Source organism: Pseudomonas sp. GM41(2012), from assembly GCF_000282315.2.
In the GTDB taxonomy this organism is placed as follows: Bacteria; Pseudomonadota; Gammaproteobacteria; order Pseudomonadales; family Pseudomonadaceae; genus Aquipseudomonas.
Map to the genome: position 1 here is coordinate 1,264,907 of NZ_AKJN02000007.1, position 57,224 is coordinate 1,322,130.

Annotated in this window: 52 protein-coding genes (2 of these 52 running past the window's edge); 25 read left to right on the forward strand and 27 right to left on the reverse strand. The window is 59.5% G+C overall.

All coding sequences use genetic code 11. The annotated features are described in order from the left end of the window. From mraY to lpxC, 10 genes are all read left to right on the forward strand, one after another. Positions 1–801: the 3' portion of a phospho-N-acetylmuramoyl-pentapeptide-transferase gene (mraY, locus tag PMI27_RS08825; protein ID WP_008147501.1), read on the forward strand. The gene continues 282 nt to the left of window position 1, outside the view; 801 of the gene's 1,083 nt are visible here — the last part of the coding sequence; its start codon lies beyond the left edge, outside the window; it ends in the stop codon at positions 799–801. 5 nt (positions 802–806) lie between these two features. Next, the gene (gene murD, locus PMI27_RS08820; protein ID WP_008147505.1) at positions 807–2,153 is read left to right on the forward strand and encodes a UDP-N-acetylmuramoyl-L-alanine--D-glutamate ligase; all 1,347 of its coding nucleotides are present in this window, start codon (positions 807–809) and stop codon (positions 2,151–2,153) included. Beyond that, positions 2,150–3,367 carry a putative lipid II flippase FtsW gene (ftsW, locus tag PMI27_RS08815; protein ID WP_008147508.1) on the forward strand — a complete coding sequence of 406 codons (1,218 nt, stop codon included), beginning with the start codon at positions 2,150–2,152 and terminating at the stop codon, positions 3,365–3,367. Before murD ends, ftsW begins: the two co-directional genes overlap by 4 nt. Continuing rightward, complete coding sequence (gene murG / locus PMI27_RS08810) at positions 3,357–4,427, forward strand: undecaprenyldiphospho-muramoylpentapeptide beta-N-acetylglucosaminyltransferase (protein ID WP_008147510.1); 1,071 nt, start codon at positions 3,357–3,359, stop codon at positions 4,425–4,427. The genes ftsW and murG overlap by 11 nt, the downstream gene beginning before the upstream one ends. Beyond that, positions 4,420–5,880 carry a UDP-N-acetylmuramate--L-alanine ligase gene (gene murC, locus PMI27_RS08805; protein WP_008147512.1) on the forward strand — a complete coding sequence of 487 codons (1,461 nt, stop codon included), beginning with the start codon at positions 4,420–4,422 and terminating at the stop codon, positions 5,878–5,880. The genes murG and murC overlap by 8 nt, the downstream gene beginning before the upstream one ends. Beyond that, positions 5,877–6,833, forward strand: a complete 957-nt coding sequence (locus tag PMI27_RS08800) for a D-alanine--D-alanine ligase (protein WP_008147514.1) — start codon at positions 5,877–5,879, stop codon at positions 6,831–6,833. Before murC ends, PMI27_RS08800 begins: the two co-directional genes overlap by 4 nt. Positions 6,834–6,837: 4 nt before the next feature. Next, entirely contained in the window at positions 6,838–7,707 is an 870-nt protein-coding gene (locus PMI27_RS08795) for a cell division protein FtsQ/DivIB (protein WP_008147517.1), read from the forward strand. Between the two features lie 15 nt (positions 7,708–7,722). Beyond that, positions 7,723–8,982: a cell division protein FtsA gene (gene ftsA / locus PMI27_RS08790; protein ID WP_008147519.1), complete on the forward strand. Its 1,260-nt coding sequence runs from the start codon at positions 7,723–7,725 to the stop codon at positions 8,980–8,982. 71 nt (positions 8,983–9,053) lie between these two features. Next, positions 9,054–10,247, forward strand: a complete 1,194-nt coding sequence (ftsZ, locus tag PMI27_RS08785; RefSeq protein ID WP_008147521.1) for a cell division protein FtsZ — start codon at positions 9,054–9,056, stop codon at positions 10,245–10,247. A gap of 112 nt (positions 10,248–10,359) precedes the next feature. Continuing rightward, the gene (gene lpxC, locus PMI27_RS08780; protein WP_008147525.1) at positions 10,360–11,271 is read left to right on the forward strand and encodes a UDP-3-O-acyl-N-acetylglucosamine deacetylase; all 912 of its coding nucleotides are present in this window, start codon (positions 10,360–10,362) and stop codon (positions 11,269–11,271) included. A 67-nt stretch (positions 11,272–11,338) separates the two neighbouring features. Here the strand turns inward: lpxC and PMI27_RS08775 are convergent, their stop codons facing one another. The 7 genes from PMI27_RS08775 to PMI27_RS08745 form a co-directional block, all read right to left on the reverse strand. After that, on the reverse strand, positions 11,339–12,832 hold the full coding sequence (locus PMI27_RS08775) for a sensor domain-containing diguanylate cyclase (protein WP_008147527.1): 1,494 nt from the start codon (positions 12,830–12,832) through the stop codon (positions 11,339–11,341). A 147-nt stretch (positions 12,833–12,979) separates the two neighbouring features. After that, positions 12,980–14,299: an OprD family porin gene (locus PMI27_RS08770; protein ID WP_033053423.1), complete on the reverse strand. Its 1,320-nt coding sequence runs from the start codon at positions 14,297–14,299 to the stop codon at positions 12,980–12,982. 195 nt (positions 14,300–14,494) lie between these two features. Then, on the reverse strand, positions 14,495–14,719 hold the full coding sequence (locus PMI27_RS08765) for a hypothetical protein (RefSeq protein ID WP_008147531.1): 225 nt from the start codon (positions 14,717–14,719) through the stop codon (positions 14,495–14,497). Between the two features lie 546 nt (positions 14,720–15,265). Beyond that, complete coding sequence (locus tag PMI27_RS08760) at positions 15,266–16,630, reverse strand: heavy metal sensor histidine kinase (RefSeq protein ID WP_008147533.1); 1,365 nt, start codon at positions 16,628–16,630, stop codon at positions 15,266–15,268. Further along, positions 16,620–17,297 carry a heavy metal response regulator transcription factor gene (locus PMI27_RS08755; protein ID WP_008147535.1) on the reverse strand — a complete coding sequence of 226 codons (678 nt, stop codon included), beginning with the start codon at positions 17,295–17,297 and terminating at the stop codon, positions 16,620–16,622. Before PMI27_RS08755 ends, PMI27_RS08760 begins: the two co-directional genes overlap by 11 nt. A gap of 9 nt (positions 17,298–17,306) precedes the next feature. Beyond that, a complete protein-coding gene (locus PMI27_RS08750; protein WP_008147537.1) occupies positions 17,307–20,408 on the reverse strand; it encodes a multidrug efflux RND transporter permease subunit in 3,102 nt (1,033 codons plus the stop codon). Then, on the reverse strand, positions 20,405–21,565 hold the full coding sequence (locus PMI27_RS08745; protein ID WP_008147540.1) for an efflux RND transporter periplasmic adaptor subunit: 1,161 nt from the start codon (positions 21,563–21,565) through the stop codon (positions 20,405–20,407). Before PMI27_RS08745 ends, PMI27_RS08750 begins: the two co-directional genes overlap by 4 nt. Before the next feature lie 613 nt (positions 21,566–22,178). Here PMI27_RS08745 and PMI27_RS08740 point away from each other — a divergent pair. Together PMI27_RS08740 and PMI27_RS08735 are read left to right on the forward strand one after the other, a co-directional pair. Next, positions 22,179–22,436 carry a hypothetical protein gene (locus PMI27_RS08740; RefSeq protein ID WP_008147542.1) on the forward strand — a complete coding sequence of 86 codons (258 nt, stop codon included), beginning with the start codon at positions 22,179–22,181 and terminating at the stop codon, positions 22,434–22,436. 142 nt (positions 22,437–22,578) lie between these two features. Then, on the forward strand, positions 22,579–23,718 hold the full coding sequence (locus tag PMI27_RS08735; RefSeq protein WP_008147544.1) for a transporter substrate-binding domain-containing protein: 1,140 nt from the start codon (positions 22,579–22,581) through the stop codon (positions 23,716–23,718). 60 nt (positions 23,719–23,778) lie between these two features. Here PMI27_RS08735 and PMI27_RS08730 read toward each other — a convergent pair whose 3' ends face one another. The 5 genes from PMI27_RS08730 to norR all read right to left on the reverse strand — a co-directional run bounded on the left by PMI27_RS08730 (position 23,779) and on the right by norR (position 28,341). After that, positions 23,779–24,528, reverse strand: a complete 750-nt coding sequence (locus PMI27_RS08730; protein ID WP_008147546.1) for a YkgJ family cysteine cluster protein — start codon at positions 24,526–24,528, stop codon at positions 23,779–23,781. A 72-nt stretch (positions 24,529–24,600) separates the two neighbouring features. After that, the gene (locus PMI27_RS08725) at positions 24,601–24,930 is read right to left on the reverse strand and encodes a hypothetical protein (RefSeq protein WP_008147547.1); all 330 of its coding nucleotides are present in this window, start codon (positions 24,928–24,930) and stop codon (positions 24,601–24,603) included. Positions 24,931–25,109: 179 nt separating this feature from the next. Next, positions 25,110–25,568, reverse strand: coding sequence for a GNAT family N-acetyltransferase (locus tag PMI27_RS08720; protein ID WP_033053425.1), 459 nt, complete (start codon positions 25,566–25,568; stop codon positions 25,110–25,112). Positions 25,569–25,595: 27 nt separating this feature from the next. Further along, positions 25,596–26,498: a chemotaxis protein CheV gene (locus PMI27_RS08715; protein WP_008147551.1), complete on the reverse strand. Its 903-nt coding sequence runs from the start codon at positions 26,496–26,498 to the stop codon at positions 25,596–25,598. A 292-nt stretch (positions 26,499–26,790) separates the two neighbouring features. Beyond that, positions 26,791–28,341, reverse strand: a complete 1,551-nt coding sequence (gene norR / locus PMI27_RS08710; RefSeq protein ID WP_008147553.1) for a nitric oxide reductase transcriptional regulator NorR — start codon at positions 28,339–28,341, stop codon at positions 26,791–26,793. A 156-nt stretch (positions 28,342–28,497) separates the two neighbouring features. Here norR and hmpA point away from each other — a divergent pair, with 156 nt between their 5' ends. Beyond that, complete coding sequence (gene hmpA, locus PMI27_RS08705) at positions 28,498–29,679, forward strand: NO-inducible flavohemoprotein (protein WP_008147555.1); 1,182 nt, start codon at positions 28,498–28,500, stop codon at positions 29,677–29,679. A 144-nt stretch (positions 29,680–29,823) separates the two neighbouring features. Here hmpA and PMI27_RS08700 read toward each other — a convergent pair whose 3' ends face one another. From PMI27_RS08700 to PMI27_RS08680, 5 genes are all read right to left on the reverse strand, one after another. Further along, the gene (locus PMI27_RS08700) at positions 29,824–30,480 is read right to left on the reverse strand and encodes a helix-turn-helix transcriptional regulator (RefSeq protein WP_008147556.1); all 657 of its coding nucleotides are present in this window, start codon (positions 30,478–30,480) and stop codon (positions 29,824–29,826) included. 91 nt (positions 30,481–30,571) lie between these two features. Continuing rightward, positions 30,572–31,699 (reverse strand): NAD(P)/FAD-dependent oxidoreductase, encoded by a 1,128-nt coding sequence (locus PMI27_RS08695; RefSeq protein WP_008147558.1) that lies wholly within the window; start codon positions 31,697–31,699, stop codon positions 30,572–30,574. A gap of 152 nt (positions 31,700–31,851) precedes the next feature. Next, positions 31,852–32,799, reverse strand: a complete 948-nt coding sequence (locus PMI27_RS08690; protein WP_008147560.1) for an ornithine cyclodeaminase family protein — start codon at positions 32,797–32,799, stop codon at positions 31,852–31,854. Between the two features lie 140 nt (positions 32,800–32,939). After that, positions 32,940–34,427, reverse strand: a complete 1,488-nt coding sequence (gene rhlB / locus PMI27_RS08685; RefSeq protein ID WP_008147563.1) for an ATP-dependent RNA helicase RhlB — start codon at positions 34,425–34,427, stop codon at positions 32,940–32,942. 98 nt (positions 34,428–34,525) lie between these two features. Then, complete coding sequence (locus PMI27_RS08680) at positions 34,526–35,182, reverse strand: alpha/beta hydrolase (RefSeq protein WP_008147566.1); 657 nt, start codon at positions 35,180–35,182, stop codon at positions 34,526–34,528. Between the two features lie 466 nt (positions 35,183–35,648). On the opposite strand from PMI27_RS08680, the gene PMI27_RS08675 reads away from it, so the two are divergent. From PMI27_RS08675 to PMI27_RS08660, 4 genes are all read left to right on the forward strand, one after another. Beyond that, positions 35,649–36,677, forward strand: a complete 1,029-nt coding sequence (locus tag PMI27_RS08675) for an amino acid ABC transporter substrate-binding protein (protein ID WP_008147569.1) — start codon at positions 35,649–35,651, stop codon at positions 36,675–36,677. Positions 36,678–36,742: 65 nt separating this feature from the next. After that, entirely contained in the window at positions 36,743–37,924 is a 1,182-nt protein-coding gene (locus PMI27_RS08670; protein ID WP_008147571.1) for an amino acid ABC transporter permease, read from the forward strand. 10 nt (positions 37,925–37,934) lie between these two features. Further along, positions 37,935–39,032, forward strand: a complete 1,098-nt coding sequence (locus PMI27_RS08665) for an amino acid ABC transporter permease (protein WP_008147573.1) — start codon at positions 37,935–37,937, stop codon at positions 39,030–39,032. A 10-nt stretch (positions 39,033–39,042) separates the two neighbouring features. After that, a complete protein-coding gene (locus PMI27_RS08660; protein ID WP_008147575.1) occupies positions 39,043–39,807 on the forward strand; it encodes an amino acid ABC transporter ATP-binding protein in 765 nt (254 codons plus the stop codon). Positions 39,808–39,873: 66 nt separating this feature from the next. Here the strand turns inward: PMI27_RS08660 and PMI27_RS08655 are convergent, their stop codons facing one another. Together PMI27_RS08655 and PMI27_RS08650 are read right to left on the reverse strand one after the other, a co-directional pair. Then, positions 39,874–40,356: a type II toxin-antitoxin system MqsA family antitoxin gene (locus PMI27_RS08655; RefSeq protein WP_008147577.1), complete on the reverse strand. Its 483-nt coding sequence runs from the start codon at positions 40,354–40,356 to the stop codon at positions 39,874–39,876. After that, positions 40,353–40,664, reverse strand: a complete 312-nt coding sequence (locus PMI27_RS08650; RefSeq protein ID WP_008147580.1) for a type II toxin-antitoxin system MqsR family toxin — start codon at positions 40,662–40,664, stop codon at positions 40,353–40,355. The genes PMI27_RS08655 and PMI27_RS08650 overlap by 4 nt, the downstream gene beginning before the upstream one ends. A gap of 167 nt (positions 40,665–40,831) precedes the next feature. On the opposite strand from PMI27_RS08650, the gene PMI27_RS08645 reads away from it, so the two are divergent. From PMI27_RS08645 to PMI27_RS08625, 5 genes are all read left to right on the forward strand, one after another. Further along, a complete protein-coding gene (locus PMI27_RS08645; protein WP_008147581.1) occupies positions 40,832–41,491 on the forward strand; it encodes a FadR/GntR family transcriptional regulator in 660 nt (219 codons plus the stop codon). Beyond that, positions 41,481–42,797, forward strand: coding sequence for a CynX/NimT family MFS transporter (locus PMI27_RS08640; protein ID WP_008147583.1), 1,317 nt, complete (start codon positions 41,481–41,483; stop codon positions 42,795–42,797). Before PMI27_RS08645 ends, PMI27_RS08640 begins: the two co-directional genes overlap by 11 nt. Positions 42,798–42,909: 112 nt before the next feature. Continuing rightward, the gene (locus PMI27_RS08635) at positions 42,910–43,380 is read left to right on the forward strand and encodes a nuclear transport factor 2 family protein (protein ID WP_008147584.1); all 471 of its coding nucleotides are present in this window, start codon (positions 42,910–42,912) and stop codon (positions 43,378–43,380) included. 40 nt (positions 43,381–43,420) lie between these two features. Then, the gene (locus PMI27_RS08630) at positions 43,421–43,741 is read left to right on the forward strand and encodes a GIY-YIG nuclease family protein (protein WP_008147586.1); all 321 of its coding nucleotides are present in this window, start codon (positions 43,421–43,423) and stop codon (positions 43,739–43,741) included. Between the two features lie 88 nt (positions 43,742–43,829). Further along, on the forward strand, positions 43,830–44,765 hold the full coding sequence (locus tag PMI27_RS08625; RefSeq protein ID WP_008147588.1) for a glutathione S-transferase family protein: 936 nt from the start codon (positions 43,830–43,832) through the stop codon (positions 44,763–44,765). A 111-nt stretch (positions 44,766–44,876) separates the two neighbouring features. On the opposite strand, the gene PMI27_RS08620 is transcribed toward PMI27_RS08625, so the two are convergent. Together PMI27_RS08620 and yejK are read right to left on the reverse strand one after the other, a co-directional pair. Next, positions 44,877–45,227 (reverse strand): glutaredoxin family protein, encoded by a 351-nt coding sequence (locus PMI27_RS08620; RefSeq protein WP_008147591.1) that lies wholly within the window; start codon positions 45,225–45,227, stop codon positions 44,877–44,879. Next, a complete protein-coding gene (gene yejK / locus PMI27_RS08615) occupies positions 45,227–46,231 on the reverse strand; it encodes a nucleoid-associated protein YejK (RefSeq protein ID WP_008147593.1) in 1,005 nt (334 codons plus the stop codon). Before yejK ends, PMI27_RS08620 begins: the two co-directional genes overlap by 1 nt. A 395-nt stretch (positions 46,232–46,626) precedes the next feature. Between yejK and PMI27_RS08610 the strand changes: the two genes are divergently transcribed. Further along, positions 46,627–46,908 carry an HU family DNA-binding protein gene (locus PMI27_RS08610; protein WP_007905514.1) on the forward strand — a complete coding sequence of 94 codons (282 nt, stop codon included), beginning with the start codon at positions 46,627–46,629 and terminating at the stop codon, positions 46,906–46,908. Between the two features lie 214 nt (positions 46,909–47,122). Here PMI27_RS08610 and rlmF read toward each other — a convergent pair whose 3' ends face one another. The 6 genes from rlmF to PMI27_RS08580 form a co-directional block, all read right to left on the reverse strand. Continuing rightward, positions 47,123–48,145, reverse strand: a complete 1,023-nt coding sequence (rlmF, locus tag PMI27_RS08605; RefSeq protein ID WP_008147596.1) for a 23S rRNA (adenine(1618)-N(6))-methyltransferase RlmF — start codon at positions 48,143–48,145, stop codon at positions 47,123–47,125. Positions 48,146–48,269: 124 nt separating this feature from the next. Further along, positions 48,270–49,217, reverse strand: coding sequence for an IS110 family transposase (locus PMI27_RS08600; protein ID WP_008156820.1), 948 nt, complete (start codon positions 49,215–49,217; stop codon positions 48,270–48,272). Between the two features lie 371 nt (positions 49,218–49,588). Next, positions 49,589–52,435, reverse strand: a complete 2,847-nt coding sequence (locus PMI27_RS08595; protein ID WP_008151562.1) for a valine--tRNA ligase — start codon at positions 52,433–52,435, stop codon at positions 49,589–49,591. A gap of 290 nt (positions 52,436–52,725) precedes the next feature. Beyond that, a complete protein-coding gene (locus PMI27_RS08590) occupies positions 52,726–53,121 on the reverse strand; it encodes a hypothetical protein (RefSeq protein ID WP_008151564.1) in 396 nt (131 codons plus the stop codon). An 8-nt stretch (positions 53,122–53,129) separates the two neighbouring features. Then, a complete protein-coding gene (locus PMI27_RS08585) occupies positions 53,130–53,558 on the reverse strand; it encodes a DNA polymerase III subunit chi (protein ID WP_008151565.1) in 429 nt (142 codons plus the stop codon). A 60-nt stretch (positions 53,559–53,618) separates the two neighbouring features. Next, on the reverse strand, positions 53,619–55,109 hold the full coding sequence (locus tag PMI27_RS08580) for a leucyl aminopeptidase (protein ID WP_008151567.1): 1,491 nt from the start codon (positions 55,107–55,109) through the stop codon (positions 53,619–53,621). A 306-nt stretch (positions 55,110–55,415) separates the two neighbouring features. Between PMI27_RS08580 and lptF the strand changes: the two genes are divergently transcribed. Both lptF and lptG read left to right on the forward strand, forming a co-directional pair. Further along, positions 55,416–56,534, forward strand: coding sequence for an LPS export ABC transporter permease LptF (gene lptF / locus PMI27_RS08575; protein WP_008151568.1), 1,119 nt, complete (start codon positions 55,416–55,418; stop codon positions 56,532–56,534). Further along, positions 56,527–57,224, forward strand: partial view of an LPS export ABC transporter permease LptG gene (gene lptG / locus PMI27_RS08570; protein ID WP_008151570.1) — the 5' portion only. 364 nt of this gene lie beyond the right edge of the window; only the first 698 of its 1,062 coding nucleotides appear in the window; it begins with the start codon at positions 56,527–56,529; its stop codon lies beyond the right edge, outside the window. The genes lptF and lptG overlap by 8 nt, the downstream gene beginning before the upstream one ends.

Sequence of the window (57,224 nt, forward strand, 5' to 3'; positions counted from 1 at the left end):
AACCGTTACGTATGGACCGTGCTGCTGGTGACTTTGCTGTTCGGCGCGATCGGCTGGGTCGACGATTACCGCAAAGTGATCGAGAAGAACTCCCGTGGCTTGCCGAGCCGCTGGAAGTACTTCTGGCAATCGGTGTTCGGCCTGGGCGCAGCGATCTTCCTTTATATGACCGCAGCGACACCGGTGGAAACCACCCTGATCCTGCCGATGCTCAAGGACCACAGCATTCCGCTGGGCATAGGTTTCATTGTCCTGACTTACTTCGTGATTGTCGGCTCGAGCAACGCGGTCAACCTGACTGACGGCCTCGACGGTCTGGCGATCATGCCCACCGTAATGGTCGGCGGCGGGTTGGGCATTTTCTGCTACCTGTCGGGTAACGTGAAATTCGCTGAATACCTGCTGATCCCGTATGTACCGGGCGCAGGCGAGTTGATTGTGTTCTGCGGCGCCTTGATCGGTGCGGGCCTCGGGTTCCTCTGGTTCAACACGTATCCGGCTCAGGTGTTCATGGGCGACGTCGGCGCACTGGCGCTGGGCGCGGCACTGGGCACCATCGCGGTGATCGTCCGTCAGGAAATCGTCCTGTTCATCATGGGCGGCGTGTTCGTGATGGAGACCCTGTCAGTCGTCATTCAGGTTGCGTCCTTTAAGCTCACCGGTCGCCGTGTGTTCCGCATGGCACCGATTCACCACCACTTTGAACTCAAGGGCTGGCCCGAGCCACGCGTGATCGTCCGTTTCTGGATCATCACCGTGATTCTCGTGCTGGTTGGCCTTGCCACCCTGAAGCTGAGGTAGAACGAGTGTCTCTGATCGCTTCTGACCACTTCCGCATCGTTGTCGGCCTCGGCAAGAGCGGCATGTCCCTGGTTCGCTTCCTGGCGAACCGGGGCACGTCGTTTGCTGTCGCCGACACGCGGGAAAATCCACCGGAACTGGCCACGCTCAAGCGTGACTATCCGCACGTGGAAGTGCGTTGTGGCGAGCTGGACGTCGAATTCCTGTGCCGCGCCGACGAGCTCTACGTGAGCCCCGGCCTGGCGCTGGCGACCCCGGCCCTGCAGGCTGCCGCCGCCCGTGGCGTGAAAATGTCCGGTGACATCGAGCTGTTCGCGCGTAACGCGAAGGCGCCGATCGTCGCCATCAGCGGCTCCAACGCAAAAAGCACCGTCACCACACTGGTCGGCGAGATGGCTGCGGCGGCCGGCAAGCGTGTTGCTGTTGGCGGCAACCTCGGTACGCCAGCGCTGGACCTGCTCAGCGACGACGTCGAGCTGTACGTGATGGAACTGTCGAGCTTCCAGCTCGAAACCACCGATCAGCTCAACGCCGAAGTGGCGACCGTGCTCAACGTCAGCGAAGACCACATGGACCGCTATAGCGGTCTGCCGGCCTATCACCTGGCCAAGCACCGGATCTTCCGGGGGGCCAGGCAGTTTGTGGTCAACCGTCAGGATGCCCTGAGCCGTCCGCTGATTGGCGAAGGTCAGCCATGCTGGACCTTCGGTTTGAGCAAACCTGATTTCAAGGCATTCGGTATCCGCGAAGAAGACGGCGAGAAGTACCTGGCCTTCGAATTCCAGAACCTGATGCCGGTGCGCGAGTTGAAAATTCGCGGCGCCCACAACCAGTCCAACGCCTTGGCGGCATTGGCCCTGGGCCACGCCGTCGGCCTGCCGTTCGACGCCATGCTGTCGAGCCTGCGCACCTTCGCCGGGCTTGAGCATCGCTGCCAGTGGGTCCGTGACCTGAATGGCGTGAGCTACTACAACGATTCCAAAGCCACCAACGTCGGTGCCGCACTGGCTGCCATCGAAGGCCTGGGCGCGGACATTGACGGCAAGCTCGTGCTGATCGCCGGTGGCGACGGCAAGGGTGCCGAGTTCAAGGACTTGCGTGATCCGGTGGCGGCCAACTGCCGCGCCGTGGTGCTGATGGGCCGCGACTCCGACCTGATCGCTCAGGCCATCGGCGATGGCGTGCCACTGATTCGCGTCAACTCGCTGATCGAAGCGGTCGAGCAATGCCGCGCCATCGCAGAGACGGGCGACGCCGTGTTGTTGTCGCCGGCCTGCGCCAGTTTCGACATGTTCAAGAATTACGAAGACCGTGGTCACCAGTTCGTCCGCGCAGTGGAGGATCTGGCATGAGCCTGATGAACATCATCAAGCCTTATCCGTCGCCGATCATCACCGGGCGCGGCATCGACCTCGACTTCCCGATGCTCGCCGGCTGCCTGGCATTGATCGGCCTCGGGCTGGTCATGATTGCATCGGCATCGACCGAAGTGGCGGCTGTGCAGTCGGGCAGCGCCCTGTATTACATGATTCGCCACCTTATCTACGTAGTGCTGGGCCTGGGTGCCTGCATCGTCACCATGATGATTCCGATTGCTACCTGGCAACGCCTGGGCTGGCTGATGCTGATTGGTGCGTTCGGTTTGCTGGTGATGGTGATCATCCCGGGGATCGGCCGTGAAGTGAACGGTTCGATGCGCTGGATCGGCTTCAGTTTCTTCAACGTTCAGCCGTCGGAAATCGCCAAGGTATTTGTCGTTATTTACCTCGCCGGTTACCTGGTGCGTCGCCAGAAAGAAGTGCGTGAAAGCTGGATGGGCTTCTTCAAGCCGTTCATCGTTCTGCTGCCAATGGCGGGTCTGTTGCTGATGGAGCCGGACTTCGGTGCCACCGTCGTGATGATGGGGGCTGCTGCTGCGATGCTGTTCCTCGGCGGGGTTGGCCTGTTCCGTTTTTCCTTGATGGTTGTCCTGGCGGTCGCGGCGGTGGTGTTGCTGATTCAAGTGCAGCCGTATCGAATGGCGCGCCTGACCAACTTTGCGGATCCGTGGGCCGACCAGTTCGGTGCCGGCTATCAGTTGTCTCAAGCGTTGATCGCTTTTGGTCGCGGCGAATGGCTGGGCGTTGGCCTGGGCAACAGCGTGCAGAAACAGTTCTACCTGCCGGAAGCCCACACCGACTTCGTGTTCTCGGTCCTGGCCGAAGAACTGGGCGCCGTCGGTTCTTTGTGCACGGTAGCGCTGTTCGTCTTTGTCTGTATTCGGGGCATGTACATCGGTTATTGGGCCGAGAAGGCCAAGCAGTTTTTTGCCGCCTACATCGCGTACGGCTTGTCGTTCCTGTGGATTGGTCAGTTTCTGATCAACATCGGGGTGAACGTCGGTCTGCTGCCAACCAAAGGTCTGACCCTGCCGTTCCTCAGTTATGGCGGCAGCTCGTTGGTGATCTGCTGTGCCTGTCTTGGCTTGTTGCTGCGCATCGAATGGGAAAGTCGAACCCACTTGGGCAGCGAAGAGATGGAATTCCATGAGAGCGACTTCGCCGAGGAGCCGACCCATGGGCGCTAACGTATTGATCATGGCGGGCGGCACCGGTGGCCACGTGTTCCCGGCGCTGGCGTGTGCTCGCGAATTCCAGGCCCGTGGTTACACCGTGCATTGGCTCGGGACACCGCGCGGCATCGAGAACGATCTGGTTCCGGTGGCCGGCATCGAACTGCATCGAATCAATGCCAGCGGATTGCGTGGCAAGGGCAAGCTGTCCCTGCTCAAGGCGCCGTTCATGTTGCTCAAGTCGATCTGGCAGGCGCGGGCGATCATTCGTCAGCTGCGGCCGGTGTGTGTCGTCGGCTTTGGTGGTTTTGTGACCGGTCCTGGTGGCGTTGCCGCCAAACTGGCCGGTGTGCCGGTGATCGTTCACGAGCAGAACGCCGTGGCCGGTACCGCCAATCGGTTGCTGGTGCCGTTGGCCGCCCGAGTCTGTGAAGCGTTCCCCGACACCTTTACCCTGTCGGGCAGCCGTCGGACCACCGGTAACCCGGTGCGCACCGAGCTGTTCCTCGAAACACCGCGACAGGCTCTGGCCGGTCGCAAGGCGCGTTTGCTGATCCTGGGTGGAAGCCTGGGCGCAGAACCGTTGAACAAGTTGCTGCCTGAAGCCCTGTCGCAAGTCGCCCCCGACCTGCGTCCGGAAGTGTTTCATCAGGCCGGCAAAAACCACGATGAAGTGACTGCAGAGCGCTATCGCGCGGCTGGCGTCGAGGCGCAAGTGCAGCCTTTCATCAAAGACATGGCCCAAGCCTATGGCTGGGCCGACCTGGTGGTGTGCCGCGCAGGCGCGTTGACCATCAGTGAACTGGCCGCCGCCGGTCTGCCCTCGATGCTGGTGCCTTTGCCCCACGCGATCGACGATCACCAGACCCGCAACGCCGATTATTTGGCCCGTGAAGGCGCTGCCTTCCTGATGCCGCAAAGAACGACTGGCGCAGCGGATCTTGCCGCACGCCTGACAGAGGTCCTGATGCAACCACAACGACTCACCGACATGGCCACCGCGGCACGCCGCCTGGCCAAACCCGATGCAACCCGTAACGTGGTCGATACCTGCCTGGAGGTGGCCCATGGTTGAGAACCAGAAAGCCATGCCGCAACCGGAAATGCGCCGCATCCGTCGCATCCACTTCGTCGGGATCGGCGGCGTGGGCATGTGCGGCATTGCCGAAGTGTTGTTGAACCTGGGCTATGAAGTGTCCGGTTCCGACCTGAAAGCTTCGCCGGTGACCGAGCGTCTCGAGTCCTTCGGCGCTCAGATCTTTATCGGCCACCGCGCCGAGAACGCCGCGAACGCCGATGTGCTGGTCACTTCCAGTGCCGTGAACACGTCCAACCCGGAAGTCGCCACTGCTCTGGAACGCCGCATTCCGGTGGTGCCTCGCGCTGAAATGCTGGCTGAGCTGATGCGCTACCGCCACGGCATCGCCGTCGCCGGCACGCACGGCAAAACCACCACCACCAGCCTGATCGCTTCGGTGTTTGCCGCCGGTGGCCTGGACCCGACATTCGTGATCGGTGGCCGTCTGAATGCCGCGGGCACCAATGCCCAGCTTGGCACCAGCCGTTACCTGATCGCTGAAGCTGACGAAAGCGACGCCAGCTTCCTGCACTTGCAGCCGTTGGTGGCCGTGGTCACCAACATCGACGCCGACCACATGGCGACCTACGACGGTGACTTCAACAAACTGAAGAAAACCTTCGTCGAGTTCCTCCACAACCTGCCGTTCTATGGTCTGGCGGTGGTGTGCCTGGACGATCCGGTGGTGCGTGAAATCCTGCCGTTGGTGAAACGTCCGACCGTCACTTATGGCTTCGGCGACGACTGCGATGTGCGCGCGATCAATGTGCGCCAGCAGGGCATGCAGACCTTCTTTACCGTGCTGCGTCCTGATCGCGATCCGCTGGATGTCTCGGTGAACATGCCGGGTAACCACAACGTGTTGAACGCCCTGGCAACCATCTGCATCGCCTCCGATGAAGGCGTCAGCGATGAAGCCATCGTCCAGGGCCTGTCCGGGTTCCAGGGTGTCGGCCGACGCTTCCAGGTCTACGGCGAACTGCCGGTAGACGGTGGCAGCGTGATGCTGGTCGACGACTACGGTCACCACCCGACCGAAGTCGCCGCGGTCATCAAAGCCGTGCGCGGTGGCTGGCCGGAACGCCGTCTGGTGATGGTCTACCAGCCGCACCGTTACAGCCGCACCCGTGATCTGTACGACGATTTCGTCAATGTATTGGCCGACGCCAACGTCCTGCTGCTGATGGAAGTCTACCCGGCCGGTGAAGAACCGATCCCGGGCGCCGACAGCCGCAAGCTGTGCAACAGCATTCGTCAGCGCGGTCAGCTCGACCCGATCTACATCGAGCGCGGTGTTGATCTCGCGCCGGTGGTCAAGCCGCTGCTGCGTGCTGGCGACATCCTGCTGTGCCAGGGCGCCGGTGACATCGGTGGTCTTGCACCGAAACTGTTGAAAAGTCCGTTGTTCGCAGGCGCCGTTGCTGCGCCGAGTGTGGGGAAGTTGAAATGACTGCTGCTTACGCCAACCTCGTCTCCACGATTGCGCCGAAAGATTTCGGCCGCGTCGCCGTGCTCTTCGGCGGCAAGAGTGCCGAGCGTGAGGTTTCTCTCAAGTCGGGTAACGCGGTTCTCGACGCGCTGCTAAGCGCCGGTGTGGACGCGTTTGGTCTCGACGTGGGCGATGATCTCTTGCAGCGTCTGCTGAACGAAAAAATCGATCGTGCCTTCATCATTCTCCACGGTCGTGGCGGTGAAGACGGCAGCATGCAGGGCCTGCTGGAATGCCTGGGTATTCCGTACACCGGCAGTGGCATTCTTGCTTCCGCGCTGGCCATGGACAAGCTGCGGACCAAACAGGTCTGGCACAGCCTGGGTATTCCGACGCCACGCCATGCCGTACTGAGCAGCGAGGCTGATTGTATTTCGGCGGCGACGGAACTGGGCTTCCCTTTGATCGTCAAACCGGCCCATGAAGGTTCAAGTATCGGGATGGCCAAAGTGACCTCCGCGTCGGAGTTGATCGACGCGTGGAAAGCGGCCGCTACCTACGATTCGCAAGTGTTGGTCGAACAATGGATTCAAGGTCCGGAGTTCACCATCGCCACCCTGCGTGACCAGGTGTTGCCACCGATTGCCCTGGGCACGACGCACAGCTTCTACGACTACGACGCCAAGTATGTGGCTTCCGATACCCAGTACCGGATTCCGTGTGGCCTGGACAGCAACAAAGAAAAAGAACTGATGGACCTCACGGCGAAAGCCTGTGAGGCGCTGGGTATCGCCGGTTGGGGCAGGGCTGACGTGATGCAGGACGCCGACGGGCAGTTCTGGTTCCTGGAAGTCAATACCGCACCGGGCATGACCGATCACAGTCTGGTGCCGATGGCGGCTCGTGCTGCCGGTCTGGATTTCCAGCAACTGGTTCTGGCGATTCTGGCCGCAAGTATCGAGCCGCGAGGTTAAGACCATGCAAGGCGCACAGCTGAGACATCAGCCCTCCGCACCACCCGGCCGCAAGCCGGTACCGCGGGGTGCCAGCCGAATGGTGGCCAAAGAGCCGATGTCTGCGCGCCTGCCGAAAGCCAATTTTGGTTTTCTGAAAAGCCTGTTCTGGCCGGTGCTGTTGGTCGCACTGGGTTTCGGTACTTACGAAGGCGCGCAGCGTTTGTTGCCGTACGCCGACCGGCCGATCACCAAGATCAACGTGCAGGGCGACTTGAGTTACATCAGCCAGCAAGCGGTGCAGCAGCGGATCGCCCCGTACGTGGCGTCGAGCTTCTTCACCATCGATCTTGCGAGCATGCGCACCGAGCTTGAAACGATGCCATGGATTGCCCACGCCGAAGTGCGTCGGGTGTGGCCGGATCAAGTGGTGATTCGCCTGGAAGAACAACTGCCGGTGGCCCGTTGGGGCGATGAATCGCTGTTGAACAACCAGGGTCAGGCGTTCACCCCGCGTGAGCTGGCGAACTACGAACACTTGCCACAGCTGTTCGGTCCACAACGGGCCCAACAGCAAGTGATGCAGCAATACCAGGTGCTGAGCCAGATGCTCAGGCCGTTGGGCTTCTCGATTGCACGCCTGGAGTTGCGTGATCGAGGTAGCTGGTTCCTGACCACCGGCGCCGGCAGCGCGGGTCCGGGAATCGAACTGTTGCTGGGACGCGGCAACCTGCTGGAAAAGATGCGCCGCTTCATTGCCATCTATGACAAGACGCTTAAAGAACAGATTACGAACATTGCGCGCATCGATCTGCGCTACGCCAACGGCCTCGCTGTTGGCTGGCGGGAACCTGTAGCGCCCACGACAGCCCAACCCGCTGTCGCGAAGAATTAAGAAGAGGCAGGACCCATGGCAAACGTGCAAAGCGGCAAAATGATCGTCGGTCTCGATATCGGCACCTCCAAGGTGGTGGCGCTGGTCGGCGAGGTCTCGGACGACGGCACGCTGGAAATCGTCGGGATCGGTACCCATCCGTCCCGTGGCCTGAAGAAAGGCGTGGTGGTCAATATCGAGTCCACCGTGCAATCGATCCAGCGCGCGATCGAAGAAGCGCAGCTGATGGCTGGTTGCCGCATTCACTCGGCGTTCGTCGGTGTGGCTGGCAATCATATCCGCAGCCTGAACTCCCACGGCATCGTGGCGATTCGTGATCGCGAAGTCAGCTCCGCCGACCTCGAGCGCGTGCTCGACGCCGCCCAGGCCGTGGCAATCCCGGCTGACCAGCGCGTGCTGCACACCCTGCCGCAGGATTACGTGATCGATAACCAGGAAGGTGTTCGTGAGCCTCTGGGCATGTCGGGCGTACGTCTGGAAGCCAAGGTTCACGTGGTCACCTGCGCCGTCAACGCCGCACAGAACATTGAAAAATGCGTGCGCCGCTGCGGCCTGGAAATCGACGACATCATTCTCGAGCAACTGGCTTCGGCCTACTCGGTCCTGACCGACGACGAGAAAGAGCTGGGCGTGTGCCTGGTGGACATCGGCGGCGGCACCACCGACATCGCGATCTTCACCGAAGGCGCGATCCGTCACACCGCGGTCATCCCGATTGCGGGCGACCAGGTAACCAACGACATCGCCATGGCGTTGCGCACCCCGACCCAGTACGCCGAAGAAATCAAGATTCGCTACGCCTGCGCCCTGGCCAAACTGGCCGGTGCCGGTGAAACCATCAAGGTCCCAAGTGTCGGCGACCGTCCACCGCGCGAGCTGTCCCGTCAGGCCTTGGCCGAAGTGGTCGAGCCGCGTTACGACGAACTGTTCACGCTGATCCAGGCCGAACTGCGTCGCAGTGGCTACGAGGACCTGATCCCGGCCGGCATCGTGCTGACCGGTGGTACGTCGAAGATGGAAGGCGCAGTCGAACTGGCCGAAGAAATCTTCCACATGCCGGTCCGCCTGGGCGTGCCGCATGGCGTCAAGGGCCTGGACGATGTGGTCCGCAACCCGATTTATTCCACTGGCGTTGGCCTGTTGATGTACGGCCTGCAGAAGCAGTCCGACGGGATTTCGTTCTCGGGCATCAGCAGCCGTGACAGCTACAGCAATGAAGAACCGAAAGCCGCCTTGCTCGATCGCATCAAGAGCTGGGTACAAGGCAACTTCTAAAGATTTACCGCAGCACCGTTGTAGATACAGGCAGTAGGCGAAAAAACTAGAGAAATGAAAGGAGAGGGAAAATGTTCGAACTCGTAGACAACATCCCCGCAAGCCCGGTTATTAAAGTTATCGGTGTTGGCGGAGGCGGCGGCAACGCTGTCAACCACATGGTCAAGAGCAACATTGAAGGCGTTGAATTCATCTGCGCCAACACTGATGCCCAAGCGCTGAAAAGCATCGGCGCGCGGACCATCCTGCAACTGGGCACCGGCGTGACCAAAGGTCTCGGCGCTGGCGCCAACCCTGAAGTAGGTCGTCAGGCCGCTCTCGAAGATCGTGAGCGCATTGCCGAAGTCCTGCAGGGCACTAATATGGTGTTCATCACCACCGGCATGGGCGGTGGTACCGGTACCGGTGCTGCGCCGATCATTGCTGAAGTGGCCAAGGAAATGGGGATTCTCACCGTAGCGGTGGTGACTCGTCCGTTCCCGTTCGAAGGTCGCAAGCGCATGCAGATCGCCGATGAAGGCATCCGTCTGCTGTCTGAAAGCGTCGACTCGTTGATCACCATTCCCAACGAGAAGCTGCTGACCATCCTTGGCAAGGACGCAAGCCTGCTGTCCGCATTCGCCAAGGCCGACGATGTACTGGCCGGTGCCGTTCGCGGTATCTCCGACATCATCAAGCGTCCGGGCATGATCAACGTCGACTTTGCCGACGTGCGTACCGTGATGAGCGAAATGGGCATGGCGATGATGGGCACTGGCTGCGCCAGCGGTCCGAACCGTGCACGCGAGGCCACCGAAGCGGCCATTCGCAACCCGTTGCTGGAAGATGTGAACCTGCAAGGTGCACGCGGCATCCTGGTGAACATCACCGCCGGTCCTGACCTGTCCCTGGGTGAGTACTCCGACGTGGGTAGCATCATCGAAGCCTTCGCTTCCGAGCACGCGATGGTCAAGGTCGGTACCGTTATCGATCCGGACATGCGCGACGAGCTGCACGTGACCGTGGTTGCCACAGGTCTGGGCGCGAAAATCGAGAAGCCTGTGAAGGTTATCGACAACACCATGCACACCTCCGTGGCTTCGCAACCGCAGCAACAAGCGCCTTCGCGTCAGGACGCGCCAGCGGTAAACTATCGTGACCTGGACCGTCCGACCGTCATGCGCAACCAGGCTCAGGCCGGTGCTGCGACTGCCGCGAAGATGAATCCGCAAGATGATCTGGACTACCTGGACATCCCGGCTTTCCTGCGTCGTCAGGCCGATTAATGGAATGTATCAGGGCTATGAAGGTGATTGGTGTTCAGCAAAGGTCTGGTCTGCTATCATCGCCAGCCTTTGTTGATACCAGTTCGCAATTTGCGCTGAAGCGGCCCAAGCCATGATTAAACAACGCACACTGAAAAATATTATCCGTGCTACAGGTGTAGGCCTGCACTCCGGGGAGAAGGTATACCTGACCCTCAAGCCCGCACCTATCGACACCGGCATTGTGTTTGTTCGTGCCGATCTCGACCCTGTGGTGCAGATTCCTGCCCGCGCGGAAAACGTTGGTGAAACCACGATGTCGACCACATTGGTCAGTGGTGACACCAAAGTGGATACGGTGGAGCACTTGCTCTCGGCCATGGCTGGCCTGGGCATCGATAACGCCTACGTCGAGCTCTCCGCGTCTGAAGTTCCGATCATGGATGGTAGCGCTGGACCTTTCGTATTCCTGATTCAATCGGCCGGCCTGGAAGAACAGGACGCACCGAAGAAGTTCATCCGGATCCTGCGGGAAGTGACAGTGGAAGACGGCGACAAGCGCGCCACTTTCGTCCCTTTCGAAGGCTTCAAGGTGAGTTTCGAGATCGATTTCGATCACCCGGTTTTCCGTAACCGCACACAAAGTGCAAGCGTGGATTTTTCCAGCACTTCGTTCGTAAAAGAAGTCAGCCGCGCCCGTACCTTTGGTTTCATGAGTGATATCGAGTACCTGCGCAAGCACAACCTCGCACTCGGCGGCAGCGTTGAAAACGCTATTGTGGTCGACGCGGATGGTGTACTGAACGAAGACGGCCTTCGCTATGAAGACGAATTCGTGAAGCACAAGATCCTCGATGCAATTGGTGACCTCTACCTGCTGGGCAATAGCCTGATTGGTGAGTTCAAGGGCTTCAAGTCCGGACATGCATTGAACAACCAGCTGCTGCGCAAGTTGATTGAGCAGACAGATGCTTGGGAAGTCGTGACTTTCGAAGACGCCAGCACTGCACCGATCTCTTACATGCGTCCAGTTGCGGCCGTGTAAGTAAAAAACCTCTCTAGTTTTTTAAAGGCTACCTTCGGGTGGCCTTTTTTTATGCCTGCGGGAACGATCAGGCAGCGACCACCCGATTCCTGCCTGCTTCCTTGGCCTGATACAGCGCCTTGTCCGCTGCAAACAATAGCTGTTCCAGACTGATCTCGGCGGAGGTGGTCCAGGTACTGATACCGATACTGACAGTAATCGGCGACTCGGCACCCGGCACCAGCGGCAATTGTTCCACTGTCGAGCGGATGTGTTCGGCAATCTGTTGCGCACCCTGGCTGTCGGTTTCCGCAAGAATCACCGAGAACTCCTCACCGCCATAACGGGCGACCAGATCGGCTGGTCGCCTCACATTGTCGGAGATCACCTTGGCCACCGAGCGCAACGCATCGTCGCCAGCCTGATGCCCATGACGATCGTTGAACGCCTTGAAATGGTCGGCATCAATCATCAGCAGCGACAACGGCTGGCCGGAACGTTGAGCGCGGAACCACTCATGGCGCAGGACCTGATCCAGCGTTCGGCGGTTGGCCAGGCCGGTCAAGGCATCGGTAGCCGCCAGTTGCGCCAGTTCCTGTTCGGCGTTGTGGCGCAGGCGCAGTTCCCGGCTGAGCAGCCAAGTCAGCCAGAGCAAGCCGATGCACAGCGCAACAGTCGCAACGCTGACCACCACCGCCGTGCGCTTCCACGACGCAAACACTTCATCACTGGACAGTGCAACGATGACGATCAACGGCAAGTTGCCCACCTTGGAGAACGTGTACAGGCGTTTGTCCTTATAGCGGCTTGAAACACCGGTGAAGCTGCCGTTGCCTTCTTTGACGATGCGCTGAAAGTTGGGACGGTTGCTGAAGTCCTTGCCAATAAGCTCTTCGGCCAAGCGGGGTTCCTGGGCCAGAAGAATCCCGTCCGAGCTGATCAGGTTGACCGAGCTGTCACGACCGATGCTCAAGCTGTTGAACAGTTGATCGAAATAACTCAAGCGCATGGCGGCTTCGGCCACGCCAAGAAATTCACCCTGTGAGCCGCTGACCCGGCGACTGAAGCTGATTCGCCATTCATGTTCAGGCAGTCTGGAACGGAAGGGACGGCTGATGAACATGCTCGGGTCGCGATTGTTCACGTGCGACTGAAAGTATTCGCGGTCAGCAAAATTGCCCTTTCTGGGCTCTACCGAGGCCGAGTCGGCGATCACGTCGCCCTTGTTGTCCAGCAACAAAATGTCGCCCTTGTACGGCGCGGCAGTGGCGCGGTCAAACAAGGCCAGATGGCGGATGCTAGGGGAAACGTTCTTGAGGTCTTCACGCTGGGAGGCGGCGATCAAGCCGAGCAAGGACAGGTCATAGAGTTCGACATTGCGCAGCACGTCGGCGTCGATCAGTTGCACGATGTTGGTGGCTGCACGAGTGGCCGACTGTTCAGCATTGGCCCGTTCGCGAATGAGCAGGAACGTCACGATGCTTAATATCGCAATTACCAACAGCAAACTACCAAGAACCAGAAGCCGCTCCGATCGCGTCGACCGGATCGGATGGTGAGATGTTGCATTGCTCACACTCATGGTTCTGACTTCTGCTAATGAGGCGTTATGAAAGTGTTTTGCAAGACTCAGGCAGAATCCCAGAAACCGTTTGCGTTCGGAGCGCCTGTATAAATCCCGGATAAAAAAAAGGCCAGCAAAACATGCTGGCCTTTTGCTTATTGAAGCTTAGAAGACATTGAGCGGGTAGTCGACGATCACCCGGTATTCATCGGTGTCCTGATCCAGCGCGCCGTAGCCGTTGCCTCCACGGTTGGTCGCCCATTGCAGACGCAACGCCAGGTTTTTGGCCTTGCCGCCCTGAACCACATAGTTGAGATCAATGTCGCGTTCCCAGTGCCTGGCGTTTTTGCCGTCAGCGCTGTACCACGAGGCATAACCGGGGCTGTCCGGATCGACCTTGGTCAGGTCCAGTTCACCTCGGGAGTAAGAGACCGCCGAGGTCAGGCCGGGTAGGCCGAGCCCGACAAAGTCGTAGGCGTACTTGAGTTTCCATGAGCGTTCGTTCGGGCCGTTGAAGTCCGAATACTGCTGGGAATTGTCGAGGTAGACGCTGTCGCCCTGGCTGATGTAGTCGAACGGCGTGTTGCCGTTGACCCGCTGATAGGCCGCGGTAACGCTGTGATTGCCCACGCCAACGGTGAAATGCAGGCTGTAGGTGTTGTTGTCGATGTGGCCCAGCAGCGCATCGCCGGTGTCTTGCGTGTGATAGGCATGCAGACCCGGGTTGAGGCTGACCAGATCGTTCAAGGCGTAGGTGTAATCCAGGTCGTAGTAATACTGGTTCCAGATGTCCTTGAGTTCGGAAGCATAGAGGCTGCTGGTCAACCCCGGCAGGCCGCTCCAGGCCACGCCGGCCCAATTCAGGTGCTTACTTTCGTCACCGTCGGCCAGGCTGCCGTAGGACGTGCCGATTCGGGTGTGTCCACTCTGGTTGTAAGGCTTGGTGAAACTCGCCTGGCCACCTTCGATCATCCAGCCGTCGAAACTGTGGTTGGTCAGGCTGACGCCGCGAAAGGTCTGGGGCAGCATGCGGGTTTCGCCGCCGGCGATCACCGGGTTGGTGAGAAACAAGTCACCGGCCTTCAGTTCAGTATTGAAGGCACGCATTTTCAGCGTGCCGCCCGCCGTCGAGAAAGAACCTGGCGCTTTGCCGTTGCCATCGCTGACCGGCAGGATGCTCGAATTATCAGTGCCGCCACCGCCGTCGAGCTTGAGCCCGAGCATGGCGTGGGCGTCAACGCCGAAACCGACGGTGCCTTGGGTGTAGCCCGATTCGAAGAGGCCAAGGAAACCCTGGCCCCATTCAATGTTGTCGTCCGTCTGCTGCAGGCGGTTGCGGTTCATGTAGTAGTTACGGGCGTTGAGGTTGAGGCTCGATCCTTCAACGAAACCTTCGGCGTTTGAGTCGTCTGCGGCGTGAGCAGCAGGCGTCACCGTTGCAGCGATTGCAATGAATAAAGGGCTGAATCTGAGAGGGAAACGCACTAGCGGTAAAGCTCCTTGGGTCAACTAAGAGCCTCATTGTTTTGAGACTCAGGATGTTTCTTGTTAGGGAAGACGAACTAAAGCTGTTTAAAACCACAACGAAAAAAAGCCGCTGATAGCAGCGGCTTTGAAGACAACTTTTCAAAGGGAAGAGCCGATGAAAAGTGTCGAGGGAAACAGAGTGATACTGGGCAATCAGCTGTCTTTCTCAACCACTGGCTGGGCCTGAGTGCTCGACGCTTGAGGGGTTTGCGCAGCTTCCTGAGCCTTGGCCGTCATTTCGCTCTGAGACTGTTCGAACGCAGCCGCGCGTGCGGAGTTTTGCGTGACGAACGTCTGCGACTCTTCAGCGATGGCGAACGGAGACAGAAACAAAGAGGACAAAACGAAAGCGCTGGCAATACCCATAGTGTTGGACATCTTTAAAACCTTCTTGCTTGGCAAGTGCTGTTTGGTGGGGCCAAGATAAGGGGGATTTGCGAGGGGAAAAAGAGCGGATTCATGAAAGGACTGTTGCGCTTAAAGCAACAGTAGATAGCCGGAGTGAACAAGTCCTGTGGTGAGGTGGCTTCTGAGGTGATGGGCTCTGGGCTGAGGGGACTTCTGTGCTGAAGGGGCTTTTGTAGTGAAGGGGTTTTTGTTGCAAAAGGGCTTTTGTGGTGAAGGGGTTTTTGTGGCAAAGGGGCTTTTGTGGCGAGGGGACTTGTCCCCGTTCCAGTGCGTAGCGCTGGCAAGATTTCGGTAACACTATAGATTTTTGGGGCCGCTCCGCAGCCCAACGGGGACAAGTCCCCTCGCCACAAAAGCCCCTTCAGCACAGAAGTCCCCTCAGCCCAGAGCCCTTCACCACAAAAGCCCCTTCAGCACAGAAGGTCCCTCAGCCCAGAGCCCATCACCACAAAAGGCCCCTCACCACAAAAGCCCTTTCACCAAAGAAGCCCGCTTGCCACAGAGGGCCGGGCTGGATCAGACGGGGAGGTGAATGCCGAAGGTATTCATGCCGTGATCACTGCGCACAAACACATCCCCGCCGTGCATCAGTGCAATCGCCTTGACGATCGCCAACCCCAAGCCATGGTTATTCCCACTGTTGCTGCGCGACGCATCGACCCGATAAAAACGCTCAAACAGCCGCGACAAATGCTCGCTGGCAATCGGCGATCCAGGGTTCGCAACCCCGATGCTGACCTGATGCTCCTCAACCTCGATCCGCACCTCAATCACCTGCCCAGGCTCGGTGTGCTGCACCGCGTTGCTTAGCAGGTTGATCAACGCCCGGCGCAGATGAGCAATCTCGATCCGCACCTGCGCATCACCGCTGACCTGCACCTGAACCTGCGCGTCTTCAAGAATGAAATCCAGATACTCCAGCGTCGTTGCCACTTCATCGGCCAGCGAGGTGGAGGTCAGTTTGGTGGCTTTGCTGCCTTGGTCTGCGCTGGCGAGGAACAGCATGTCGTTGATGATCGAGCGCAGTCGCTCAAGCTCTTCAAGGTTCGATTGCAGCACTTCAAAATAGTGTTCGGCGGATCGCCCGCGAGTCAGCGCAACCTGGGTCTGGCCGATCAGGTTGGTCAGGGGCGAGCGCAGTTCATGGGCCACGTCCGCGTTGAACGACTCAAGGCGTGAGTAAGCCTGTTCGACTCGCTCCAGTGTCGAGTTGAACGAGTTCACGAACTGATTCAGTTCCGGCGGTAGTGGCGACAATTGCAGGCGACCGGACAGCAGTGGCGGTGCCAGTCGCTGGGCTTCCTGGGACAGCTTGATCAGCGGTTTAAGGCCGATTCGCGCCACCCAATAACCGAGGGCTGAGGCCAGCAACACGCCGATGATCGCCAGGCTGATCAGTGCAATCAGCAAATGGTGCTGAGTCTGCAAAAACGTCTCGGTGTCGATGCCGATCATGAAGCGCAACGGCGGGCGTTGATCCTTGGCCGGGAACTGACTGACCAGCACTTTCAGCGGATAAGGCTGATCCGCAAGATTCAAGTCGCGCATGCCCAGCGGGCCTTCGGCAAAGGCGCGGATCTGTGGCGTCAGGTTGCCGTATTCGTAGTGCGGATCACCGCTGATGATCCAGAAGCTGATGCGTTTGTCTTCTTCGCCGAGCAGCTTGAGCTTGTTGTTGATCTTCACCCAATGCTCGGGCGTGCCATAACGCCCGACCGTGGATTCAAGCACGCTGTAGCGCGCGTCCAGTTCAGCCTCGGGCAACAAACCCAGGCCTTTATCGACCTGTTGATACAGCGCCCAGCCGATCAACAGAAACACTAGCAGCGCCACCAGCGTGAACATCCCGCTCAGGCGCAGGGCAATCGAGTTACTGGACACCACGGCTCTCCAGCACATAACCCATGCCACGAATCGTGTGCAGCAGCTTCTCTTCGAACGGCCCGTCGAGCTTTGCGCGCAAGCGTTTGATCGCGACTTCGACAACGTTGGCGTCGCTGTCGAAATTGATGTCCCAGACCATTTCGGCAATGGCGGTTTTCGACAGAATTTCACCCTGACGGCGGGCCAGCACGCTCAATAGCGAGAACTCCTTGGCGGTCAGGTCCAGACGCGTGCCGGCACGGGTGGCTTTGCGGCTGATCAAATCTATCCACAGGTCGGCGATGCTCACCTGCACCGGTTCGTAGCCACCGCTGCGGCGGGTCAGCGCCTGAAGGCGCGCCACCAGTTCCAGAAAGGAAAACGGTTTGCCAAGGTAATCGTCGGCACCGTCGCGCAGGCCTTTGATGCGATCTTCCACACGCTCGCGGGCGGTGAGCATGATCACCGGGGTTTGCTTGCGCGCACGCAACGCGCGCAGTACGCCGAAGCCGTCGAGGCCCGGCAGCATGACGTCGAGGACGATCACCGCGTAGTCGCTTTCCAGCGCCAGGTGCAGGCCTTCAACGCCGTCGCGCGCCAGGTCCACGGTGTAACCCTGTTCCGTCAGGCCGCGGTGCAGATAATCCGCGGTTTTTTCTTCGTCTTCGATAATCAGAACGCGCATGACCCCGCCTCAGTCTGTGGTCGTCAGCGCCGACATCGGTGCTGGTTTTGGTCGATGGAATAGCCGTTCGAGCATTAAGTATATGACCGGCGTGGTGAACAACGTCAGCGCCTGGCTCACCAGCAAGCCGCCGACCACCGCGATGCCCAATGGCTGGCGCAGTTCGGCGCCGGTGCCGTAGCCGAGCATCAGCGGCAGGGCGCCAAGCAGGGCGGCGAGGGTGGTCATGATGATCGGCCGGAACCGCGTCAAACACGCCTCATAGATCGCCTCTTCGGGAGGCAAGCCACGGTTACGTTGGGCGTCCAGCGCGAAGTCGATCATCAGAATGCCGTTCTTCTTGACGATGCCGATCAGCAGCACCAGCCCGATCAGCGCCATGATCGAAAAGTCCTGCCCGCAAATCCACAGCATGATCACCGCACCGAGCCCCGCCGACGGCAGCGTCGAGATGATGGTCAGCGGATGGACGAAGCTCTCGTAGAGCACGCCGAGAATGATGTACACCGCCACCAGCGCCGCGAGGATCAGCCACGGCTGACTGGCCAGCGAACTCTGGAACGCCTGGGCCGCGCCCTGGAAATTACCGCTGATGGCCACCGGCATGCCGATGTCGGTCTTGGCCTGATTGAGCATGATCACCGCATCGCCCAACGCGACGCCGGGCGCCAGGTTGAACGACAGGTTGGCCGCCGGGAACATCCCGTCGTGAGCAATGGACAACGGGCCGATCGTGGGCGCATCGAATTTGGCCAGGGCTGACAGCGGCACCATTTCCCCGCTCAGGGGCGAGCGCAGGTAGAAATAGTTGAGGCTTTCGGCCTTGCCGCGCTGCTTGGTGTCCAGTTCCAGAATCACGTTGTACTGGTTGGTCTGGGTCTGAAACTCATTGATCTGCCGCTGGCCGAAGGCGTCGTACAACGCTTCGTCGACATCGCTGGCGGTCAGGCCGAAACGCGCTGCGGCGCTGCGGTCAATGCTGATGTGGGTGATGCTGCCACCCAGTTGCAGGTCGTTGGAAATGTCACGGAACGCCGGGTTGGCGCGCAGTTTTTCCGTCAGGCGCTGGGTCCAGGTGCTCAGGAGTGCCCCGTCGTTGCTCTTGAGCACGTATTGGTACTGCGCGCGACTCGGACCGGAGCTGAGGTTGATGTCTTGCCCGGCGCGCAGGTACAGCACGATGCCCGGGACTTTCATCAGTTGCGGACGAATCCGGTCGATGAACTGGCTGGCGGACACATCGCGGTCACCGCGTTTTTTCAGCGAAATCCAGAAGCGGCCGTTGGCGATGGTCTGGTTGCTGCCCGAAACGCCGACCGAATGGGAGAACGTCTCGACGGCGGGATCGGCGGCAACGATTTCGGCCATCGCCAGGTGTTTTTTCACCATGTCGCCGTAGGAAATATCAGCGGCTGCTTCGGTGGTGCCAAGGACGAAACCGGTGTCCTGTACCGGGAAGAAACCCTTCGGAATGAAAATGTACCCGGCGACCGCCAGGCCGAGGGACAGACCGAACACACCGATCATCAATTTCTGATGGGCGAGGGCGCGGCGCAAGCCCTTCTCATACAGCGCCAGCAAGCGTTCGCCGAAACCCGGTTTGCCGTGGGCGTGATGCACCGGCGCGCGCATGAATAGCGCCGCCAGGGTCGGCGCCAGCGTCAGGGACACCACCACGGAAATCATGATGGTCGAGGTGGCGGTCAGGGCGAATTCCTTGAACAGCCGCCCGACCACACCCCCCATGAACAGCAGCGGAATGAACGCCGCCACCAGCGAGAAGCTGATCGAGACCACGGTAAAACCGATCTCGCCGGCGCCCTTGATCGCCGCCTCGCGCATGCCGTCGCCGGCTTCCAGGTGACGGTGAATGTTTTCCACCACCACAATCGCATCGTCCACCACAAACCCGACCGACACCACGATAGCGACCAGTGTCAGGTTATTCAGACTGAAGCCCATGATGTACATCAGGGCAAAACTGGCGATCAGCGACACACCGAGCACCGACGCCACGATCAGGGTCGCCGACAACTGCCGCAGGAACAGCGCCATCACTGCCACCACCAGCAGGATTGCGATCAGCAGGGTGACTTCCACTTCATGCAACGAAGCACGGATGGTCTGGGTGCGGTCGATCAACACTTTGACCTGCACCGATGCCGGCAGCATGGCCTCCAGCGTTGGCAGGGCCGCTTGAATACGGTCCACGGTCTCGACGATGTTGGCCCCCGGTTGCCGGAAAATCACCAGGTTCACCCCCGGCTGACCGTCAGCCCAGGCCTGGATGTAGGCATCTTCCGAACCGTTGACGACTTTGGCCACATCCTTGAGATGAACCGGTGCGCCATCCTTGTAGGAAACAATCAGCTGACCGTATTCCTGGGGGTGGAACAATTGGTCGTTGGTGGACAAGGTCGAAATGCTCGACTCGCCGTACAACGCCCCCTTGGCCAGGTTGAGGCTGGTCTGCTGGATCGCCAGACGAATGTCCGCCAGGGTCAAGCCAATGGCGGCGAGTTTGTCCGCTGACGCCTGCACGCGAATCGCCGGACGTTGCTGACCGGTGATGTTGATTTGGCCTACGCCATCGATCTGGCTGATCTGGCGGGCGAGCAGGGTTTCCACCAGGTCACTGACTTCGGTGCCGGGCATTTGCGGCGAGTTGATGCTGAGGATCAGCACCGGGCTGTCGGCCGGATTGACCTTCCTCCAGTTCGGCAGGTTCGGCATGTCTTTGGGCAGTTTGCCGGCGGCGGTGTTGATCGCGGCCTGGACTTCCTGCGCGGCGGTGTCGATGCTTTTGTCGAGGGTGAATTGCAGGGTCAGAATGGTCGAGCCCAGGGCGCTGCTCGAGGTCATCTGGGTCACGCCGGGAATGGCGCTGAATTGCACTTCAAGCGGCGTGGCCACCGACGAGGCCATGGTTTCGGGGTTGGCGCCGGGCAATTGCGCGGCGACCTGGATGGTCGGGAATTCCGCTTCTGGCAATGGCGCGATGGGCAGGCGCGGGAACGCGATGACCCCGAGCAGCACCAGCGCAAAGGTCAGCAGGATCGTCGCCACCGGATGGTCGATGCACCACGCGGAAACCGAGCCATGGCCCTTCATGGTTTCGGCTCCGATTGCACCACTTGCGGTGGGTCGGTCACTACCTGCACGGTCGAACCCGGTTTGAGCCGCGACTGGCCGTCGCTGACCAGCACATCGCCCGGTTTCACGCCTTTGATGAGGTCCTGGCCGCTGCCTTGATAAACCATCTGCACCTGAACGGCTTCGACCTTGTCGCCATTGACCCGGTAGACGAAATGTTGATCGAGGCCACGTTGTACGACGGTGGGCGGCACCACCAGCGCATTTTTATCCAGTGCGGTCTGAATCTTTACCGTTACCAGCAGGCCCGGCCAGAGTTTCTGTGCTGGGTTGGCGAATTCGGCTTTGGCGCGGATGGTCCCGGTGTTGGCGTTGATCTGGTTGTCGATCAGGGTCAGGCGGCCTTCGCCCAGCAGGTTGCCGGTTTCCCCGTCGGTGTCGGCGCCGATATAAGCCTTGACCGGCGTGTGCTGTGGATCGTTGATCAGTCCCTGCAGGGTCGGCAGCATTTGCTGTGGCAGCGAGAACTCCACGGCGATCGGGTCGATCTGGGTCACCGTGAACAGGCCTTGAGCGTCGGTCATGCGCAGGAAGTTGCCTTCATCCACTGTGCGAATACCGACGCGACCGGTCACTGGGGAGCGAATCTGTGTGTAGGAGAGCTGCACTTGAGCGGCGTCGATCGAGGCCTGGTTACCTTGGGCGGTGGCTTTGAGTTGGTTGACCAACGCCTGTTGCTGGTCATAAGTCTGTTTGGATACGCCGTCGTCCACGCTCAGTAGCTTGTAGCGTTTGAGGTTGACCAGCGCGACTTGCAGCTGCGCCTGGCTTTCGCCGAGTTGCGCCCGGGCCTGATCGAGGCTGGCGCGGATCGAGCGGTCGTCGATGGTGGCGAGCAGGTCGCCTTTGTTCACCAGTTGGCCTTCCTTGACCAACAATTTGGTGAGGATGCCGTCAATTTGCGGGCGCACCACAACGCTATGCAGGGACAGTACCGAGCCGATGCCGCTGACGTAGCGGGGGACGTCTTTTTCGGTGACGTTCACTACCCGAACGGGGATCGCAGTGGGTGCGGTCAGTTTGGTGGTAGCGGGCTTGACGGCGTACCACAGGCCCAGCGCTGCCAGAACGATCAGAAGGGCTGCGAGCAAGGCGGGTTTTTTCTGAATTCGCATGCGAGTGGGGCGCCGGGGCTGGGGTGGTCGGAATTCTTTCAGGTTTATACCTTCCTTTATAAACCTGTTCGCCCGTCAGGAAGGTGACTGCTAACTGACGGCGCTGTCAGTTTGCTAGCCGGCCAGGCGGTTGTGGACCGGGTACATATCCATTTCTGCGGTAACGGCCACTTAGGGTTTCGCCCTTACGGCGACTCACTTTTTTTTCAAACCGGTACGTGTCAAGGTACCTGTCGCCTTGCTCCTACAGTTGTTAGCCCGTTGCGCCCCTAATTTCAGGGCGTTCCGGGTTTAAATACACCGCATCTGCGAGCTAACGCTCGGCCTGTTGAGTGGTGAAAAAGCGGATGATGTACGCCGCTTTGCTTCTGTAGGAGCATGGCTTGCCCGCGATGGCGGCCTGACAGCTGACCAATGTCTCGCAGATGGACACCGTTCCATTGTAGGAGCCGAGCTTGGTCCGGGCGGCGTTCCGACGAAGGCGTCAGGTCAGTCGATACAAAACCCGACGGACTCGCTTGCTGCTTGAAGCTTGCGACTCCCGACACAGGTATACTGCCGCCTTTCGCGGCTCGCTGACCGGGCCCGACTCTATGCATCACCCGGAGCTTTCATGACTTCCCCAACACAACCGCCGGTTGCCGACGCTTTGAGCGACGACCAGGCTGACCTGCCAGACAGCGTCGACTCCAGCGCAGACAGCGAAACCAAAGCCGAGATCCCGGCGTTCAAGTTCCCGTTCAAGCCGGGCGACCTGGCCGCAGCGAAGAACGCCAGCCAGCCCTGGTACAAGAACGGCGCCAAGAATGGCCATACCAAGACGCCGGGGGCGGCGCCTCCTGGCACTCGTCGCTCCATGGGTAAACGCTGACTGTCAGGCGTTTTGTTGAGCGGTAATTGTTCTTTCTGTCATTGAGATAGTTCTTACAAAGATGAGCGATTTGTCCTCTGGGTAAGTCGGTGGCCACTCGTCGAAGATTCATGCCCGTGAATTTTCGATGAAGGCCGCCAAAATGTCTCTGGTAAAAACCCTCTCTCTACTGTCGCTGGTGGCCCTGACCACTGGCTGCATGTCGTCCACGTCCGATCCACAGATCCGTTTCGGTGTTGAAGCCCTGGTTCCGCCGTTCGAGAGCCGTAACGACAAGGGGGAGCTGGTCGGATTGAACATCGAGTTGGGTAACGCACTGTGTGCCGAAACCAAATCCCGCTGTGTCTGGGTTGATCAGGATTACGCGACCAACATTCATGCCCTTGAAGCCAACCGTTTCGACGTGATCATGCCGATGACCGCCACCCCTGCGCGTCGCGAGCGGGTTGATTTCACCGAAGACCTGTATCCCTTGAGTAACCGTCTGGTGGCTCGCGTGGGCTCGAATTTGCAGCCGGATGCGCAATCACTCAAGGGCAAGCGTGTCGGCGTCCTTGCGGGGACAAGTCGCGAGGCTTTCGCCAAGGCTCGCTGGGCGGCGGCCGGGGTGACGGTGCGCAGTTTCAATTTCAACGACCAATTGGTCGCCAGCCTGCTGGCGGGTGATATCGATGCGACCCTGCAAGACTCCGTTGAAATTACCCACGCGTTATTAAGCCTGCCCCAAGGGCAAGCTTTCGCGTTTGCCGGAGCCCCTCTCAAGGACCCCATGCTGGGCAGTGGCGTGGCCATGGCCGTGCGAAAAACCGACACCCTGCTGCGCGATAACCTGAATGCGGCGCTTGAGCGTCTCAAGCAAAATGGCCAGTACCAGGCGATTACCCAGCGTTATTTGCCTCCCGCAGCGCCAGCCTCACCACGCTACTTTCCGAATGAGGAAGGTCTGGCATTCTCCGATGCGGTGCAGGTCGGCGAGACCATTTACCTTTCCGGGCTGCTCGGCCTCGGGGCTGATGGTGAGTTGGTGAAGGGCGGCATCGGCCCGGAGACGACCCAGGTCATGGAGAACTTGCGTACCGCGCTGCAACGCAGTGGTTCGTCCCTGGTTCAAGTGGCCAAATGCACGGTCATCCTTGCCGACATAAGGGATTTTTCCGCCATGAATGCTGTGTATCGTAGTTTCTTTGCGGCGGATCGTTTGCCCGCACGTACAACGTTTGCCGGCAAGTTGGTCGAGAACGCGCGGGTAGAAGTGGAATGTCTGGCGGTGACGGCCAGCTAACCCTCTTGACGACGAATCACTGCGCAACGGGATTGCGCAGTGGTTCCGAAGTCTTGGGTCTCAGGCTGCCCGCAACGAAATGAACGCGTAATTCTCGGGAGCATCCGTCGCCACGTGCGCCCCGGCCGCCTGCACTTGCCCGGCGACGTCCTCGCCCGACACATGAAACAACCAGTCAGCGCCTGACTCAGCCATTGGCTGTGTCGTAACTTGGTCGATGACCACGGCGAACGCCGTCATGTCCGGCAGATAAGCAGTAAACCCATCGCCCTTCAGTGCTGTAGTCCGAATCCCCAGCAACGCGCAAATCGCATCCTTGGTCCGAATGTCATCGCGATCCGCCTGGCGGGAGCGCTGGATCAATCCGGCCAGTTCCTGATCGACCAATTCACCCCCCACAATCAGATCCGGTCCCTTTTCCCACGACTCGGGAGGACATTCCTTCACGGCAATGTTCAGGGGAATATGCGGATTGATTTCCATCGGGTAAATGCGGCACACCAGCGGCCGGCGTTCATAGATGCGGCAGAGGTTATCTTCGTCAAGATTCCGGCAACGACCAACGTTGTAGGCGGCGAAGGTGATGGCTATGTACGCCTCGGTTGCGCCGCTTCGAACCATCAGCGAACGGCGTTCGGCGTGTTCGCGTTGCTGCACTGGCAGGCCCAGGCCATTACCCAGGAAACCTTCCACCAGCACGATCACCTGACCGCCATCGGCCGCCCACATCCGGGCTTCGGGCAGGGTCAGGGGCACATGGTGGTCGTTGCAGCATTTGCCGCAACCTACGCAGGAAAACGTCGTATTCATTGAACGGCCAGTCGCATAAAAGGACATGAAGCGGCGACAGAATGTCGTCGTAAAGGCCGCTATCGAAGCAAGTTATGCGCCAGTCACTGCGGTTGGGCGGATGGAGTCCCATTCGGTGACGTAAGCGGTCTTGCTTTTTTTGTTGTAAAGACACAGTTCGGTGCCTTGCTGGCCTTTCATGTGTTTTTGCGGGTATTGGCCTTGCAACAGCAGTGCGGTGTAGCCAACCCGGTCATCGAACTGGGCGGCGTTGCCCACGGGTTTGACATTTTTCAAGCCGCTGGCCTTGGTGCAACTGGCAAGCACGGCTTTGTCGTAGGCGGCCCAGGCGTCGGGGCTGGAAGCGTGAGCCTGGGAGGCGAGAGCGGTGAGGCAGAGGAGAGTCAGGCTTGCTGCTTTCATGGGGGCGGGCATCCTTGGGGGTGTTTGGGCCAAGGTTGGAGTATGCCTGATGGTTTCAGGTTGAATGTTTCGGCCCCTTCGCGAGCAGGCTCGCTCCCACATTGGCTCTGCATCGGACACAGATTCTGTGTACGACGAAGATCTATTGTGGGAGCGAGCCTGCTCGCGAAGGCGGTGTGTCAGGCCGGAACCGGTTCCCGGCGGATCACACGCATCCCGGCACTTTCATACAGCCGCTGCGCCCGAAGGTTGTCTTCCAGCACTTTCAAATCCACAAAACCTTCGCGTCGTTGCTGAAATATGTTGAAAGCATGTAGCAGCAACGCGCGTCCTAAACCTTGGCCTTGAGCCCGTGGATGCACCACCAGGTTCTTGATATAGGCGCTGGTCCAGCACTGGCACACGCCGACGATGCCTTCGGCATCCAGAGCGATGAAGCACAGGCTCGGATCATATTCAGGATCGGTTTCAAAACGCTGTTGCCAAACGTCCAGGACCGGCACGCGACCGCCACCTTCCTGATAGCCCAATTCCATCAAACGATGAACGGCTTCAGCCAGTTCGGGGCGGTATTCGCTGAGGGTGATTCCCTGAGGCCAAGCGATCGCAGGCACACCTTCAGTGAGGTTGCGCCGCATCAGAAAGCAGAAGTCCTTGCTCAAGCTTCAATGACCTTGTTCAGCGACAGCCTTGGCCGCCTCGATCAGGCACTTGGTCAGTTCTGGCGAGGAGAACTTGGTCAGCACCGCGTTCGCGCCGGCAAGACGGGCCTTTTCGCTGTTCATCGCACTGTCCAAAGAGGTGTGCAGCAGCACGTAGAGGTGCGAGAAGTCCGGGGTTTCGCGCAGGGTTCGGGTAAAGGCGTAGCCGTCCATCTCCGACATTTCGATGTCCGAGACGATCAGGTTGATCTGCTGGGCCGTGCCTTGCAGGTCCAGCAAGCAGTCGATGGCTTCCTTGGCACTGCGGGCGGTGTGGCATTGCAGGCCGAGGTTGCGCAGGGTGTGGACCGACTGCTGCAGCGCCACCTGGCTGTCATCGACCACCAGAATCCGCGCGTTGCCGAGTACTTCGGCGTCTTCCATGCTCAGTTCGGTCGGGGCCGTTTCGATCTGCGCCGGGGCGATGCCATGGATCACTTTTTCGATGTCCAGCACCTGTACCAACGTGCCGTCGACCGAGGTCACGCCAGTGATGTATGAACGCACGCCGCCAGAGCCGAACGGCGGTGGACGGATGTCGGTGGTCAGGCAGTGGACGATCTTGCTCACGGCCTGAACGTGCAAACCCTGCTTGGAACGGCTGACATCGGTGACGATCAGGCAGCCACCGTTCGGGTCTTCCAGCGGCCGTTCGCCGATGGCACGGCTGAGGTCGATCACCGACAACGAGGCACCGCGCAGGGTGGCGATGCCTTTGACGTGGGGGTGCGACTCCGGCAGCTTGGTCAGCGGCGGGCAGGGAATGATTTCACTGACTTTCAGCAGGTTGATCGCCATCAGCTTGCCGCTGCGCAAAGTAAACAGCAGAAGCGAAAGTGAGTCTGCGCGGGCTTTGTTTGAAGACATAAAAACCTTCTGTGGAAAAAGGTGATGGGCAATCGCGAGGATCGCCAGCAGCTATCGATGCCGGGTTATCGACTTGTTGCGGGCAGGCTTTAGGGCTAATCCCTATCCATTGGTCCAACAGCGAACCCTGTGGCGAGGGGGCTTGTCGGAACGCCGCACCGCCCCGTTGGGGCGCGAAGCGCTCCCCCGCTATTTTCCAGTTAGAGCTTCATGGCTGGTTTCACGACCGCTCCGCGGCCGAACGGGGGCAAGCCCCCTCGCCACAAGGATCCCATTCGCCACAATAATCGGGTTACTTCATGCCGAGGCGTTTGGCCATTCTTCCAAGATTCGCCCGATCCAAGCCTAGCTCACGCGCCGCACTCGCCCAATTGTTATGGTGCCGTTCCAGACAGGCGTTAATCAGTCGACGCTGATAATCCTCGGTCGCCGCCCGCAAGTCTCCCGAGACCAAAGCCGCAGGGCTGACAGGGACTGGCTCGGTCGCAAGCTCAACGCTGCCATTGGGCAAATCCAGATCCGCCGCGCTCAAACTCAGAATCTTCGGCCGCTCCTTGCAGTTACCCAGCGCCTTCAAGGCACTGCGGCCAATCAAGTGCTCCAGCTCCCGCACATTGCCCGGCCATGTGTACGCCAGCAATGCAGCCTGCGCATCGCTGGTCAGGCGCAGGCTGTTGAGGCCCATGCGAGAGCGGTTTTGCTCCAGAAAATAGCCACTGAGCAACAGCACATCCCGCCCACGATCACGCAGTGCTGGCACCAGCAACGGATAAACGCTGAGGCGGTGATAGAAGTCGGCCCGGTAGCGGCCGCTGCGCACTTCCTCGGCCAGGTCGCGGTTGGTCGCGGCGATCAGTCGTACGTCGACCAGATGCTCTTTATCCGACCCCAATCGCTGCAGCTGACCGCTTTGCAGGACGCGCAGCAATTTGGCCTGGACGGTCAGGGACAGTTCACCGACTTCATCGAGAAACAGCGTGCCGCCATTGGCCAGTTCAAACTTGCCGCGCCGATCGTTCATTGCGCCGGTGAAGGCGCCGCGGACGTGGCCGAATAGTTCGCTTTCAACCAGCGTGTCCGGCAGCGCGGCGCAGTTGAGGCTGATGATCGGCTTGTCGGCCCGGGGCGATGCGGCGTGGATGGCTTGGGCGACCAGTTCCTTGCCGACCCCGGTTTCGCCGGTGATCAGCACGGTAAGGTCGCTGCCGCCCACCAGATTGATTTCTTCCACCAGCCGTTTGTGGGCCTTGCTCTGGCCAATCATCTCGCGGTTCTGCTGGCCGCTGGCTTGTCGGTAAACCTCGGCCCGCTGATGTTCGTCTTCGACACGATTGGCCAGGCGTTCGATGCGCTCGGCGGCATTGACGGTGGCGGCGGCGAGGCTGGCGAAGGCCTCCAGGGCGTCCAGTTCGATCGGTTCGAAGCGCTCCGGATCGAGTGCGTCGAGGGTCAGTAAACCCCACGGGCGCTCATCGATAAACAGCGGGCAACCCATGCAGTCGTGGACTTCCAGATGCTCATCGAGGCCATCGACCAGTCCGTCGTAAGGGTCGGGCAAGTCGCTGTCGGCGGCGAAACGGGTCGGGCCGTGGCTGCTGAGCAGCGCTTCGAAACGCGGGTGTTCGCTGATTTTGAAGCGTCGACCGAGGGTGTCGGTGCTCAACCCGTCGACGGCCAGCGGCACCAACCATTCGCCATCAAGGCGCAGCAGGGCGGCAGCATCGCACGGGAGCAAGGCCCGCATGGCTTCGAGCAAGCGCCGATAGCGCTCACCTTCGGGGAGTTCGCGGGACAGGTCGGCGACCAGTGGCAGCAGGGTGGTGAGCAAGGCTTTTGCAGTCATAGTGACTCCATGTAGTCGGTATGACTATAAGTCAGTGTGTGTCGAAATGACTATAAAAAGTTTAACTAATTGATTTGTATGGTTTTATTTTCTGGCATGGAAACTGATAGGTATAAGGCAATCAGTTAGCAATCCAAGTAGATCAGGAGTCGCCTTATGCTTAGCGTTCAAGACCGTGCAATCGTCAAATCCACCGTGCCCTTGCTGGAAAGCGGTGGCGAAGCATTGATCACTCATTTCTACCGCATGATGCTGTCCGAATACCCGGAAGTACGCCCGCTGTTCAACCAGGCCCACCAGGCCAGCGGTGATCAGCCGCGTGCCCTGGCCAACGGTGTCTTGATGTATGCGCGGCACATCGACCAGCTCGATCAGTTGGGCGACCTGGTGGCCAAGATCATCAACAAGCACGTGGCCCTGCAAATCCTTCCGGAACATTACCCGATTGTCGGTTCCTGCCTGCTGCGAGCCATCTCAGAAGTGCTGGGTGAAGAGATCGCCACACCTGAAGTGATGGCTGCGTGGGGGGCGGCTTACGGTCAATTGGCCGACATCCTGATCGGCGCCGAAACCAGCATCTACGACCAGAAGGAACAGGCACCGGGCGGCTGGCGCGGGGCGCGGGAATTCATCGTGGTGGCCAAGGTCGACGAAAGCGAGGAAATCACCTCGTTCTACTTTGAACCAGCCGACAAAGGCCCGATTCTGGCGGCAGAGCCAGGCCAGTACATCGGCATGAAACTGATCCTCGATGGCGAAGAGATTCGTCGCAACTACTCGCTATCGGCCTTGGCCAACAAGGGCCAGTACCGGATCAGCGTCAAACGTGAAACCGGTGGCCGCGCCTCCAACCACCTGCACGATCATTTGCATGTGGGTTCCAGCATCCAGCTGTTCCCGCCATCGGGCGAATTCACCCTGACCGACAGCGACAAACCGTTGGTGCTGATCAGTGGCGGCGTCGGCATCACTCCGACCCTGGCAATGCTGGAAGCGGCGCTGGCGACCGAACGGCCGGTGCACTTTATCCATTGCGCACGTAACGGTAGCGTTCACGCCTTCCGCGACTGGATTGATGGCTTGGCCGCGCGTCACCCGCAACTCAAACGCTTTTATTGCTACGACGAAGATGATGGCGTGAGCCCGGCGGCGGACAAGGTTGGGTTGTTGAGCCAGGAGCAACTGGGCGAGTGGTTGCCGCAGCAGCGCGATCTGGACGCTTATTTCCTCGGTCCTAAAGGCTTCATGGCGGCGGTCAAGCGCCACCTGAAAGCGCTGGGTGTACCGGAGAAGCAAAGCCGTTACGAGTTCTTCGGGCCGGCTTCGGTTCTGGAGTAACCGCTTATTCTGTAGGAGCACGGCTTGCCCGCGATGGCGCTTTCACGACCGCCATCCATCTGTAGGAGCATGGCTTGCCCGCGATGGCGCCCTTGAGATCGCTATCGCCGGCAAGCCGTGCTCCTACAGGTAGATGGCGGTCTTTCAGCCCTTCAGTTCTTTCAAATGTTTGTATACCGTTGCCCGCCCCATGTTCAGCACGTTCGCCACATAGTTGGAGGCGCTTTTACCTTTGAAGGCGCCTTCGGCGTGCAGTGCCAGCACCAATTCGCGCTTATGGTCACGGGTCAGCAGGTTCAGGCTCAGCTGACGCTCGCGCAGCCAGGCGTGGAGGAAGGTGTTGATCCGCTCCTGCCAGTCATCGCGAAACAGCGATTCCGGTTGCGGAATCAACTTGCTCGGTGACAGGAACAGGTCCAGAGCGGCTTTGGCATTTTCGAACAACGAAATATTCAGATTGATGCACAGCACCGCCAGCGGACGACCTTCGCTGTCGCGCAGCACGCTGCTCAGGCTGCGAATCTTCTGACCATCCCAATTGAGCTTTTCGTACGGCCCAATATTTCGTTCGCTGACCTCTTCGCTGAGCATGTCCTCCAGCGACGAGTCATCACCGATTTCCCGTTTGGACAGGTTGTTGGCGATGTAATCGACCTTTTGGGTGCGCAGGTCGTGCAGCACCACCTCGGCGTGAGGAAAGAACAACGTGGCGATGGCATCGGCGATCGCACGGAAATTGTCCAGCGGCGAGCTCTTCAATGCAGAGTCATCAACGGCCGGTTCTTGTTCTTTGGCGTTCATAAAGTGGAGCTCCAGACAGCATCAGCGCCCGTCAAAAAAGGGCGCTGGAAGTTTGCCGCAATCGTGTCAGCACGTCACCTGCGTCCGAAAGTCAGCCCAGTCGAGCGGGGGAGAGCATCTGGGTGTTCAGACCGAAGCGAGTCAGTTGCTCGGGCAAGGCTTCACCGCGTACCAGTGCAGCGCTGGCCTGGCCCATGGCCGGCGAGGTCTGAATGCCATAACCGCCTTGTGCCGCTACCCAGAATAACCCCGGCACCTGTGGATCGAAACCGGACAGCAAATCACCGTCGCTCACGAAACTGCGCAAGCCGGCCCAGGTGCGGGTCGGACGGCGGATAGTCAGGGTGGTGGCTTCTTCGATCTGGTAGATGCCCATCGCAATGTCCAGCTCTTCGGGCTGCACGTCGTGCGGTTCCACCGGGTCGGCGTTGGCTGGCGAGCCGAGGAACATTCCGGCGTCGGGCTTCATGTAGAAGGATTCGTCGAGGCTGACCAGCATTGGCCAATGGTGGATGTCCACGCCCTCGGGGCCGGCGAAGATGAACGCCGCACGGCGCTTGGGTTGCAGGCCCAGCGGATTGGCACCGGCCAGCTCGCCGATTTTGTCGGCCCAGGCGCCTGCCGCGTTGATGACGATCGGGGCGCTGAAGGTCTGACCGCTGGTTTGTACTTGCCATACACCTTCGGCGTCGCGGGTCAGGCTCAGGACTTCGCTGTCGGTATGAACTTCGCCCTTGTTGCGTCGGATACCGCGCAGGTAACCCTGGTGCAAGGCATCGGTGTCGATGTCGCTGGCGGTCGGGTCGTAAATCGCACCATGGACTTTTTCCCGACGCAGGATCGGCAGGCGCACGCAGGCCTCTTCGGCGCTGAGCAGTTGCATCTCCGGCACCGTGGCTTTGGCGCTCAGGTATTGATTGTTCAGTTCGGCCGGGTCACCGGTGAAGTCCACGGTCATCTCGCCACGCGGGGTCAGCAGCGGGTGTTCGCAGAAACCGGCCGGCGGCGTGTCGAAGAAATCACGGCTGGCCTGGGTTAGCGCCCGAACCTGCGGTGTGCCATAGGCGGCGGTGAACAGTGCGGCCGAGCGTCCGGTGGAGTGGTAAGCCGGATGGGATTCGCGTTCGAGCACGATCACTCGGGCGTGCTGCGACAACCAGAAACCGGTGGAAGCGCCGGCAATCCCGCCGCCGATGATGATGAAATCTGCCTGGCTCATGAACGTCTCCTGATGGGGCGTAAATGCCGAAATGGTGGAATTCCCCTGTAGGAGCTGACGAGTGAAACGAGGCTGCGATCTTTTGACTTTGCTTTTTAAAGGCAAGATCAAAAGATCGCAGCCTTCGGCAGCTCCTACAGGGGTTTGTGGGGTTAGTGCTGTAGGCGGTAAAGGGCATTGGCCAGTGCAATGTCTTCCAGGCCCAGGCCAATGGAGCGGAAGAACACGTGACGGTCGTAGCCAGGGCGCTGCACTTTTTCGCTGAGCAGATCGGGCAGGTCGCCGATGATCGCGTTTTTGTCCCAGCCATGTTGTTCACCGGCAATCAGCATCTCGCCGGCCGAGCCCGGGGTGGTCAGACGATAGTCGCAGAACACTTGCATGTCATTGAGGCTCTGCGGCGGCACTTCGTGGGCACGTGGTGCGTTGGTGCTGATCGAGGTGATCAGCGCCGGTTTGCTCAAGCTTGACGGGTCGATCACCGGGCCTGCGGACGAGGTGCAGAGCATGATCACGTCGGCGTCTTGAACCGCTGCTTCACGACTATCGACGATGGTCAGGCGTGGATCGAGGCTTTTGAGCTGCGCCAATACCTCGGGATTCTTGTCGCTCAGGCTCGGCGAGTAGAGGCTGATGCTCTGCCAGTCGCGCAGGCCTTTGACGTAGTGCAAGTGCGCCTGGGCGACCTTGCCGCTGCCGATGATCGCCAGGCGCTGCGCCTTCAGCGGGGCGAGGGCATCGACCGCCACGGCGGTGGTTGCGGCGGTGCGTGCCGTGGTCAGTTCGCCGGCATCGCAGAGCAGCAACGGCTGGCCGGTCTGCATCGACATCAGCAGCGTCCAGGCGGTCACCAGCGGGCCTTGTTCGCGCACGATGTACGGCGAGGTCTTGACCCCGTAAACGCCGTCTTCGGCCAGCACGCCCAGGTAGTTGATGAAGTCGCCAGCGCCCTGCGGGAACTCCACCAGTTGCTGCGCCGGTTGCACAGCTTGCCCGGCGGCCAGGTCGCGGAACAGTTTGCGCAGGATCTGCGGCACGTCGACCTGCGCCAGCAGCTCGCGGGCCTGAGGTTGGGTGATCACGTAAGGCGTACTGGACATGGTCGGCTCCGGGAGCTGGAAGTAAACTAATTTGTCCATTATGGACTTTTAGTTGTCTCGAGCAAGCTCCTGTTGAAAAAAACCGGACGAAAAAAAAGCGCAGTCCGTTTCCGGCTGCGCCTCTTTTAATGCGACCCGCGTTACGGGCGCTTGCGCTCAACCGCCCGCAGCAGATGCGTCGGTGGTGTTTCGCAGCTGATCTTGCGACCCAGCAGCGCCTCGATGGACGGTAGCTGGTAGGAGTCGTCTTCACCGGCAAAACTGATGGACACGCCATCGGCGCCGGCACGACCGGTACGACCGATGCGATGCACATAGTCGTCCGGGACTTCCGGCAGGGTGAAGTTGATCACGTGGCTGATGCCGTCGATGTGAATGCCGCGACCGGCCACATCGGTGGCGACCAGGACGCGGATCTTGCCTTCGCGGAAACCTTCCAGAGTCTTGATGCGCTTGTGCTGCGGCACGTCGCCGGACAGTTGCGCGGCGTTGACGCCGTCACGCACCAGACGTTCTTCGATGCGCCGCACTTCATCCTTGCGGTTGGCAAACACCATCACCCGCTCCCAACCGTTGTCGTTGACCAGGTTGTAGAGCAGTTTGTATTTGTCGGCACCGGCGACGGCGTAGATGTGCTGCTCGACATTTTCGCTGGCCACGTTCTGCGACTCGATCTCGACGATCGACGGGTCGGTGGTCCATTGCTTGGCCAGGTTCATCACGTCTTCGGTGAAGGTCGCGGAGAACAGCAGCGTCTGACGCTCGTTCTTCGGCGGAGTCTGGCGAATGATCTGACGCACTTGTGGGATGAAACCCATGTCGAGCATCCGGTCGGCTTCGTCCAGGACCATGACTTCGACCATGTCCAGGTGCACGTCGCCACGCTGGTTGAAGTCCAGCAAGCGGCCCGGTGTGGCCACGAGGATGTCGCAATGACGGGCTTCGAGGTGCTTGAGCTGCTTGTCGAAGTCCATGCCACCAACGAACGTCATGACGTTGAGACCGGTGTATTTGGTCAGGTCGGCCGCGTCCTTGGCGATCTGCACCACCAGTTCCCGGGTCGGCGCGATGATCAGCGCCCGCGGTTCACCCATGTAACGCTCTTTCGGCGGCGGGGTTTCCAGCAACTGGGTGATGATTGAAATCAGGAATGCAGCGGTTTTGCCGGTGCCGGTCTGGGCGCGACCGATGGCATCTTTGCCGGCCAGGGTGAAGCCGAGGACTTGTGCCTGGATCGGCGTGCAATACGGGAAGCCCAGGTCCTGGATGGCGTGCATCAGTTCGGGGGCGAGTTTGAAATCGTGGAAACGGGTTTTGCCTTCCTGGGGTTCGACGGCGAAGTCTTCGAGTTTCCAGGGGATAACCGGTGCTTTTGGCTTGGGTTCGCGACGCGGTCGGGCAGGTTTCGCAGCTTCGCTGCTCGGTTCTTCAGAGGCCTGGGCCTCAACGGGTTGGACGGCCGGTGTGGTGATCGGCTCGTGCTTCGGTACCGCTACGGTTGCGGTCCGGCCAGACTGATTACCGTCGGTGCGGTGGCTGGGATGGTGAGACGGAGCGCTGGAGACTGGCGCGAGCTGCTCAGTCTCGCTTTTACCGAACATTTTCTTGAGTGCTTTGAGCACGGTCATCTCATCAATTGGTTAAGGAATATACGCCGGGCAGTGTAATGCAAGAATCAGGCGCGGCGTAGTGGGATGGATCAATGGGCTGCTTTTCACATAAACAGTTAACGCAAGCGCTCGGCGAGCCAGACACCAATGTCGCGTATCTCCTCGGGTAACACTTCGTGGCCCATTGGGTATTCCTGCCATGTCACGGTGACACCATGCTGCTTTAAATACTCGTAGGCGGTGCGGCCCATGGAGTTTTGAACGACGTCATCGTACTGGCCGTGCAAAGACAGCACGGGAATGCGCTGCTGGCTGGCGGAAAGCTCCAGTTCATCGCTGAAGGTCGGTGCATAGGTCGAGAGGGCAAGTACGCCACCCAGCGGTCCCTGCCATTTCAGAAATGCGGTGTGTAACGCCACCGCGCCACCTTGGGAAAAACCTGCCAGGAATATCCGCGAGGCGTCTATTCCGATGGCGCGCTCCACTTCGATCAAATTGACGATCCTCTGCGCCGACTCTTCCAGCTGCTCGCGGTTGATCGCGCGCGCGGGGCTCATGGCCAATATGTCGTACCAGCTCGGCATCTCGTAACCACCATTGATGGTCACCGCGCAGGTCGGTGCCTGGGGCAGAACGAAGCGAGTGGTCAGCAGGGTTTCCTGCAGCGCTTCGGCCACCGGCAGAAAGTCGTAGCGATCGGCACCCAGGCCGTGCAGCCAGATAACGCAGGCGTCTGCGGGCTTGACGGGCTGAAGAATCAAGGGCTCGGTCATGGTTGCTCCAATATTGTGCAGGCGCTCTCATTGAGTGCGAGGTCTGAGGGCGTGCCTGGTTGATCAGTTAAGAAGATGTCGCAAGGCTACAAGTTTTGCTATTGACCTGTCGCGCAATCGCTTCGGCGAGCGGTCTGGTACGGGCTTTGCTATGGGGAAACGGTGCAACCCATCTCGCGCCTTGCGGTAACACTATCAGTGTACTGCTGGCGGTGGGATAGCAAAGAATCCGGTGATGGATGTTCGCCAGTGGCCGCTACGGGCTTCGCGAACGTGAAAGGGCTACAGCCCGTTCGGCCGATTGGTGAGAAGTGAGTTGTCCATGATGTGGATTTTCTCCTACTAGACTCATAGCGCAGGTCTTACGTCGGTTGACCCCAAAAAAAGCCAACACGGGTCAACAACGCCTCATAAGGGTGCGACTGGACTCAGCTCCGACACAACAAGAGCAAAACTGGAGGTTTGAATGAAGATGTTGAAATCCACCCTGGCTATCGTGACTGCAGCCGCAGTACTCGGTGTCAGTGGGTTCGCTCAGGCGGGTGCAACCCTGGATGCAGTGCAGAAGAAAGGTTTCGTACAGTGCGGCGTAAGTGACGGTCTGCCGGGCTTCTCGGTTCCAGACTCCACTGGCAAGATCATCGGTATCGATGCTGACGTCTGCCGCGCTGTGGCCGCTGCCGTATTCGGCGACGCGACCAAGGTCAAATTCAGCCAGTTGAACGCCAAAGAGCGCTTCACCGCGCTGCAGTCCGGCGAAATCGACGTGCTGTCGCGTAACACCACCTGGACCAGCTCCCGCGATTCGGGCATGGGTCTGGTGTTTGCTGGCGTGACGTACTACGACGGCATCGGCTTCCTGGTGAACAACAAGCTGGGCGTGAAGAGCGCTAAAGAGCTCGACGGCGCCACCATCTGCATTCAAGCCGGTACCACGACCGAGCTGAACGTTTCCGACTACTTCCGCGGCAACGGTCTGAAATACACCCCGATCACCTTCGACACCTCCGATGAAAGCGCCAAGTCGCTGGAATCCGGTCGTTGCGACGTGCTGACCTCCGACAAATCCCAGCTCTACGCACAACGCAGCAAGCTGGCGACCCCGACCGACTACGTCGTTCTGCCGGAAACCATCTCCAAGGAGCCTCTGGGCCCTGTCGTGCGTAAAGGCGACGAAGAGTGGTTCAGCATCGTCAAGTGGACCCTGTTCGCGATGCTCAATGCTGAAGAAATGGGTATCACCCAGAAAAACGTTGAAGCTGAAGCCAAATCCACCAAGAACCCGGACGTCGCTCGTCTGCTGGGCGCTGACGGTGAATACGGCAAAGACCTGAAAGTGAAGAAAGACTGGGTCGTGCAGATCGTCAAGCAAGTGGGTAACTACGGTGAAGTGTTCGAGAAAAACCTCGGCAAAGGCACTCCACTGGCCATCGACCGCGGGCTGAACGCTCTGTGGAACAACGGCGGCATTCAATACGCACCACCAGTGCGCTGATGGTTCTATCACCCGGTGGGCCAACCACCGGGTGATGTTCTGTTCCATTATTTGCGGGGCACTTCATGCAAAATTCAATCGGCGCACCAAAGCAGAGGCTCAGCCTCAGCGATCCAAAAGTGCGTGCGTGGCTGTTTCAGATCATCACCATTGTGGCGGTGGTCTCGATGGGCTGGTATCTGTTCGACAACACGCAGACCAACCTTCAACACCGGGGCATTACCTCCGGTTTCAGCTTTCTGGAGCGCAGTGCCGGTTTCGGCATCGCTCAACACCTGATCGACTACACCGAATCGGACAGCTATGCCCGGGTGTTTGTCATCGGCCTGCTCAACACGCTGCTGGTGACCTTCATCGGCGTGATCCTGGCGACGATCCTCGGGTTCATCGTTGGTGTGTCACGGCTGTCGAAGAACTGGATCATTGCCAAGCTGGCGACGGTGTATGTAGAGGTTTTCCGTAACATTCCGCCGCTGCTGCAAATCCTGTTCTGGTACTTCGCGGTGTTCCTGACCATGCCGGGGCCACGCAACAGCCATAACTTCGGCGACACCTTCTTTGTCAGCAGTCGGGGCCTGAACATGCCGGCCGCGTTGACGGCGGATGGTTTCTGGCCGTTTGTGGTCAGCATCGTCGTGGCCATTGTCGCCATCGTGCTGATGAGCCGCTGGGCGACCAAACGCTTCGAAGAGACCGGCGTACCGTTCCACAAGTTCTGGGTGGGCCTGGCGCTGTTCCTGGTGATCCCTGCGCTGTGCGCATTGATCTTCGGCGCGCCGCTGCACTGGGAAATGCCGAAGCTGCAAGGCTTCAACTTCGTCGGTGGCTGGGTACTGATCCCGGAGCTGCTGGCGCTGACCCTGGCCCTGACGGTGTACACCGCGGCGTTTATCGCCGAGATCGTGCGTTCGGGCATCAAGTCGGTCAGCCACGGCCAGACGGAAGCGGCGCACTCGTTGGGGTTACGCAACGGTCCGACCCTGCGCAAGGTGATCATCCCGCAAGCCCTGCGCGTGATCATTCCACCGCTGACCAGCCAATACCTGAACCTGGCGAAGAACTCCTCGCTGGCGGCCGGTATCGGTTATCCGGAAATGGTTTCGTTGTTTGCCGGTACGGTGCTGAACCAGACCGGGCAGGCGATCGAGGTGATTGCTATCACCATGAGCGTGTACCTGGCGATCAGTATCAGCATTTCCCTGCTGATGAACTGGTACAACAAGCGCATTGCGCTGATCGAGCGGTAAGGAAAAGCGCATGACGACTCATACTTTCAAACCTGACATGCCGCCCCCGAACCGCAGTATCGGTGTCGTGGCGTGGATGCGCGCCAACATGTTCTCCAGCTGGCTCAACACCCTGCTGACCCTGTTTGCGTTCTACCTGATCTACCTGGTGGTTCCACCGATCCTGAGCTGGGCGATCCTCGATGCCAACTGGGTCGGCACCACGCGCGCCGATTGTACGAAGGACGGCGCCTGCTGGGTGTTCATCCAACAGCGCTTCGGCCAGTTCATGTACGGCTACTATCCGACAGACCTGCGCTGGCGTGTGGACCTGACCGTGTGGCTGGCGGTCATCGGCGTGGCACCGCTGTTTATCCCGCGCTTTCACCATAAAGCGGTATATGGGCTGAGCTTCCTGGTGCTGTACCCGATCGTTGCGTACTTCCTGTTGCATGGCGGCCTCTTCGGTCTGAGCACCGTGGCGACCAGTCAGTGGGGCGGGCTGATGCTGACTCTGGTGATCGCCACTGTCGGTATTGCCGGTGCATTGCCGCTGGGTATTGTCCTTGCGTTGGGCCGTCGTTCGAACATGCCGGCGATTCGCGTGGTCTGCGTGACTTTCATCGAATTCTGGCGCGGCGTACCGTTGATCACGGTGCTGTTCATGTCCTCGGTGATGCTGCCGTTGTTCCTGCCTGAAGGCATGAACTTCGACAAATTGCTGCGGGCACTGATCGGCGTGATCCTGTTCCAGTCGGCGTACGTCGCCGAAGTGGTGCGCGGTGGTCTGCAAGCGATTCCCAAAGGTCAGTACGAAGCGGCTGCTGCGATGGGCCTCGGCTACTGGCGCAGCATGGGCCTGGTGATTCTGCCGCAAGCCCTGAAGCTGGTGATCCCCGGCATCGTCAACACCTTCATTGCGCTGTTCAAGGACACGAGTCTGGTGATCATCATCGGCCTGTTCGACTTGCTCAACAGCGTCAAACAAGCCGCCGCCGACCCGAAATGGTTGGGCATGGCCACCGAAGGCTATGTGTTCGCGGCCCTGGTGTTCTGGATTTTCTGTTTTGGTATGTCGCGCTATTCCATGCATCTGGAACGCAAGCTCGACACTGGCCACAAGCGTTAGGAGTTCTGTAATGAGCGAAGCAATCAAAAAGCCTGTGAGCCCTGAAGGCATTATTCAGATGCAGGGCGTGAACAAGTGGTACGGCCAGTTCCACGTGTTGAAAGACATCAACCTGAACGTTAAACAGGGCGAGCGTATCGTCCTGTGCGGCCCGTCGGGTTCCGGCAAATCCACCACCATTCGTTGCCTCAACCGTCTGGAAGAACACCAGCAGGGCCGCATCGTGGTCGATGGCGTGGAGCTGACCAACGACCTCAAGCAGATCGAATCGGTACGCCGTGAAGTCGGCATGGTGTTCCAGCACTTCAACCTGTTCCCGCACCTGACCATCCTGCAGAACTGCACCCTGGCGCCGATGTGGGTGCGCAAGATGCCCAAGCGCAAGGCCGAAGAAATCGCCATGCATTACCTGGAACGCGTCCGCATTCCGGAGCAGGCGCATAAATTCCCGGGGCAATTGTCCGGCGGTCAGCAACAGCGTGTGGCGATTGCCCGTGCCCTGTGCATGAAACCGAAAATCATGCTGTTCGACGAACCGACCTCGGCACTCGACCCGGAGATGGTGAAAGAGGTTCTCGACACCATGATCGGCCTGGCCGAAGACGGCATGACCATGCTCTGCGTGACCCACGAGATGGGCTTCGCCCGCACCGTGGCCAACCGTGTGATCTTCATGGACAAGGGTGAAATCGTCGAACAGGCTGCGCCGAACGACTTCTTCGATAACCCGCAGAATGAACGTACCAAGCTGTTCTTGAGCCAGATCCTGCATTGATTGGCGCTTGGCAGTGAAATAAACCCGGACAGTGTTCCGGGTTTATTTTTGTCTGGGTTTTGTGAGTCAGGAAGCAAGCGCGGCTTGGCGCTCCTGATCGAGGCTCGTTAATAAATGGCGCAAATCTGCACCTTCGCAAAGTGCTTGCACGTCATCCAGCAGGTGTGGGTGTCGATCCAGTAAGCGCATCAGCATAAATAGAGGCTGAGGCGGCGCCAGCTCGGCGCGCTCGTAGCGGGAAAAAGCATTGTGGCCGCCGCCGGAAAGTAATTTCACCGCTTCTTTCTGCGAGAGTTTCAGCTTGCGACGGATACGCTTCATCTCGGAAGCCATGAGTTGATGGCAATCGATCAGCAGTTGATCACTAGCCTCTGAGTATCGCTCGGCGCTGCCGTCATCGAATTCGATTTCACCGCAGACCCGACACTCGTAGCCTGAAATGTCGCCTATCTGACGTGTCATCTTTTTGAAATCGATAGTGAAGCTACGCCCTTCGAAATGCTGCAACCCATCATGAGTACCGCAGCTGAAACATTGCTTTCCATTCATGCGTCTTTCTCCTTGAAGGAGATTACCGGAGGCCCACCACCGGGGCGGTAAGTCACTTTGATGTAAATCTCCAGACCGTGAGTCTTCATGTGATAAACGTCCTGCCAGATCCGGTGATCGGCAAAGGTCGTCATCGACTTGTACAACATTCTGTTTTCCAGCGCGCAGACGACTTGCAGCATTTGGGAAAGGCTTAAATCCATTCGCCGGCCGCCTTCCCGTGCTGCACCGGTAAATGCCTTTGTCCCTAATCTGACAATCTCCGCCTTGACCACTGACAAGTCGAAGTGGGGTGTGTTCTTTTCCATAAGAAGCCGCTTGCCCTGTCCCTAAAATTACCCTTAAAGGGTAATTTTGACTAATCGAAAATCCCGCTCCTTCTCCTGCCCTTTGAACTTAGGCGGTTGCCGTCCTACGTGTAGCTGACTAACATGTCAGAAAATTCATCCTATGATTGGATGAAAGGGCGAATCCAATGTCAGAAATTTCTCCACTCATAAAGCGGTCCCTGGTCGATCAGGCCCTGGACCAGTTACGCCTGCGTATTACAGAAGGCGTCTGGACGGTCGGCCAGCGTTTACCCACCGAACCCGAGCTGTCCGCCGAGCTGGGCATCAGCCGCAATACCGTGCGTGAAGCCATGCGCGTATTGGCGTTTTCCGGGTTGATCGAAATCCGTCAGGGCGACGGCAGCTATCTGCGGGCGGTGGTCGATCCGCTCGACACCATGAAGGCGTTGTCCCGCTGCTCCCATGAACAGGCCCGGGAAACCCGGCACATTCTGGAAGTCGAGGCCATCGGCCTCGCCGCGTTGCGTCGTACCGACGAAGACCTGGTGGCATTGCGCGAGGCGTTGGGTGTCAGCGGCAGCCACTATCACGGCGATCTCGACACGTATATCGCCTGCGATCTGGTGTTCCACCGGCGTTTGGTGGACGCCGCGCACAACCCGACCCTCAGCGAGCTGTATCGCTATTTTTCCAGCGTCATCGGTGCGCAGTTGCGCGAAACCCTGAACATTTCCCCCCGACGCCAAGAGGTGTTCGACCTCCATATCGAACTGCTTGATGCCGTCGAGCAACGCGACCCGGAACGGGCCAAAGCCCTGTCGAGGCAGTTGATCAATGAACCTTGAAACCGAGAACCCCATGTCCAGCCAGCAGGTCGACAACAGCAGCATTCCCCAAGCCAAGCGCACGGCGGAGCTCGAAGAGCTGCTGATCGACGCCGAGGCGGATGATGAACAGGTCCAGCAAAGTCACCCGATCCTGCGGCGGCCGTGGCTGCTGTTGCTGGGCCTGATTCTGGTGGCGCTGAACCTGCGCCCGGCGCTGTCGAGCATGGCGCCGATGCTCAGCGAGGTGTCGAAAACCCTCGGTTTGTCGGCAGCCCAGGCCGGTTTGCTGACGACGTTGCCGGTGCTGTGCCTCGGCTTGTTTGCACCGCTGGCGCCCGTGCTGGCCCGACGTTTCGGCGCCGAGCGAGTGGTGCTGGGCATTCTCTTGATGTTGGCCGGCGGGATCATCCTGCGCAGTTCGCTCGGCGAGATCGGTCTGTTTGCCGGCAGCGTGCTGGCGGGCGCGAGCATCGGCGTGATCGGCGTATTGCTGCCCGGCATCGTTAAACGCGACTTTGCCAAACACGCGGGCACCATGACCGGCGTCTACACCATGGCCCTGTGCCTGGGGGCGGCGATGGCCGCGGGCGCGACCGTGCCGTTGAGCGAGCATTTCGACAAGAGCTGGGCCTTGGGCCTCGGTTTCTGGGTGGTTCCGGCATTGGTCGCGGCGATTTTCTGGTTGCCACAAGTCGGGCAGAAACACGGCGCGCACAACGTCGCGTATCGGGTTCGCGGCCTGTTGCGTGATCCACTTGCCTGGCAAGTGACGCTCTACATGGGCCTGCAATCCTCACTGGCCTACATCGTGTTCGGCTGGTTGCCGTCGATCCTGATCGGTCGCGGCCTGACGCCGACCCAGGCGGGGCTGGTGCTGTCAGGCTCGGTCATCGTTCAGTTGGCAAGTTCACTGGCGGCGCCATGGCTGGCGACGCGTGGCAAGGATCAGCGTCTGGCGATCGTCATCGTCATGCTGCTGACCCTTGGCGGCTTGTTCGGTTGTCTTTACGCACCGATCGACGGCTTGTGGGGCTGGGCGATCCTGCTGGGTCTGGGGCAGGGCGGTACGTTCAGTCTGGCGTTGACCCTGATCGTGCTGCGTTCGCGGGACGCCCATGTCGCGGCGAACCTGTCGAGCATGGCCCAGGGCTTCGGTTACACCCTGGCGTCCATGGGGCCGTTCGCGGTTGGCATCGTGCATGACTGGACCGGTGGCTGGAACGCCTTGGGCTGGATATTCGGCATCATCGGCCTTGGGGCGATCATCGCCGGCCTTGGCGCTGGACGTTCGCTGTACGTCCAGGTCGAAAGCGAAAAGGTCTGACAGCCGCACACTGTCGGTATTCGGCTCACGAATGCCGATAGTGTTTCGCGCCTTTGTTGACTATCGTGCAGGCAAACTTTTGAAGCCACTTTGCACATCAGGGAGCCTGTCCATGAGTGATGCCCACAACGCATTGATCACCCAGTTCTACCAAGCCTTCCAGCGGCTGGATGCCGAGGCCATGAGCGCCTGCTATACCGACGACGTGGTGTTCAGTGATCCGGCGTTCGGCGAACTTCGCGGCCGCGATGCAGGCGACATGTGGCGGATGCTCACTACTCGGGCCAAGGATTTTTCCCTGACGTTCGATAACGTGCGCAGCGATGAGCGCACGGGCGGCGCCCATTGGGTGGCGACGTACCTGTTCAGTCAGACCGGCAACACCGTGGTCAACGACATTCAGGCGCGCTTCGTTTTTCGCGACGGCAAGATTTGCGAGCATCACGACAGCTTCGATCTGTGGGGCTGGTCCCGACAGGCGCTGGGTTTCAAAGGGCTGTTGTTGGGCTGGACGCCAGTGGTGAGAAACGCCGTGCGCGCTCAAGCCTTGAAGGGGCTGAAGGCATTCCAGGCCAGTCGCTGATAAGATCGCGGCTTGTTTCCTTTCAAGCCTTGATCGTCACGTGAACAGCGCCAGCGAATCTTCCGTCATTGCCGCCGAACCGTCGCTGCCTGTCAGCAAACCCTGGTTCGTCTACCTCGTTCGCGCGGCCAATGGTTCGCTCTACTGCGGGATCAGCGATGATCCCGTGCGCCGCTTCGCCACTCACCAGCGTGGTAAGGGCGCACGCTTTTTTCTCTCCAGCCCTGCCGTGGCATTGGTTTACACCGAAGCCTGCCGCGATAAAAGCGAAGCGCTGCGTCAGGAACGGCTGATCAAAAAACTCAAGAAAAGCGCCAAGGAATGCTTGGTGGCGAGTGCCGCTGCGGGCTTATCAATCTGACTGATAAGTGCCCATCAGGCAGATCGGTGGGCTGCTCCGGAAATGCGCGCTAAGCTGCGGATTCCCAATCCGTGCGGCGGAGCCGAGCATGTCAGAGTTAATTCTTCATCATTACCCGACGTCCCTTTTCGCCGAAAAGGCCCGCTTGCTGCTGGGATTCAAGGGTCTGTCCTGGCGCTCGGTGAAGATCTCGCCGGTGATGCCAAAACCCGATCTGACCGCGCTGACCGGCGGTTACCGCAAGACGCCGGTGTTGCAGATTGGCGCGGATATCTATTGCGACACGTCGCTGATTGCCCGTCGGCTGGAGCAGGAAAAAGCCTTGCCGGCGTTCTTCCCGGAAGGCCAGGAAATGATCGCCGCGACCTTCGCCGCGTGGGCGGATTCGGTGGTGTTCCAGCACGCGGTCAGCCTGGTGTTTCAACCGGAATCGATCGCCGTGCGCTTTGCTAATATGCCGCCGGAAGCGATCAAGGCGTTTATTGCTGATCGCGCGGAGTTGTTCAGCGGTGGCAGCGCCACACGGTTGTCGGCTGAACAGGCCCGGCATCAGTGGCCGACCATCATGGCGCGTCTGGAGCAACAGCTTCAGCGCGAACAGGGCGACTTCCTGTTCGGCGAGCCGTCGATTGCCGACTTCGCCCTGGCCCATCCGTTGTGGTTCCTCAAGGCCGCGCCCGTCACGTCACCGTTGGTCGATGCTTATCCAGCGGTTTCGGCATGGCTGGGGCGCGTGTTGGGCTTCGGTCATGGCGCGTTCAGCGAGATGTCCTCCGAGGAGGCGCTGGAGGTTGCGCGCAATGCCACTCCGGCCGCATTGCCGGAGGAGCAATTCGACGAGCCGAATGGTTTTGAGGCCGGCCAGCAGGTGGTCATTGCCGCCATCGATTACGGCGTTGACCCGGTGGCGGGTGAGTTGCTGTTTGCAGGCAGTGAGGAATTGATTTTGCGTCGTGAAGACGAGCGGGGCGGTGTGGTACATGTGCACTTTCCGCGCTTTGGCTTCCGCATCGAAAAACGCTGAACCGTACTCCTGTAGGAGCATGGCTTGCCCGCGATGGCCGCGACTCGGTGTAACCGTCACACCGTGTAATCGTTCATCGCGGGCGAGCCATGCTCCTACAGGGATTTGTGTTTACTTCAGTGCGGCGAGAATGGTGTCCGGGTCATACCCGCGAATCAACGTCCCGTTCACATCGATGATCGGAATTCCGCTGCCACCCAGCACCTCGTAGGCCTTGCGCGCCTCGGCATCCTTCTCGATATCGAATTCCTTATAGGGAATTCCCTTCTGATCGAGAAAGCGCCGGGTCAGTTTGCAGTAACCGCACCATTCGGTGGCATAGAGCACGACGTTGGCCTTGGCCTGAGTCTGCTCGGACACCACCTGCGCTGGATGGAACACCCGCTCGATCTTGCCCCAGTTCTGGTAGACCACGACCACCAGCAGGATCAGCAGGAATTTCTTCAGTACGCCGCCGAGCATCAGTTACGTCGCTTGAGCTGATCGGTGAGCTGGGTCGGCAGACCTTTGATGATCAGCGTGCCGGCTTCTTCGTCGTATTCGATCTTCGAGCCCAGCAGGTGCGCTTCGAAGCTGATGGACAGGCCTTCGGCGCGGCCGGTGAAGCGGCGGAACTGGTTGAGGGTACGTTTATCGGCCGGGATCTCCGGCGACAGGCCGTAGTCCTTGTTGCGGATGTGATCGTAAAAGGCTTTCGGGCGCTCTTCGTCGATCAGCTCCGAGAGTTCTTCCAGGCCCATGGGTTCACCCAGTTTTGCCTGGCTGCTGGCGTAATCCACCAGGGTCTTGGTCTTCTCGCGGGCGGATTCTTCCGGCAGGTCTTCGCTTTCAACGAAGTCACTGAAGGCTTTGAGCAGGGTGCGGGTTTCGCCGGGGCCGTCGACGCCTTCCTGGCAGCCGATGAAGTCGCGGAAATACTCCGAAACCTTTTTGCCGTTCTTGCCTTTGATGAACGAAATGTACTGCTTGGACTGCTTGTTGTTCTGCCACTCGGACACGTTGATCCGTGCCGCCAGGTGCAGTTGGCCCAGATCCAGGTGCCGGGACGGGGTCACGTCCAGTTGATCGGTCACTGCAACGCCTTCACTGTGGTGTAGCAGGGCGATCGCCAGGTAGTCGGTCATGCCTTGCTGATAATGCGCAAACAGCACGTGGCCGCCCACAGAGAGGTTCGATTCCTCCATCAGCTTTTGCAGGTGTTCCACCGCCACCCGGCTGAACGCCGTGAAATCCTTGCCGCCATCGAGGTATTCCTTCAGCCAGCCGCTGAACGGATGCGCCCCGGACTCGGCATGGAAGAAACCCCAGGCCTTGCCTTGTTTGGCGTTGTAGCTCTCATTGAGGTCGGCAAGCATGTACTCGATAGCGCTCGACTCGGCCAGTTCGGAATCGCGAGCGTGGAGAACTGCGGGTGTGCCGTCGGGTTTTTTGTCGATCAGGTGGACGATGCAATGGCGGATCGGCATGGGCTTCTCGGCTGATTGAAGAGAGGAGGGCGTGCTCCCCCAAAAAGTGCCAAGTGTACCGCAACCACTGGTTTTGGCGCGGCACGAAGGGCAATTCGCAGGTGTCCGATGGCGCTTATGCTGTTTTTTACCGTTTTAGAACAATAAAGCTGACCAAATGGGTAGCTAGAGGCGGATATTTCCCCGTCTCTGTGCTAGTTTTGCCCGGTCTTACGCGAAGTCACTGCGTTAAGCGTGCATTCAGCATTTGTCAGGTCGAACCAAACCCTGATTTCGGTATCTATAACCCCGACTCGTCGCGGTTATGGCCGAGGGTGCCAGATCCAGAAGATCGGGCTCGATGGCTGACACTGCACTCTGCAATCCATATGAATTTGATAGGGAAGGAACACTACATGGCTCTTACTAAAGACCAACTGATCGCCGACATCGCTGAAGCTATCGACGCGCCAAAAACCACCGCGCGTAACGCTCTGGACCAACTGGGCCAAATCGTTGCTGATCAGCTGGAAAACGGCGGCGAAATCACTCTGCCAGGTATCGGCAAACTGAAAGTGACTGAGCGTCCTGCCCGTACCGGCCGCAACCCTTCGACTGGCGCTGCCATCGAAATCGCTGCCAAGAAAGTTATCAAGCTGGTTGTGGCCAAAGGCCTGACTGACGCTGTTAACAAGTAAGACGCAGTAAAAAAAAGCCGTGCTCCGGAGTGATCCGGGCACGGCTTTTTTGTGTCTGCGATTTAGCGATTGCCCCGCAAACACCACTAAACCAATTGTGGGAGCGAGCCTGCTCGCGATGGCTGCGTGTCAGTTAACGATGATGTCGACTGATACATCGCCATCGCCGGCAAGCCGGTCTCACTCCCACAGTTGATTTGTGTCGGTCAGTGACTCAGCTTTTCTTTACCCAGCGCTCGCGCCAGACCTGCTGCTCGGATTTGGTCTGGAAGGTCCAGGCGACGAAGCGGCTTTGCTTCTGGCCCTGAGACATTTCCACGACCTGGCTTTCCAATACACCGGCCTTTTTCAAGGCTGTCTTGATCGCCGGCAGGTTGGAGGCTTTCGAGACCAAGGTACTGAACCAAAGCACTTTGTGCTGGAAATGCGCGCTCTCGGCGATCAGTTGCGTCACAAACCGTGCTTCGCCACCTTCACACCACAATTCTGCCGATTGACCGCCAAAGTTCAGCACCGGCAGTTTGCGTTTTGGATCGGCACGGCCCAGCGCGCGCCATTTACGCTCGCTGCCCTTGGTCGCTTCGTCCATCGAGGCGTGGAATGGCGGGTTGCACATGGTCAGGTCAAAGCGTTCGCCGGGTTCGAGCAGGCCCAGCAGAATGTGCTTGGGATTGCTTTGCAGGCGCAACTGGATCGCTTTGTTCAGCCCGTTGGACTGGACGATGGCTTTGGCGGCGGCCACGGCCGTCGGGTCGATTTCCGAGCCGAGGAAGTGCCAGCGATAGTCGCTGTAACCGATCAACGGATAGACGCAGTTGGCGCCCATGCCGATATCGAGCACCTTGACCGGCGCGCCGCGCGGGATCTCACCGTCGTTGACGCTGGCCAGCAGGTCGGCCAGGAAGTGCACGTAATCGGCACGGCCCGGAACCGGTGGGCAGAGGTAGTCGGCCGGGATGTCCCAATGGGCGACGCCGTAGAACGACTTGAGCAACGCACGGTTGAACACCCGCACTGCGTCCGGGCTGGCGAAGTCGATGCTTTCTTTGCCGTACGGGTTGATGATCACGAACTTCGCCAGTTCCGGCGTGGTTTTGATCAGCGCCGGGAAGTCGTAACGACCCTGATGGCGGTTGCGCGGGTGCAGGCTGGCCTTCTCGCGGGGCTCCACGGCTTTGGCCGGGGTGGCGGAATCAGGCTTTTTGCGCGCAGGGCGGGGTGTGCGGGGGGCGTTCATGGGTGTGGTCGATTCGGGTATGGCTAAAAGTGGCGGGTATTGTCCCACATCCAGCCGTTGTGAACCCAATTGTGACAAACAGCACAATCCCCCTGTGGGAGATTCTATGGTTGAGGGGAAGCCCTCAACTGACTTTCGGTTGGTATTCGTCCTGCCCCTTTAGCAGAGCGAATACCACCCGAGCGAGCTTTCGAGCCAGCATCACCAATGCTTGAGTGGTGCTGAAACCCCGAGCTCTTTGTTCTTGATAAAAATCTTTCCAGGCCTCGGTGCGACTCGCCGACATTGCCGCATTGTGCAGCAGCCGCCGAGCCTCCGGGTCACCGCGCTTGGTCAAACTGCGGCGGCCGTCTTTTTGCCCTGATTTTGATACCCGCAAATCCATTCCCAGAAAGGCGATAAAGGCATCCGCGTTTCTGAAGTCACCCCGCTGAAACGCCGTGATCAAACGCGCACCTGTCAAAAAACCAATGCCTTCCACTTTCAGACAGCGTTTTAACTGGCCCAGCAAACCGGCTTCTTTGAGCTGATCGTTGATCGTCTTCTCGATCAGCATCTCAAGCTGTTGCATGGACTTCACTTGTTCGGCAAAAGCGGTCTTGAGCAGCGGCTCATTGGCCCAGCTTTGCACCAGGCCGACCCTTGCCTGGACCAACGCCGCCCGGCGGCGGAAAAGACTCAGCAGCTGGCGGTATAGTGGGGATGGCGGGGTCCATGGGTGAAGCTCTTCATGTTCATTTTTCAGATACCGAGCAAGCAACTTGGCATCCAGTGCATCAGTTTTGGCACGGACCTTCACACCTTCGCGGTAATGCTTGAGTTCATAGCCGCCCACCATGTAAATCACGCATCCGGCCTCGTAGGCCAGATCGGCGAACTCCAAGTGGTAGATATTGGTGGCTTCGACGGCAATGGCCACCGTGCTCGGCAAGGCCTTCAACCACTTCTTGATGGCTGTTTTATTGTTGGGAATCTCTTCAAGCAGGCCCAGTTCGGCGTGATAAATCACCAACTCATTCTTGGCGACATCCACGCCCACGATCGGCTTTGAAGCAGAAACCGGCATTGCCATAGGATTTCCTCCGGGATATGGTTTTAAGCACTTGAAGGGCTCACCCAGGGGCGCAGGCTTGTTCCTATCGTCGGTCTAGGCCCGATGCATTCTTTATCGGCGCTTGGGTGAAAGGAGGAGGGGCGAACTCTCCCACGGTCTGTACTGCGTCAACAGTCAGAATCGAGCCTTGTCCCTTCTCCTCCCTTCAAGTCCTACCATACAAGCGAGCCTGCTCGCGATGGCGGCGAAACAGGCGACATCAATGTTGAATGTTATGGCCTCATCGCGAGCAGGCTCGCTCCCACAAGGGATTTGTGGTGCAGGGAGAAAGTGATGGGCACAAAAAAGGGAGGCCGTTTCGGGCCTCCCTCTTTCATTGCGATTTGCCGTTACAGGCTGGCAATCCGCGCATGCTGCTCGGCCAACTTGCCCAAAGCCTGTTCAGCTTCAGCCAGTTTGGCGCGTTCCTTCTCGATGACTTCGGCCGGGGCCTTGTCGACGAAACCGGCGTTAGACAGCTTGCCGCCCACGCGCTGAACTTCACCCTGCAGACGCAGGATTTCCTTGTCCAGACGCGCCAGTTCGGCGTCTTTGTCGATCAGTCCGGCCATCGGCACCAGCACTTCCATCTCGCCGACCAGTGCGGTGGCGGACAGTGGTGCTTCTTCGCCAGCAGCCAACACGGTGATCGATTCGAGGCGAGCCAGCTTTTTCAGCAGGGCTTCGTTCTCAGTGAGACGACGCTGATCTTCGGCGCTGACGTTTTTCAGGAACAGGTTCAACGGCTTGCCTGGACCGATGTTCATCTCGGCGCGAATGTTGCGCGTGCCAAGCATCAACGTCTTCAGCCACTCGATGTCATCTTCGGCGCCCTGATCAATGCGCGCTTCATTGGCCACTGGCCAAGGTTGCAGCATGATCGTCTTGCCTTCGATACCGGCCAGCGGCGCGATGCGCTGCCAGATTTCTTCGGTGATGAACGGCATGAACGGATGCGCCAGACGCAGCGCGACTTCCAATACCCGCACCAGCGTACGGCGGGTGCCGCGCTGACGTTCGACCGGCGCGTTTTCGTCCCACAGCACAGGCTTGGACAGTTCCAGGTACCAGTCGCAATACTGGTTCCAGATGAACTCGTACAAGGCTTGTGCAGCCAGGTCGAAGCGGAACTGATCGAGTTGACGGGTCACTTCGGCTTCGGTGCGTTGCAGCTGCGAAATGATCCAGCGATCCGCCAGCGACAGCTCGTAAGCTTCGCCGTTCTGACCGCAGTCTTCGCCCTTGTCCAGCACGTAGCGCGCGGCGTTCCAGATCTTGTTGCAGAAGTTGCGATAGCCCTCGACGCGGCCCATGTCGAACTTGATGTCGCGACCGGTGGACGCCAGCGAGCAGAAGGTGAAGCGCAGGGCGTCGGTGCCGTAGCTGGCGATGCCGTCGGCGAACTCGTCGCGGGTCTGCTTCTCGATCTTCTTCGCCAGTTTCGGCTGCATCATGCCGGAGGTGCGTTTCTGCACCAGGTCTTCGAGCTCGATGCCGTCGATGATGTCCAGCGGGTCCAGGACGTTGCCCTTGGACTTGGACATCTTCTGGCCCTGGCCATCTCGCACCAGGCCATGAACATAAACGGTCTTGAACGGAACCTGCGGCGTGCCGTCTTCGTTCTTCACCAAGTGCATGGTGAGCATGATCATCCGGGCAACCCAGAAGAAAATGATGTCGAAACCGGTCACCAACACGTCGGTGGAATGGAATTTCTTCAGGAATTCGGTCTGCTCAGGCCAGCCGAGCGTGGAGAAGGTCCACAGACCCGAACTGAACCAGGTGTCGAGAACGTCGTTGTCCTGTTGCAGTGCAACGTCCGGGCCGAGGTTGTGCTTGGCACGTACTTCGGCTTCGTCGCGACCGACGTAGACCTTGCCCGACTCGTCGTACCAGGCCGGAATCCGGTGGCCCCACCACAGCTGACGGCTGATGCACCAGTCCTGGATGTCGCGCATCCACGAGAAGTACATGTTTTCGTACTGTTTCGGCACGAACGCGATGCGGCCGTCTTCAACAGCAGCGATGGCTGGCTCAGCCAGTGGCTTGGTCGACACGTACCACTGGTCGGTCAGCCACGGCTCGATGATGGTGCCGGAACGGTCACCTTTAGGCACTTTCAGCGCGTGATCGTTGACGCTGACCAACAGGTCGGCGGTATCAAACGCTGCAACGATCTGCTTGCGCGCTTCGAAGCGATCCAGGCCGGCGTATTCGGCCGGGATCTTGCCGTCGATGCTTTCGTTGAGGGTGCCATCGAGGTTGAACACCTGACAGGCCGGCAATACAGCGGCGTTCTTGTCGAAGATGTTCAGCAGCGGCAGGTTGTGGCGCTTGCCGACTTCGTAGTCGTTGAAATCGTGGGCCGGGGTGATTTTCACGCAGCCGGTGCCGAATTCAGGGTCGCAGTAATCGTCGGCGATGATCGGAATGCGGCGGCCGACCAGCGGCAGCTCGACAAACTTGCCGATCAGGGCCTGGTAGCGTTCATCGTTCGGGTTAACGGCTACGGCGGCGTCGCCAAGCATGGTTTCCGGGCGAGTGGTCGCGACGATCAGGTAATCGTTGCCTTCAGCGGTCTTGGCGCCATCGGCCAGTGGGTATTTCAGGTTCCACAGGAAACCTTTCTCGTCGTGGTTTTCCACTTCGAGGTCGGAAATCGCCGTGTGCAACTTGGTGTCCCAGTTGACCAGGCGCTTGCCGCGGTAGATCAGGCCGTCTTCGTGCAAGCGCACAAAGGCTTCTTTCACGGCTTCCGAGAGGCCGTCGTCCATGGTGAATCGCTCGCGGCCCCAGTCCACGGACGAGCCAAGACGGCGGATCTGACGGCTGATGTTGCCGCCGGACTGATCCTTCCATTCCCAGACTTTCTCGAGGAATTTCTCACGGCCCAGATCGTGACGATTCTGGCCCTGGGCTTCGAGTTGACGCTCCACCAGCATTTGCGTAGCGATACCGGCGTGGTCGGTACCCGGCTGCCACAGGGTGTTGCGGCCCTGCATGCGGCGGAAACGGATCAGGGCGTCCATGATCGCGTTGTTGAAGCCGTGACCCATGTGCAGGCTGCCGGTGACGTTCGGCGGCGGGATCATGATGGTGTAGGACTCGCCCGCGCCTTGCGGGGCGAAGTAATTCTCTGACTCCCAGGTGTTGTACCAGGAAGTTTCAATGGCGTGCGGCTGGTAGGTCTTATCCATGCGCGGCGGGACCCTATTGGCATTTATTCAGGAAAAGCCGGCAAGTATAGCGGGGCATGGGGCGTAGGGCGAGCCGGGGTAGACCGGGCGCATCTCAAACTGTGGGAGCAAGCTTTTGTGGCGAGGGGGTTTAGCGAAACGTCGCACCGCCCCGTTCGGCTGCGAAGCAGTCGTTAAACCTGAGCATGCGGTCCGCCAGACACACCACGGTGGCAGGTTTTGGGGCCGCTTCGCGACCCAACGGGGGTAAACCCCCTCGCCACAAAGGCTCGCTCCCACAGGGATAGGGGTTATTCGTACTGGCTCAACAACCGTTCCATTCGCGCAGCCAAGCGGCGTTTGATTTCGGTTTCGATGTGCGGGGCGAAGTCGTCGATCACGTCTTGCATGATCAATTGCGCGGCAGCGCGCAGTTCGCCATCCAGGTGCAGCAGGTCGTCGGGCCCCTTGCTGGCGGCGGGTGCCGGTTGGGCAGCAGGGGCTGCTGGGGCGGGTGGCGTCGGTTCGAGAATGGGCGGGCTGGCGCCGACCGTATCGAACAGCATCGGAATCTGTTCCTGGTCACCTTCCTCGACCGTGTCGGTGAGCAAGGGCGGTTGCAGGTTGTCGTCGCCGAGCAATTGACGGATCGACTCAAGGTCGTCCAGCAGGTGCGCGGACTTTTGCAGCGGTTTTGGAGTGTCCATCGGAATGCTCAGAGTCGCTGTAAACGGTGATCTTGCAGAGGATAGCCCTGTTCGCGGTAGAAACGGAAACTCTCCCGCGCAGCCGTACGAATCGTCGGATCTTCCACCACCACTTCCGCCACGCGGGCGAACTTGTTGGCGAATGCCGGGACTTTCAGGGCGAGATTGACCAACAGGTCCTGATGCGGGCCGCAGTCATCGCCAAGGCCCAACACAATCAAACCGTCCGGCTCATTTTCAGCGGGGCCGTGGGGCACAAAGCTTTCGCCCTTGAAGGCCCACAGACGCGCATCGAGATCGTCACGCTGGGCAGCATCGGTGCAATGCAGATAGATGCGGTGACCCATGCGCCAGGCTTTTTCGGTGAGCTTGCAGGCAAAGTCCAGCCGCGCCGAAGGATCGGCGCTGGGCAGGATATAGAAGTCGACTTTGGTCATTGCGGTTCCTGAGCTTCAAGTGGCATCACCCGAGGGAGATGCCACCGGAAGTCATCGGTTTCAGGCTTTGGCGCGGTCCAGCAGGTATTGGGTCAGCAATGGAACCGGACGGCCAGTGGCGCCCTTGTCCTTGCCGCCGCTGGTCCAGGCCGTGCCGGCGATGTCCAGGTGCGCCCAGTTGAGGTTCTTGGTGAAGCGCGACAGGAAGCAGGCAGCGGTGATGGTGCCGGCTTTCGGGCCGCCAATGTTGGCGATGTCGGCGAACGGGCTGTCCAGCTGTTCCTGGTACTCATCGAACAGCGGCAGTTGCCAGGCGCGATCGTCAGCCGATTGGCCAGCGCTCAGCAGTTGGCCGATCAGTTCGTCGTTGTTGCCCAGCAGGCCCGACGTGTGGGAACCCAATGCAACGACGCAAGCGCCGGTCAGGGTCGCGATGTCGATCACCGCTTGCGGCTTGAAGCGCTCGGAGTAGGTCAGGGCGTCGCACAGCACCAGACGGCCTTCGGCGTCGGTGTTGAGGATTTCCACGGTCTGGCCGCTCATGGTGGTGACGATGTCGCCAGGACGCGAAGCGTTGCCGCTCGGCATGTTCTCGGCGCAGGCCAGGATGCACACGAGGTTGATCGGCAGTTTCAGCTCGAGCACGGCACGCAGCGTACCGAATACGCTGGCAGCGCCGCCCATGTCGTACTTCATTTCATCCATGCCGGCGCCCGGTTTCAGGCTGATGCCGCCAGTGTCAAAGGTGATGCCTTTGCCGACCAGTGCATACGGCTTCTCGGATTTCTTGCCGCCGTTGTATTGCATGACAATCAGGCGCGGTGGCTGGGCGCTGCCCTGGCCCACGGCGTAGAACGAGCCCATGCCCAGGTCCTTGATCTTCTTTTCATCAAGGACTTCGACTTTCAGGCCCTTGAATTCTTTGCCCAGGTTCTTCGCTTGCTCACCGAGGAACGTCGGGTGGCAGATGTTCGGCGGCAGGTTGCCCAGGTCGCGGGTGAACGCCATGCCGTTGGCGATGGCAGTGGCGTGGGCCACGGCGCGCTCGACTTCAGCCTGTGCCGCCTTGATGGTCACCAGGGTGACTTTCTTCAGGGTGCGAGGTTCGGCTTTCTGGCTCTTGAACTGATCGAACGTGTATTCGCCGTCGACCAGGGTTTCGGCCAGCAGGCGGGTCTTGCCGTAGCTGTCACGGCCTTTGATCACGACTTCGTCCAGTGCCAGGACCGCATCGCTGCCGCCCAGGCCTTTAAGGGTGTTGAGGATGCCGGCAATGATCTTGCGGAACGGGCGGTCGCCCAGCTCTTCGTCTTTGCCCACGCCCACCAGCAGCACGCGTTCGGCCTTGAGGTTCGGCAGGCTGTGCAGCAACAGACTCTGACCGACTTTGCCAGCCAGGTCGCCGCGCTTGAGCACAGCGCTGATAGCGCCACCGCTCAGTTCGTCGAGTTGTTTGGCAACGGCGCCGAGCTTGCGGCCTTCGCCGACGGCGACCACCAGAGTGGCGGTTTTCAACGTTTCTGGGCTAACGCTTTTTACAACCAGTTCCATGTCCGGGTCCCTGAATTAATGGTCAACACGCAAGAGCTCGACGGCATGCATTCGAGCTTGCTTATAAATAGGAAGACGCAGGTCACGGCCCGCGACAAAGGCCGCAGTTTGAACCTCGTGCCCCGAGCCTGACAACCCTCGGTCGTACGATCTTCAGCGCTTTACCCGCCTGCTTGAGCATGCGCAGTGACAGGCGGACCCATTCACAGGATAATGCGCCAACTTTTTCGGCGGCTCTGCCCTGCGGGCCGTCTGATACGTTTGCTTGTTTGGCCGCCTTAGCCTGACAACCCTGGAGTGTCTGGTTTGATTGTCTTCCGTTACCTATCCCGCGAAGTCCTGTTGACCTTGAGCGCCGTCAGCGCTGTGCTGCTGGTCATCATCATGAGCGGTCGCTTCATCAAGTACCTCGCCCAGGCGGCCTCTGGCCTCCTGGATCCGGGCTCGCTATTCCTGATCATGGGCTTTCGTCTGCCGGGTTTCCTGCAGCTGATTTTGCCTTTGGGCCTGTTTCTCGGAATCCTGCTGGCCTATGGTCGCTTGTACCTTGAAAGCGAAATGACGGTGCTGTCTGCCACCGGCATGAGCCAGCAGCGTCTGTTTGCCATGACCCTTTTCCCAGCCACCCTGGTCGCACTGGTGGTGGCATGGCTGAGCCTGAGCCTGGCACCACAAGGCGCCAATCAGTTCCAGTTGCTGTTGAACAAGCAGGATGCCCTGACCGAGTTCGACACCCTCGAGCCGGGTCGCTTCCAGGCGCTGCGTGACGGGACGCGGGTGACCTACACCGAAACGCTGTCGGATGATCGCATCAACCTCGGCGGCGTATTCATTTCGCAGAAAAACGTCAATTCCGATAACAAGGATCGCGGGATTTCCGTGCTGGTGGCCGAGAAGGGCCGTCAGGAAATTCGGCCCGATGGTAACCGTTACCTGATTCTCGACAACGGCTATCGCTATGACGGCAATCCGGGTCAGGCCGACTATCGGGCGATCAAGTACGAGGAGTACGGCGTCTTGCTGCCCAAGCCGGACGTCAGCGACGAGGTGACTGACCGTGACGCGATGTCCACCGGCGCGTTGCTGGGCAGTGACGACATCCGTTTGCATACCGAGCTGCAATGGCGTTTGTCCTTGCCGTTGCTGGTCTTCATCGTGACCTTGATGGCGGTGCCGTTGTCGCGGGTCAATCCGCGTCAGGGCCGTTTCCTCAAGCTGTTGCCGGCGATTCTTCTATATATGGCTTACCTGTCCATCCTGATTGCCGCTCGTAGCGCCCTTGAAAAGGGCAAAATCCCGCCAGCTCTGGGGTTGTGGTGGGTGCATGCAATCTTCCTGGCCATAGGCCTGGGCTTGCTCTATTGGGAACCCTTGCAGTTGAAGCTGGCGAGTCGTCGCAGCGCGCTGGAGGTGGCTCGTGGATAAGCTCGATCGCTACATTGGTAGCAGCGTATTCGTGGCAATTCTGGCGGTACTGGGGATCATTCTCGGTCTGGCGACGCTGTTCGCGTTCATCGATGAAATGAGTGAGGTCAGCGATACCTACACCTTGGTCGACGTGTTGAGTTATGTCCTGCTGACCGCGCCGCGGCGTCTTTACGACATGTTGCCGATGGCTGCGCTGATCGGTTGCCTGATCGGCCTCGGCAGTCTCGCCAGTCACAGCGAGCTGACCATCATGCGCGCTGCGGGCGTGTCGATCGGGCGCATCGTCTGGGCGGTCATGAAGCCAATGCTGATCCTGATGGTGGTGGGTGTGCTGATCGGCGAATACGTTGCGCCGGCCACCGAAGTCACTGCTCAGGCCAATCGCTCCCTGGCTCAGGGCGGCGGCGATGCGCAGAGCGCCAAGCATGGTTTGTGGCACCGCCAGGGAGATGAGTTTATCCACGTCAACTCTGTGCAACCCGATGGTTTGCTGTACGGCGTCACCCGTTATCGTTTCGATAATGAGCGTCATATGCTGTCTTCCAGCTTCGCCAAGAAGGCGAAGTTCGATCAGGACCACTGGCAATTGAGCGACATCACCACCACGCTGTTCCATGAAAAGAGCACTGAAGTGGTCACTACCCCGGTCGAGCGCTGGGATGTCGCCTTGAGTCCGCAGCTGTTGAA

Excerpts from the sequence above, each read along its gene's own strand:
- PMI27_RS08590 (WP_008151564.1), bottom strand. The coding sequence starts at position 53,121 with ATGGACACTCCAAAACCGCTGCAAAAGTCCGCGCACCTGCTGGACGAC.
- PMI27_RS08695 (WP_008147558.1), bottom strand. The coding sequence starts at position 31,699 with ATGAGCCAGGCAGATTTCATCATCATCGGCGGCGGGATTGCCGGCGCT.
- PMI27_RS08650 (WP_008147580.1), bottom strand. The coding sequence starts at position 40,664 with ATGGAAAAGAACACACCCCACTTCGACTTGTCAGTGGTCAAGGCGGAG.
- PMI27_RS08645 (WP_008147581.1), top strand. The coding sequence starts at position 40,832 with ATGTCAGAAATTTCTCCACTCATAAAGCGGTCCCTGGTCGATCAGGCC.
- PMI27_RS08755 (WP_008147535.1), bottom strand. The coding sequence starts at position 17,297 with ATGCGCGTTCTGATTATCGAAGACGAAGAAAAAACCGCGGATTATCTG.
- PMI27_RS08765 (WP_008147531.1), bottom strand. The coding sequence starts at position 14,719 with ATGTCCAACACTATGGGTATTGCCAGCGCTTTCGTTTTGTCCTCTTTG.
- PMI27_RS08750 (WP_008147537.1), bottom strand. The coding sequence starts at position 20,408 with ATGAAGGGCCATGGCTCGGTTTCCGCGTGGTGCATCGACCATCCGGTG.
- PMI27_RS08720 (WP_033053425.1), bottom strand. The coding sequence starts at position 25,568 with ATGCGGCGCAACCTCACTGAAGGTGTGCCTGCGATCGCTTGGCCTCAG.
- murG (WP_008147510.1), top strand. The coding sequence starts at position 3,357 with ATGGGCGCTAACGTATTGATCATGGCGGGCGGCACCGGTGGCCACGTG.
- PMI27_RS08730 (WP_008147546.1), bottom strand. The coding sequence starts at position 24,528 with ATGAATACGACGTTTTCCTGCGTAGGTTGCGGCAAATGCTGCAACGAC.
- PMI27_RS08715 (WP_008147551.1), bottom strand. The coding sequence starts at position 26,498 with ATGTCTTCAAACAAAGCCCGCGCAGACTCACTTTCGCTTCTGCTGTTT.
- PMI27_RS08660 (WP_008147575.1), top strand. The coding sequence starts at position 39,043 with ATGAGCGAAGCAATCAAAAAGCCTGTGAGCCCTGAAGGCATTATTCAG.
- PMI27_RS08665 (WP_008147573.1), top strand. The coding sequence starts at position 37,935 with ATGACGACTCATACTTTCAAACCTGACATGCCGCCCCCGAACCGCAGT.
- hmpA (WP_008147555.1), top strand. The coding sequence starts at position 28,498 with ATGCTTAGCGTTCAAGACCGTGCAATCGTCAAATCCACCGTGCCCTTG.
- yejK (WP_008147593.1), bottom strand. The coding sequence starts at position 46,231 with ATGCCGATCCGCCATTGCATCGTCCACCTGATCGACAAAAAACCCGAC.
- PMI27_RS08580 (WP_008151567.1), bottom strand. The coding sequence starts at position 55,109 with ATGGAACTGGTTGTAAAAAGCGTTAGCCCAGAAACGTTGAAAACCGCC.
- PMI27_RS08735 (WP_008147544.1), top strand. The coding sequence starts at position 22,579 with ATGTCTCTGGTAAAAACCCTCTCTCTACTGTCGCTGGTGGCCCTGACC.
- PMI27_RS08655 (WP_008147577.1), bottom strand. The coding sequence starts at position 40,356 with ATGAATGGAAAGCAATGTTTCAGCTGCGGTACTCATGATGGGTTGCAG.
- PMI27_RS08725 (WP_008147547.1), bottom strand. The coding sequence starts at position 24,930 with ATGAAAGCAGCAAGCCTGACTCTCCTCTGCCTCACCGCTCTCGCCTCC.
- PMI27_RS08625 (WP_008147588.1), top strand. The coding sequence starts at position 43,830 with ATGTCAGAGTTAATTCTTCATCATTACCCGACGTCCCTTTTCGCCGAA.
- PMI27_RS08795 (WP_008147517.1), top strand. The coding sequence starts at position 6,838 with ATGCAAGGCGCACAGCTGAGACATCAGCCCTCCGCACCACCCGGCCGC.
- PMI27_RS08595 (WP_008151562.1), bottom strand. The coding sequence starts at position 52,435 with ATGGATAAGACCTACCAGCCGCACGCCATTGAAACTTCCTGGTACAAC.
- lpxC (WP_008147525.1), top strand. The coding sequence starts at position 10,360 with ATGATTAAACAACGCACACTGAAAAATATTATCCGTGCTACAGGTGTA.
- PMI27_RS08690 (WP_008147560.1), bottom strand. The coding sequence starts at position 32,799 with ATGTCCAGTACGCCTTACGTGATCACCCAACCTCAGGCCCGCGAGCTG.
- PMI27_RS08740 (WP_008147542.1), top strand. The coding sequence starts at position 22,179 with ATGACTTCCCCAACACAACCGCCGGTTGCCGACGCTTTGAGCGACGAC.
- PMI27_RS08670 (WP_008147571.1), top strand. The coding sequence starts at position 36,743 with ATGCAAAATTCAATCGGCGCACCAAAGCAGAGGCTCAGCCTCAGCGAT.
- PMI27_RS08775 (WP_008147527.1), bottom strand. The coding sequence starts at position 12,832 with ATGAGTGTGAGCAATGCAACATCTCACCATCCGATCCGGTCGACGCGA.
- PMI27_RS08635 (WP_008147584.1), top strand. The coding sequence starts at position 42,910 with ATGAGTGATGCCCACAACGCATTGATCACCCAGTTCTACCAAGCCTTC.
- PMI27_RS08680 (WP_008147566.1), bottom strand. The coding sequence starts at position 35,182 with ATGACCGAGCCCTTGATTCTTCAGCCCGTCAAGCCCGCAGACGCCTGC.
- PMI27_RS08610 (WP_007905514.1), top strand. The coding sequence starts at position 46,627 with ATGGCTCTTACTAAAGACCAACTGATCGCCGACATCGCTGAAGCTATC.
- ftsA (WP_008147519.1), top strand. The coding sequence starts at position 7,723 with ATGGCAAACGTGCAAAGCGGCAAAATGATCGTCGGTCTCGATATCGGC.
- PMI27_RS08620 (WP_008147591.1), bottom strand. The coding sequence starts at position 45,227 with ATGCTCGGCGGCGTACTGAAGAAATTCCTGCTGATCCTGCTGGTGGTC.
- norR (WP_008147553.1), bottom strand. The coding sequence starts at position 28,341 with ATGACTGCAAAAGCCTTGCTCACCACCCTGCTGCCACTGGTCGCCGAC.
- rhlB (WP_008147563.1), bottom strand. The coding sequence starts at position 34,427 with ATGACCGTGCTCAAAGCACTCAAGAAAATGTTCGGTAAAAGCGAGACT.
- PMI27_RS08640 (WP_008147583.1), top strand. The coding sequence starts at position 41,481 with ATGAACCTTGAAACCGAGAACCCCATGTCCAGCCAGCAGGTCGACAAC.
- PMI27_RS08675 (WP_008147569.1), top strand. The coding sequence starts at position 35,649 with ATGAAGATGTTGAAATCCACCCTGGCTATCGTGACTGCAGCCGCAGTA.
- PMI27_RS08800 (WP_008147514.1), top strand. The coding sequence starts at position 5,877 with ATGACTGCTGCTTACGCCAACCTCGTCTCCACGATTGCGCCGAAAGAT.
- PMI27_RS08585 (WP_008151565.1), bottom strand. The coding sequence starts at position 53,558 with ATGACCAAAGTCGACTTCTATATCCTGCCCAGCGCCGATCCTTCGGCG.
- PMI27_RS08700 (WP_008147556.1), bottom strand. The coding sequence starts at position 30,480 with ATGAACGCCAAAGAACAAGAACCGGCCGTTGATGACTCTGCATTGAAG.
- PMI27_RS08745 (WP_008147540.1), bottom strand. The coding sequence starts at position 21,565 with ATGCGAATTCAGAAAAAACCCGCCTTGCTCGCAGCCCTTCTGATCGTT.
- rlmF (WP_008147596.1), bottom strand. The coding sequence starts at position 48,145 with ATGAACGCCCCCCGCACACCCCGCCCTGCGCGCAAAAAGCCTGATTCC.
- murC (WP_008147512.1), top strand. The coding sequence starts at position 4,420 with ATGGTTGAGAACCAGAAAGCCATGCCGCAACCGGAAATGCGCCGCATC.
- PMI27_RS08600 (WP_008156820.1), bottom strand. The coding sequence starts at position 49,217 with ATGGCAATGCCGGTTTCTGCTTCAAAGCCGATCGTGGGCGTGGATGTC.
- ftsZ (WP_008147521.1), top strand. The coding sequence starts at position 9,054 with ATGTTCGAACTCGTAGACAACATCCCCGCAAGCCCGGTTATTAAAGTT.
- ftsW (WP_008147508.1), top strand. The coding sequence starts at position 2,150 with ATGAGCCTGATGAACATCATCAAGCCTTATCCGTCGCCGATCATCACC.